This window comes from Agrobacterium genomosp. 13 str. CFBP 6927 (genome assembly GCA_900012615.1).
Lineage (GTDB): Bacteria > Pseudomonadota > Alphaproteobacteria > Rhizobiales > Rhizobiaceae > Agrobacterium.
The window spans coordinates 1,687,598-1,745,268 of sequence record LT009757.1; the positions used below are offsets into that span (position 1 = coordinate 1,687,598).

Annotated in this window: 52 protein-coding genes (2 of these 52 running past the window's edge); 32 read left to right on the plus strand and 20 right to left on the minus strand. The window is 59.0% G+C overall.

Features of this window, described 5'->3' with window-relative positions; all coding sequences use genetic code 11:
- Positions 1-62, minus strand: the beginning of a protein-coding gene (locus AGR13A_RS25190) for a transketolase family protein (RefSeq protein WP_308400322.1). Its footprint begins 1,801 nt before the window's first position; only the first 62 of its 1,863 coding nucleotides appear in the window; its start codon is at positions 60-62; the stop codon falls past the left edge of the window.
- 198 nt (positions 63-260) lie between these two features.
- On the opposite strand from AGR13A_RS25190, the gene AGR13A_RS22010 reads away from it, so the two are divergent.
- Complete coding sequence (locus AGR13A_RS22010) at positions 261-1,271, plus strand: amidohydrolase family protein (RefSeq protein WP_035225969.1); 1,011 nt, start codon at positions 261-263, stop codon at positions 1,269-1,271.
- A complete protein-coding gene (locus AGR13A_RS22015; RefSeq protein WP_308400323.1) occupies positions 1,268-1,594 on the plus strand; it encodes a NifU family protein in 327 nt (108 codons plus the stop codon). The genes AGR13A_RS22010 and AGR13A_RS22015 overlap by 4 nt, the downstream gene beginning before the upstream one ends.
- Before the next feature lie 102 nt (positions 1,595-1,696).
- On the opposite strand, the gene AGR13A_RS22020 is transcribed toward AGR13A_RS22015, so the two are convergent.
- Positions 1,697-2,764, minus strand: coding sequence for an SDR family oxidoreductase (locus AGR13A_RS22020; RefSeq protein ID WP_035225966.1), 1,068 nt, complete (start codon positions 2,762-2,764; stop codon positions 1,697-1,699).
- A gap of 109 nt (positions 2,765-2,873) precedes the next feature.
- Here AGR13A_RS22020 and AGR13A_RS22025 point away from each other — a divergent pair, with 109 nt between their 5' ends.
- The 11 genes from AGR13A_RS22025 (at position 2,874) to gabD (ending at position 13,791) form a co-directional block, all read left to right on the plus strand.
- Positions 2,874-3,788: a LysR family transcriptional regulator gene (locus AGR13A_RS22025; protein ID WP_035225963.1), complete on the plus strand. Its 915-nt coding sequence runs from the start codon at positions 2,874-2,876 to the stop codon at positions 3,786-3,788.
- A gap of 164 nt (positions 3,789-3,952) precedes the next feature.
- Entirely contained in the window at positions 3,953-4,618 is a 666-nt protein-coding gene (locus AGR13A_RS22030; protein ID WP_051796418.1) for a TetR/AcrR family transcriptional regulator, read from the plus strand.
- On the plus strand, positions 4,615-5,559 hold the full coding sequence (locus AGR13A_RS22035; RefSeq protein ID WP_035225960.1) for a LysR family transcriptional regulator: 945 nt from the start codon (positions 4,615-4,617) through the stop codon (positions 5,557-5,559). The genes AGR13A_RS22030 and AGR13A_RS22035 overlap by 4 nt, the downstream gene beginning before the upstream one ends.
- Before the next feature lie 72 nt (positions 5,560-5,631).
- Entirely contained in the window at positions 5,632-6,414 is a 783-nt protein-coding gene (locus AGR13A_RS22040; RefSeq protein WP_035225957.1) for an SDR family NAD(P)-dependent oxidoreductase, read from the plus strand.
- 120 nt (positions 6,415-6,534) lie between these two features.
- A complete protein-coding gene (locus tag AGR13A_RS22045; protein WP_035225954.1) occupies positions 6,535-7,299 on the plus strand; it encodes an SDR family oxidoreductase in 765 nt (254 codons plus the stop codon).
- Positions 7,300-7,327: 28 nt separating this feature from the next.
- Positions 7,328-8,263, plus strand: a complete 936-nt coding sequence (locus tag AGR13A_RS22050) for a sugar ABC transporter substrate-binding protein (RefSeq protein ID WP_051796414.1) — start codon at positions 7,328-7,330, stop codon at positions 8,261-8,263.
- A 48-nt stretch (positions 8,264-8,311) separates the two neighbouring features.
- Positions 8,312-9,850, plus strand: a complete 1,539-nt coding sequence (locus tag AGR13A_RS22055) for a sugar ABC transporter ATP-binding protein (protein WP_308400324.1) — start codon at positions 8,312-8,314, stop codon at positions 9,848-9,850.
- Positions 9,847-10,836, plus strand: a complete 990-nt coding sequence (locus AGR13A_RS22060; protein WP_035225951.1) for an ABC transporter permease — start codon at positions 9,847-9,849, stop codon at positions 10,834-10,836. Before AGR13A_RS22055 ends, AGR13A_RS22060 begins: the two co-directional genes overlap by 4 nt.
- Before the next feature lie 121 nt (positions 10,837-10,957).
- Positions 10,958-11,746 carry an SDR family NAD(P)-dependent oxidoreductase gene (locus tag AGR13A_RS22065; protein ID WP_035225948.1) on the plus strand — a complete coding sequence of 263 codons (789 nt, stop codon included), beginning with the start codon at positions 10,958-10,960 and terminating at the stop codon, positions 11,744-11,746.
- Positions 11,747-11,769: 23 nt separating this feature from the next.
- On the plus strand, positions 11,770-12,159 hold the full coding sequence (locus AGR13A_RS22070; protein WP_051796410.1) for a hypothetical protein: 390 nt from the start codon (positions 11,770-11,772) through the stop codon (positions 12,157-12,159).
- A gap of 180 nt (positions 12,160-12,339) precedes the next feature.
- Entirely contained in the window at positions 12,340-13,791 is a 1,452-nt protein-coding gene (gene gabD, locus AGR13A_RS22075) for an NADP-dependent succinate-semialdehyde dehydrogenase (RefSeq protein WP_080839513.1), read from the plus strand.
- Between the two features lie 204 nt (positions 13,792-13,995).
- Here gabD and AGR13A_RS22080 read toward each other — a convergent pair whose 3' ends face one another.
- Genes AGR13A_RS22080 through AGR13A_RS22090 form a run of 3 tightly spaced genes read right to left on the minus strand, consistent with a single transcriptional unit; the run spans position 13,996 to position 16,822 of the window.
- Entirely contained in the window at positions 13,996-14,970 is a 975-nt protein-coding gene (locus AGR13A_RS22080) for a zinc-binding dehydrogenase (protein WP_080839515.1), read from the minus strand.
- 10 nt (positions 14,971-14,980) lie between these two features.
- On the minus strand, positions 14,981-15,691 hold the full coding sequence (locus AGR13A_RS22085; RefSeq protein WP_080840411.1) for an SDR family NAD(P)-dependent oxidoreductase: 711 nt from the start codon (positions 15,689-15,691) through the stop codon (positions 14,981-14,983).
- 33 nt (positions 15,692-15,724) lie between these two features.
- The gene (locus AGR13A_RS22090; protein WP_080839516.1) at positions 15,725-16,822 is read right to left on the minus strand and encodes a glycerol dehydrogenase; all 1,098 of its coding nucleotides are present in this window, start codon (positions 16,820-16,822) and stop codon (positions 15,725-15,727) included.
- Positions 16,823-16,906: 84 nt separating this feature from the next.
- On the opposite strand from AGR13A_RS22090, the gene AGR13A_RS22095 reads away from it, so the two are divergent.
- Positions 16,907-17,689, plus strand: coding sequence for a shikimate dehydrogenase family protein (locus AGR13A_RS22095; protein ID WP_080839517.1), 783 nt, complete (start codon positions 16,907-16,909; stop codon positions 17,687-17,689).
- 55 nt (positions 17,690-17,744) lie between these two features.
- Here the strand turns inward: AGR13A_RS22095 and AGR13A_RS22100 are convergent, their stop codons facing one another.
- The 5 genes from AGR13A_RS22100 to AGR13A_RS22120 all read right to left on the minus strand — a co-directional run bounded on the left by AGR13A_RS22100 (position 17,745) and on the right by AGR13A_RS22120 (position 23,468).
- Positions 17,745-18,743 (minus strand): ABC transporter permease, encoded by a 999-nt coding sequence (locus AGR13A_RS22100; RefSeq protein WP_080839519.1) that lies wholly within the window; start codon positions 18,741-18,743, stop codon positions 17,745-17,747.
- The gene (locus tag AGR13A_RS22105; RefSeq protein ID WP_080839521.1) at positions 18,733-20,226 is read right to left on the minus strand and encodes a sugar ABC transporter ATP-binding protein; all 1,494 of its coding nucleotides are present in this window, start codon (positions 20,224-20,226) and stop codon (positions 18,733-18,735) included. The genes AGR13A_RS22100 and AGR13A_RS22105 overlap by 11 nt, the downstream gene beginning before the upstream one ends.
- A 60-nt stretch (positions 20,227-20,286) precedes the next feature.
- A complete protein-coding gene (locus AGR13A_RS22110; RefSeq protein ID WP_080839524.1) occupies positions 20,287-21,528 on the minus strand; it encodes a sugar ABC transporter substrate-binding protein in 1,242 nt (413 codons plus the stop codon).
- An 85-nt stretch (positions 21,529-21,613) separates the two neighbouring features.
- Positions 21,614-22,603 carry a transketolase family protein gene (locus tag AGR13A_RS22115; protein WP_080839527.1) on the minus strand — a complete coding sequence of 330 codons (990 nt, stop codon included), beginning with the start codon at positions 22,601-22,603 and terminating at the stop codon, positions 21,614-21,616.
- Between the two features lies 1 nt (position 22,604).
- Positions 22,605-23,468, minus strand: a complete 864-nt coding sequence (locus AGR13A_RS22120) for a transketolase (RefSeq protein WP_308400325.1) — start codon at positions 23,466-23,468, stop codon at positions 22,605-22,607.
- Positions 23,469-23,570: 102 nt separating this feature from the next.
- On the opposite strand from AGR13A_RS22120, the gene AGR13A_RS22125 reads away from it, so the two are divergent.
- On the plus strand, positions 23,571-25,067 hold the full coding sequence (locus AGR13A_RS22125; RefSeq protein ID WP_035226035.1) for an aldehyde dehydrogenase: 1,497 nt from the start codon (positions 23,571-23,573) through the stop codon (positions 25,065-25,067).
- A gap of 4 nt (positions 25,068-25,071) precedes the next feature.
- Here AGR13A_RS22125 and AGR13A_RS22130 read toward each other — a convergent pair whose 3' ends face one another.
- The 5 genes from AGR13A_RS22130 to AGR13A_RS22150 form a co-directional block, all read right to left on the minus strand.
- Positions 25,072-25,755 carry a GntR family transcriptional regulator gene (locus tag AGR13A_RS22130; RefSeq protein ID WP_080839529.1) on the minus strand — a complete coding sequence of 228 codons (684 nt, stop codon included), beginning with the start codon at positions 25,753-25,755 and terminating at the stop codon, positions 25,072-25,074.
- Positions 25,756-25,814: 59 nt separating this feature from the next.
- Entirely contained in the window at positions 25,815-27,449 is a 1,635-nt protein-coding gene (locus AGR13A_RS22135) for a GMC family oxidoreductase (protein WP_308400326.1), read from the minus strand.
- Positions 27,450-27,586: 137 nt separating this feature from the next.
- Complete coding sequence (locus tag AGR13A_RS22140; protein WP_080839533.1) at positions 27,587-29,581, minus strand: iron ABC transporter permease; 1,995 nt, start codon at positions 29,579-29,581, stop codon at positions 27,587-27,589.
- Positions 29,578-30,399, minus strand: a complete 822-nt coding sequence (locus AGR13A_RS22145) for an ABC transporter ATP-binding protein (RefSeq protein WP_080839535.1) — start codon at positions 30,397-30,399, stop codon at positions 29,578-29,580. Before AGR13A_RS22145 ends, AGR13A_RS22140 begins: the two co-directional genes overlap by 4 nt.
- 17 nt (positions 30,400-30,416) lie before the next feature.
- On the minus strand, positions 30,417-31,163 hold the full coding sequence (locus tag AGR13A_RS22150) for an AraC family transcriptional regulator (RefSeq protein ID WP_035225918.1): 747 nt from the start codon (positions 31,161-31,163) through the stop codon (positions 30,417-30,419).
- Positions 31,164-31,544: 381 nt separating this feature from the next.
- Here AGR13A_RS22150 and AGR13A_RS22155 point away from each other — a divergent pair, with 381 nt between their 5' ends.
- The 9 genes from AGR13A_RS22155 to nadE all read left to right on the plus strand — a co-directional run bounded on the left by AGR13A_RS22155 (position 31,545) and on the right by nadE (position 44,408).
- Complete coding sequence (locus AGR13A_RS22155; RefSeq protein WP_308400353.1) at positions 31,545-33,647, plus strand: TonB-dependent siderophore receptor; 2,103 nt, start codon at positions 31,545-31,547, stop codon at positions 33,645-33,647.
- Complete coding sequence (locus tag AGR13A_RS22160) at positions 33,641-34,516, plus strand: ABC transporter substrate-binding protein (RefSeq protein WP_308400327.1); 876 nt, start codon at positions 33,641-33,643, stop codon at positions 34,514-34,516. The genes AGR13A_RS22155 and AGR13A_RS22160 overlap by 7 nt, the downstream gene beginning before the upstream one ends.
- Entirely contained in the window at positions 34,491-35,270 is a 780-nt protein-coding gene (gene fhuF, locus AGR13A_RS22165) for a siderophore-iron reductase FhuF (RefSeq protein ID WP_308400328.1), read from the plus strand. Before AGR13A_RS22160 ends, fhuF begins: the two co-directional genes overlap by 26 nt.
- 225 nt (positions 35,271-35,495) lie before the next feature.
- Entirely contained in the window at positions 35,496-38,285 is a 2,790-nt protein-coding gene (locus tag AGR13A_RS22170) for a bifunctional aconitate hydratase 2/2-methylisocitrate dehydratase (RefSeq protein ID WP_080839544.1), read from the plus strand.
- Between the two features lie 240 nt (positions 38,286-38,525).
- Positions 38,526-39,650: a hypothetical protein gene (locus tag AGR13A_RS22175; RefSeq protein WP_080839546.1), complete on the plus strand. Its 1,125-nt coding sequence runs from the start codon at positions 38,526-38,528 to the stop codon at positions 39,648-39,650.
- On the plus strand, positions 39,650-41,602 hold the full coding sequence (gene asnB / locus AGR13A_RS22180; protein ID WP_080839548.1) for an asparagine synthase (glutamine-hydrolyzing): 1,953 nt from the start codon (positions 39,650-39,652) through the stop codon (positions 41,600-41,602). The genes AGR13A_RS22175 and asnB overlap by 1 nt, the downstream gene beginning before the upstream one ends.
- A complete protein-coding gene (locus AGR13A_RS22185) occupies positions 41,599-41,862 on the plus strand; it encodes an acyl carrier protein (protein WP_035225903.1) in 264 nt (87 codons plus the stop codon). Before asnB ends, AGR13A_RS22185 begins: the two co-directional genes overlap by 4 nt.
- A gap of 18 nt (positions 41,863-41,880) precedes the next feature.
- Positions 41,881-43,413, plus strand: coding sequence for a class I adenylate-forming enzyme family protein (locus AGR13A_RS22190; protein WP_080839550.1), 1,533 nt, complete (start codon positions 41,881-41,883; stop codon positions 43,411-43,413).
- Entirely contained in the window at positions 43,410-44,408 is a 999-nt protein-coding gene (gene nadE / locus AGR13A_RS22195) for an NAD(+) synthase (RefSeq protein ID WP_035225900.1), read from the plus strand. Before AGR13A_RS22190 ends, nadE begins: the two co-directional genes overlap by 4 nt.
- A 43-nt stretch (positions 44,409-44,451) precedes the next feature.
- Here nadE and AGR13A_RS22200 read toward each other — a convergent pair whose 3' ends face one another.
- From AGR13A_RS22200 to AGR13A_RS22215, 4 genes are read right to left on the minus strand one after another with little or no spacing between them, the layout of a single operon-like run.
- Positions 44,452-45,405, minus strand: coding sequence for a Csu type fimbrial protein (locus tag AGR13A_RS22200; RefSeq protein ID WP_080839553.1), 954 nt, complete (start codon positions 45,403-45,405; stop codon positions 44,452-44,454).
- A complete protein-coding gene (locus AGR13A_RS22205; protein WP_080839555.1) occupies positions 45,402-47,840 on the minus strand; it encodes a fimbria/pilus outer membrane usher protein in 2,439 nt (812 codons plus the stop codon). Before AGR13A_RS22205 ends, AGR13A_RS22200 begins: the two co-directional genes overlap by 4 nt.
- The gene (locus AGR13A_RS22210) at positions 47,812-48,531 is read right to left on the minus strand and encodes a fimbrial biogenesis chaperone (RefSeq protein WP_080839557.1); all 720 of its coding nucleotides are present in this window, start codon (positions 48,529-48,531) and stop codon (positions 47,812-47,814) included. Before AGR13A_RS22210 ends, AGR13A_RS22205 begins: the two co-directional genes overlap by 29 nt.
- 21 nt (positions 48,532-48,552) lie before the next feature.
- Positions 48,553-49,053 carry a Csu type fimbrial protein gene (locus AGR13A_RS22215; protein WP_080839560.1) on the minus strand — a complete coding sequence of 167 codons (501 nt, stop codon included), beginning with the start codon at positions 49,051-49,053 and terminating at the stop codon, positions 48,553-48,555.
- A 482-nt stretch (positions 49,054-49,535) separates the two neighbouring features.
- Here AGR13A_RS22215 and AGR13A_RS22220 point away from each other — a divergent pair, with 482 nt between their 5' ends.
- The 6 genes from AGR13A_RS22220 to AGR13A_RS22245 all read left to right on the plus strand — a co-directional run bounded on the left by AGR13A_RS22220 (position 49,536) and on the right by AGR13A_RS22245 (position 55,197).
- On the plus strand, positions 49,536-50,537 hold the full coding sequence (locus AGR13A_RS22220; protein ID WP_035226032.1) for a LacI family DNA-binding transcriptional regulator: 1,002 nt from the start codon (positions 49,536-49,538) through the stop codon (positions 50,535-50,537).
- Positions 50,538-50,708: 171 nt separating this feature from the next.
- The gene (locus AGR13A_RS22225; RefSeq protein WP_080839562.1) at positions 50,709-51,743 is read left to right on the plus strand and encodes a sterol desaturase family protein; all 1,035 of its coding nucleotides are present in this window, start codon (positions 50,709-50,711) and stop codon (positions 51,741-51,743) included.
- A gap of 8 nt (positions 51,744-51,751) precedes the next feature.
- Complete coding sequence (locus AGR13A_RS22230) at positions 51,752-52,063, plus strand: MocE family 2Fe-2S type ferredoxin (protein WP_035226029.1); 312 nt, start codon at positions 51,752-51,754, stop codon at positions 52,061-52,063.
- A gap of 71 nt (positions 52,064-52,134) precedes the next feature.
- Positions 52,135-53,079 (plus strand): substrate-binding domain-containing protein, encoded by a 945-nt coding sequence (locus AGR13A_RS22235; protein WP_080839564.1) that lies wholly within the window; start codon positions 52,135-52,137, stop codon positions 53,077-53,079.
- 58 nt (positions 53,080-53,137) lie between these two features.
- The gene (locus AGR13A_RS22240) at positions 53,138-54,343 is read left to right on the plus strand and encodes an NAD(P)/FAD-dependent oxidoreductase (RefSeq protein WP_080839566.1); all 1,206 of its coding nucleotides are present in this window, start codon (positions 53,138-53,140) and stop codon (positions 54,341-54,343) included.
- Positions 54,343-55,197, plus strand: coding sequence for a sugar phosphate isomerase/epimerase (locus AGR13A_RS22245; protein WP_139786117.1), 855 nt, complete (start codon positions 54,343-54,345; stop codon positions 55,195-55,197). The genes AGR13A_RS22240 and AGR13A_RS22245 overlap by 1 nt, the downstream gene beginning before the upstream one ends.
- A gap of 91 nt (positions 55,198-55,288) precedes the next feature.
- Here the strand turns inward: AGR13A_RS22245 and AGR13A_RS22250 are convergent, their stop codons facing one another.
- Positions 55,289-55,759, minus strand: a complete 471-nt coding sequence (locus AGR13A_RS22250) for a heme-degrading domain-containing protein (protein WP_080839570.1) — start codon at positions 55,757-55,759, stop codon at positions 55,289-55,291.
- 411 nt (positions 55,760-56,170) lie between these two features.
- Between AGR13A_RS22250 and AGR13A_RS22255 the strand changes: the two genes are divergently transcribed.
- The gene (locus AGR13A_RS22255; RefSeq protein ID WP_035225872.1) at positions 56,171-57,217 is read left to right on the plus strand and encodes a LacI family DNA-binding transcriptional regulator; all 1,047 of its coding nucleotides are present in this window, start codon (positions 56,171-56,173) and stop codon (positions 57,215-57,217) included.
- Positions 57,214-57,671: the start of a Gfo/Idh/MocA family protein gene (locus tag AGR13A_RS22260; protein ID WP_035225870.1), read on the plus strand. It continues 556 nt past the right edge of the window; 458 of the gene's 1,014 nt are visible here — the first part of the coding sequence; its start codon is at positions 57,214-57,216; its stop codon lies beyond the right edge, outside the window. Before AGR13A_RS22255 ends, AGR13A_RS22260 begins: the two co-directional genes overlap by 4 nt.

The window sequence follows — 57,671 nt, forward strand, 5'->3', positions numbered from 1 at the left end:
GTGGGATGGAGCAGCGCATCGTTCGAACGCGCGCTGGCCTTGGCTAAGTCGGGTCTGGTCACGTCAAATCCTCGTCATTGCGCGCTGCCGGATAGAGGCAAACGCGATTTCGAATACTTAAAGACTTAACAAGTCGGGCGCCCGCCCGCTGCCGCTTTTCTCTGAAAACAATCTTCGAATTTTCCAAAGAAAATAATGGGTTCGCGTGTGTTACTCACCGGATATCCATCGTGCAAAAATTCCAAACGAGGAGATATCGAATGAAAGACGGGATGTTCGTTTTCGATGCAGCGGTCCACACGCAGGACTTCGGCGACAATCAGATCAAGGACGGAAGCGACGGGAGACGGGTGCGTCTGCTGCGATCGCAGATCGCGGGTTTCATCAACCTGACGGGCCGCAGGGGGCCGCCGCCGGAAACCTCGACCTTCTCCAATCCGGACCTGGAGTGGGGCAACAAGATGCTGTTTGAGAACTCCGATACCGACATGGCCTCTGCCTGCTCGGTGCCCCTCTTTTCACACTGGCGGGCCGGGCTCGGCCCGGTCGAACTGAGCGACGCTTTCGCCAAGTCAAACCCGAAGCGTGTCGTCCTCACCGGTGGCGTGGACCCTGCCTATCACGGGCTGGATTTCGCGCTTGCGGAAATGGAGCGGCAGGTCAAGGAACTGGGCGCCGTCAGCATGAAGTTCTATCAGTACCAGCGCCGTGGATGCTCCTGGCGTGCAGACGACCGCGATATTGCCTATCCGCTATGGGAAAAGGCGATTGATCTCGGCATCAAGATGGTCCAGTTCCACAAGGGCTTTCCGCTGGAGCTCGGCCCCGTGGAAGCATTCAAGCCGAATGATATCCAATATGCCGCTGCCGATTTCCCGGAGTTGAATTTCGGCATCCATCATCTTGGTGACCCCTATGTCGATGAGACGATCTCCATCGCCAGCCGTTTCGACAATATCTTCCTGATCCTGCCGCTCTGGTTCAATCAGTACTATCTGCAGCCCTGGAAAATGCTCGAGCGGCTCGGCGAAGCCCTCCTTTATGTCGGCTCCGATCGGATCTGCTACGGATCGGAAGCTTTCATCTGGCCCCACGTGCAGACCTATATCGATACCCTGGCCAATCTCGAAATGCCCGAAGAACTCCAGGAGCGTTACGGCTACCCCGAGATCACCCGCGAAATGAAGGAAAACATACTCGGCAAGGCGTTTGCGCGGGGTATGGGCATCGACATCGAAGCCAAGAAGATCGAACTGGGGCTGGTGGCATGATGCAGTCATCCCACATCTCGCCGGAAGCACTTGAGGCCGCATTCGCCCGGGTGCGTCCTCTTATTCTAGGCCACGGCGGAGATATCGAGGTTTCCGATATCTCCGCTGACGGTGTCGTCAGCATCAGGCTTCTGGGCGCCTGCAAGGCGTGCCCGAATATGGCGATGACCTATGTGGGTCCTATCCGGTCGTACCTGATGGATGTCGAGGGTGTGACGGATGTGCGTTGCGAGCAGGTCAATGTCGGGCCGAAAGCGCTTGACCGGCTTGCCCGCAGACTGGGAGCGCGCCCTGTCCTGGAAGCTGCCTCCTCGGCACCCTAGGCCCTGCATTTCTGGATACACGATTAACAAAAAATGCGGGAGCCTCGGCTCCCGCATCTTTTTGTGTGGGAGCCGCGACGCTGGCGTCGTGGCTCCGCATTTTCAGGGAATAATTTTCTCGGCTCGCAGACGGTCGAAGACGTCGATGAATGACTGCTCGGTGTCCTGCGTTTCGGTAAAGCCCAATGCCCGCGCCTTGGCCGTGGAATGCACGCACTCCATGGGGCGACCGAGATCGAGGTCGGTGTGCCAGGCGGAGGCAAGCTTGTCGAGCTTGTTGGGCTGGAGGTTGTGCGTCTTGACGAGCTCGTCCCAGGCGTCGGACGAGTTCTTCATCTGCTCTACCAGCGAATTGAACTCACCCGGATATTCGGCAACGGGGATATCGAAATAATCAGCAATACGCTGCCACAGCTGTTCCCACCGGAAGACGTCGCCGTTCACGGCGTTGAATGCTTCGTTGCGGGCATTGGGTTCGGTACCTGCCCAGACGATCTGCTTGGCCAGAATCCGGGCGTCCGTGATGTCGTTCAGGCCGCGATAGGCCGTGGCGCTGCCGGGAAAGCGGAAGGGCTGCCCGGTCGCCTTGCAGATCGAGGCATGGGTTGCCAGCGTCGCGCCGATGTTCATCAGATTGCCGACTGCATAACCGATGATGGTATGAGAGCGATGAACGGACCAGCCGAAACCATATTTCGCGCCATAGGCCATCACCACATCTTCAAGCTCGTAATAGAAGTTCTTCTTGGGAAGGCGGGGTGCCGTTTCACGGAACGGCGTAACGGGGGTGACCTTGCCGTAATCCTCGAAGGGACCAAGATAGTGCTTGGTGCCGGTAACGACGCCCACATGCTCCACGCTGCCCTTCTCCGCGAAGGCATCGAGCACCGTGCGCAGCATGTCGCCGTTCAGTCGGATGTTTTCGTCTTCGTTGGAGCCGAGCGTCCAGGAGCAGTAAAAGATGTGGGTAGGGGCGAGATCGGAGAGTGCGGCGATGGCTGCGTCCCGATCAAGGAGATCGACGCTGCGGGACTGGATGTAGGAGGCGCCGACAGGCGGCCGCCGCGACAGGCCATGAATCTCCCAGCCACCTTCGCTGCGAAGATGCTCGGCCACATTCAGTCCCACGATCCCCGTTACGCCGACAATCAGCGCGCGCTTCTGGTACATTTTACACCTCTCATGTTTGGAAAGAGGGTGAAGATGGCTGCTGTGGCGCTTGTCGGAAATCCCATCCACGGAATAAGTAAAGTGAAAATTGTTCACAGATGGAGCCGTCATGCAAAACCGCGCCTTTGAGATGGAGGTATTCGTCTGTGTTGCCGAGTCCGGAAGCTTTTCGAATGCGGCAGATAAACTCGGCCTTTCCCCCTCCGCAATCAGCAAGCTCGTTGCGCGGCTTGAACAGCGGCTGGGTGTCCAGCTCGTCGTTCGTTCCACGCGTTCGCTGCGCCTAACATCGGAAGGTGAGGCATTTCATTCCCTCTCCCGATCCATCCTGCAGGACATTGCCGAGGTGGAAACCCAGATCGCCCGGCAGTCAGAAAGCGCCGTTGGTGTTCTCAAGGTCAGTTGCAACGTTCCTTTCGGAATTCACGCCGTATGCCCTCTCATTCCGCGATTCCTGGCCGAGAATACGGGCATGAAAATCGACCTGGAACTGAGCGACGAACCGGTGGATCTCATCCTGGAGCGAACCGATCTGGCGATCCGCACGGGAAGCCTTCAGGATTCATCCATGAAGACCAGGCGCCTTTTGAATTCGCCCCGATATGTGGTGGCCAGCCCGGAATATCTGCGCCTGCAGGGCAGCCCTGTTCATCCAAATGACCTGAGAAAGCACAATTGCCTGACCATTGCCGGCAAACCGCAGCACTCGGTCTGGAATTTCAGGGATGTCGACGACAGCGGCGTCGGGATCGTGGTTCCGGTTGCTGGCAATCTGGCGGTCAATAACGGCGAGACGCTCAGAGGTTTTGCGCTTGCCGGGTTAGGCATCGCCAGGCTCTCCGAATTTCACATCGGCAAGGATCTGGAAGAGGGGAGGCTGGTGGCACTTCTGCCGGCCTATGACGCCCAGGAAGCCGAACCTATCAGCGCCATCTATTCCGCCCAGTCGCACGTTCCCCAGCGAATCCGACGTTTTCTTGATTTTCTCGTCACCAATCTCGGGGATGCCAGAAGGCACAAATGATCGTTTGATAATTTATCACTTGATCATTTGTGGGGCTGGTGTTATCTCTAATCCTGCTCAGGGAGTGGGCGCGGGTGGTTTTTCGATCCCGGATGAGATCCGGGTCAATATTGTTTCGATAGCGGGAAGGACGGTGGCGGTTACGCTGCCGAAACTGGCGAAACATGCAAAAAGTTGTCAAAAAATATCTCGATGCGGCTGATCGCGAACAGCAGATTCTCGATTTTGCGATCACCTATGTGGCGCAACGCGGCCTGAGCTTCACGACGCGGGAGCTCGCTGACGCGCTTGGTGTGTCCCAGCCGCTTCTCTATCGGTATTTCAAGAACCGCGACGAACTTCTGAAGAAAATCTACGATGAAGTATATTTGAAACGCTGGGACCAGAACTGGAATGCCCAGCTATCCGATCGTAGCATTCCGATACGCGATCGCCTGATCCGTTACCTCAAGGCCTATACCCTGGCTATTCTCGACGAGCGGTGGATCCGCATTTTCATCGCATCCGCGCTTGAAGATCCGCAGATCAGCAAGCGATATCTCGGGCTTCTCCATGAAACGACATTTCCCCTGATCTACAGGGAGATCGCTGCCGAAGCGGGAGTAACGCCTCCGACGGGCGCTGCCGCAGACGAGCTGGCGGTTGAGATTGTCTGGGGGTTTCACTGCAGCTTCTTTTATTTCGGCGTGCGTAAATACATTTACCGCAACAGGATTCCCGAAAAACTCGATCCTGTCATCGAGGCGCGCGTTGATGTCTTCGTCACGGGGCTTTCCGAAAGCATGCGCCGCATGGGCACGTATGTTTCCAAGATGGAGGGTTCGAAATGAGCAGCATTCAAGACCTTCGCGTCTTTTCCGAGATCGTCAAATCCAACAGCTTTTCGATGGCGGCTACCAAGCTGGGTCTTTCACCGGCGACGATGAGCGGACGCCTGAAGGCGCTCGAAGACCATTTCGGTGTCGCATTGTTGAAACGGACGACGCGTTCGCTCAGCCTCACGGAAGAGGGCAGGTATCTGTTCGAAACGTCGAAGGCGATCATCGATGATTTCGAAAAACTCGACAAGACGATGCGGGCCCGAAAGGGATGTGCTTTCGGCACGGTGACGATCGCAGCACCGGCGGATTTCGGCCGCAAATACCTGGTTCCGCTGACGAATGAGTTTGGCAAGGATCATCCGGAGGTTGGCTTTCGGCTGATCTTTGGCGGAGAGGATATAAACCTCGTGGAGAACGAGTGCGATATGGCGATCCGTTTCGGCGCAATGCCGGACAGCGCTCTGACCACCCGAAAGCTTGGCGCCAACCCGATCGTCACCTGCGCGTCACAGGCCTATCTCGATCGGTTCGGGATACCGGAAACACCGCAGGATCTGGTGAACCATAACTGTCTTATCTACCTCGACGGCAAACTTCCGAACGACAAATGGACGTTCGCAGCCGACGGGGAGCAAAGCGCGGTGCGGGTCAGCGGCAACCGGCTGGTGTCGGACTGGACGGCGCTTATCGACCTTGCGCAGGCCGGGCAGGGCATCATCCATGCATCGTCCTGGGATGTCTGTCATGCGCTCGAGGCGGGTACGCTGGTGCCGGTGTTGCTGGAGTTCCAGGAGGAGCCCGCGATTATCCATCTCCTGTCCGAACAGCGGCACAGACTGCCGCTCAGAACGGTGGAATTCATCGATTTTCTCGTTCACCGGGTCAAGCGGATGAGCCGTAGCGTGGAGCTTAGCCTCAAAGGGCCACTTCAGCTCTGCGGCGCAGCCTAACAGACATCGCCCTACTCAATTTTTTTACCGGCAGCCTCGCGGTTTGCCGAACGATCAACCGTGGAGTTTCAAATGGATTATGGCCTGAAAGACAAGCACGTCCTTGTCACGGGTGGTGCGACCGGCATCGGACTTGCCATAGCAAAAGCTTTCGCGGCCGAGGACGCAATAGTCACGGTCAGCGGCTTGAATGATGCCGAAGTTGAAAGCGCCTGCACGACCATAGGTTCCCAATGCCGGGGCCGAGCCGGTGACCTGACGGCTGATGGTGAGGCGCAGGCTCTCTATACATTCGCCCTCAGCCGCAAGCCGGTGGACATTCTGGTTAACAGCATCGGGATTTTTGAAGTCAGGGATTTCTTCGAGACGACCGACGAACACTGGTTCCGCTATTTCGACGTCAATGTCATGACCGGGGTGCGGATGTCCCGCCTTGTACTCAAGGACATGCTGGCGCGCGGTGAGGGCAGCGTTGTCTTCATCGGCAGCGAAAGCGGTGTGAAGCCGCAGGCATGGATGCCGCATTATGGCGCGATGAAGACCTGCATCCTCGGTGTCTCGAGGGCGCTCGCCGAACTGACCAAGGGAACACGCGTGCGTGTGAATACCATCCTCCCCGGTCCGACCGACACGGATGCCGTCAAGCGGTATCACGAAGAGATTGCGCGGGATCGCGGGGTAACGCGCGCGGATGTAGTCGCCCAGTATTTCGATGACACGGAACCGACCTCGCTGATCCGCAGGATGATCGAGCCGGTGGAGGTGGCCCGAAGCGTGGTCCATCTGGCGGCTTCAGCACATCTCAACGGCATGGCGATGCGGGCCGAAGGCGGCACGATCCGGTCGATTCTGTAACGTCGGACAGAGATCAGAACTCTTCTTCAGCATTGCTGAACAGTGAATTCAAAGGCAGGCCATCAATGTAAATAAGCATTTGCGCTATCAAGGGCTTACGCAGATTTCGGGAGGAGCTTCGTGAACCAGTTTGACCTTACTGATAAAAAGGCCTTCGTCACCGGTGCGGGCAGCGGCCTTGGTCAGGCGATCGCCATAGCCTATGCCGAGGCTGGCGCGGATGTGGCCTGTCTGGATCTCGGCTCCAGCGCCGGTCTTGATGAGACAGTCCGGTTGATTGGCGCTCTGGGGCGCGCGGCAATCGCCCTTGAAGGTGATGTAACCGATCCGGACTCCATCGATCGCGCCTTTGACAAGGCCGAAGAGGTTCTTGGACCTGTCGTTATCGCTGCCAATAGTGCGGGTGTCGTCGATGTCTCGCCGGCCGAGCATCTGCCCAGGGCGCAATATCTGCGGCTGATGGAAATCAACCTCAACGGATTGTTCTGGTCCTGTCAGGCGGAGGGGCGGCGAATGCTGCAGCGGGGCTGCGGCTCCATCCTCAACATGGCGTCGATCTGTGGCTCGACGGCCATCAATGGCCTTGAACAGGTTCACTATGATGCCAGCAAGGCAGGCGTTATCCGCCTCACCAAAAGCCTGGCAGCCGAATGGGCGCCGCGGGGCGTAAGGGTCAATTGCCTGAGTCCGGGCTTCATGGCGACGCCGATGAACAGTCGCTCCGAGGTTGCGGAACATGTCAGCCGGTTCGCATCGATGACGCCGATGCAACGTCTGGGCCAACCCCGGGAGGTCGGCGGCCCGGCGGTCTTTCTGGCAAGTGATGCTGCAAGTTACTGCACCGGCGTCGATCTCAACGTCGATGGCGGCTTTCTGTCGACCTGACCAACAAACAACAAAGGAGGAGAAAAACATGCATAGGCTTTCCAAACTGACGGGCACGCTGTTCGTATCGATGCTCATTTCAGGCACGGCGTTCGCACAACCCCTCAAGATCGGCTGGATCCAGGGTAATGCTGCATTCCAGGCCGAACAGCGCACAGAGGACGGGTTCAAGAAGTACCTGACCGACAACAAGATTTCCGACTGGGAAATCACCTATCTCGATTCCGCCGGCGCGGCCGAGAAGGTTGCAAACAACATCGACGATGCGGTCAATCGCGGTGTTGACGTGATTTACATTACCTATGCCGACTTGCGCGCCTCCAGCAATGCGCTGAAGAGCGCCGAGGCCGCCAAGATCCCGGTCTATACGGTCGATTCAGGCTGGATCCCCGGATCTACGGCCGACATTACGACCAACAACTGGCAGATGTCGGCCGAGGTCTCTCTCAGCCTTATCAGCCAGATAAAGGGCAAGGGTAACCTGATCATCATCACCACCGACAAGATCAAGCCGGTGCGGGAACGCACCGACACGCTGAAGGCGATCCTGAAGGAATATCCCGAGGTCAAGATCATTGGCGAATATAATTTCGACGTCGCCAATTTCTATCAGGAGACGCTTAACGCCGTGCAGGATTTCGCAACGCGTTACGGCAACGACATTACCGCGGTGTGGACACCGTGGGACGAGCCGGCGCAGGCGGCCATCACCGCTCTGCAGGGAGCCGGCCTTACCGTGCCGGTCTCCGGGATGGACGGACATCCTGAAGCGATCAAGGCCGTATGTGCCAAGGATTCAATGTTTGTCGCGACGGGCCGTCAGCAATTCGAGGAATGGGGTGCGAAGCTGGCCGAATATGCCAAACGCGCAAAGATCGATGGTGAAGACCCCAAGTCGGTCACGAACGGCAAGGATATCGTCTATTACGGCGCCACGCTGTTTACCAAGGATAATTGCCAGTAACTCCTCCCAGGCGGGCGGCGAAAGCCGCCTGCCGAACTCTATAGGTGAATGATGGCGATCGCGCTCGAAAACATCTCTAAGCAATGGCCGGGTACGCTCGCGCTCGACAACGTTTCGATCGAGATCCGGGAAGGCCGGGTGCACGGCGTTGTCGGCGAAAACGGCGCCGGAAAATCGACCCTCATGGGTGTCTTGAGCGGTGCCGTAATGCCGACAACAGGGACATTGCGCATGGCAGGGCAGGCGATCACTTTCGAGAACCCCGCCGTTGCGGTGGCAACCGGTGTCTCGCTCGTGTCGCAGGAGGGGAACCTTGTGCCCCACCTGACCGCCGCGGAAAATATATGCCTTGGATTTGAACCTGCCAAAGGCGGTTTCTTCATCAACAGGGGTCAGGTCGTGCGCCAGGCCGAAGAGCTGGCGCGGCAATGGTTTCCCGACACGCCCATCCAGCTGAACCGCCGGGTGGACGAACTGCCTTACGCTGACCAGAAGGTGGTGGAGATCCTGCGGGCGCTGCATTCGCGTCCCAAGGTGCTTATTCTCGATGAGCCGACAGCGACCCTGCCGGCCAAGCAGAAACAGAGCCTCTGGAATCTGATCCACACGCTCTCCCAGGCCGGAATGTCCGTTGTTCTGATCAGCCACTTCCTGCAGGAAGTCATCGATCTGTCAGACGAAATCACCGTGCTTCAGGACGGGCGCAAAGTCAGCCACCTCGTCAAGAGCGACGGCGAAATCACGGAGCGGCAGCTGATTGATCTCATGCTCAACCGGGCCAAGAGAGGCGAGACCGATTATCATTTCGATACGTCGGCGATGACCAACCGGGAAAACAATCTCGGAGAAACCGTCGTGAACGTCTCGGGCTGGGCGGGAGACAATTTTTCCGTTTCGCAAATTGCGGTCCGCCGTGGCGAAATCCTCGGCCTGATCGGCCTGACGGGTTCTGGCCACTTCGAGTTCGCCCAGTCGCTGTTCGAGCCCTCTAGGGCTGCTTCCGGTCAATACGAGTTCATCGGGCGGGATGTCGGACGGGCATCCGTGCGCGACATGAAACGCGCCGGGGCGGCACTCGTGCCGGATCACCGGATGATCAACGCCATGGTGGCGGATTGGACCGTGCGGGAAAACATGTCCATGGCGGGCGTGCGCGAAACGAGCATCAAGCCATTCGGGCTTATCCAGCGGCGTCGGGAAAATGACGAGGCGCTGCGTCTGGTCAAGCGCCTCAACATCAAGACCTCCTCTGCAGAAGCAAAGATCGTCGAACTCAGCGGTGGCAACAAGCAGAAGGTCTCGGTCGCAAAATGGCTGTTCGCCGCCGAGGGACGCTATTCGCTCTTCATTTTCCTCGAACCCACGGAGGGTGTGGATGTCGGGGCTAAACGCGAGATCCACGAACTGATCAAGAAACTGGCCGATCAGGGTGCCGCTGTCGTGGTCGCATCCAGCGACCTTCTCGAAGTCGCCTATGTGGCCGATCGCATCGTGCCGTTCCGCCAGGGCCGCAATAGCGATGAGATCGAACGCAAGGATTTCAATGAGGCGGCCTTCATCAATGCAATTGCGGGAGTGACACAATGACCATTACAGCAACCTCCGAACGGGACATCACCGTGAGAAAAATCAGCTTCGGCATGCTGGCGCAGAAATACAGCACGCTGGTCGTGCTTGTCCTGCTGTTCATCGGATTTTCGGTGGCGACGGACAGGTTTTTCACGAGCACGAACCTCGTCAACATCCTCCAGCAGATATCAATGCTGACCATTGTTGCCATCGGCCTGACATTCGGCTTTGCGGCGAAGGAAATGGACCTTTCCGTTGGCTACGTGGTTGGCCTTGCAGGTCTGCTTTGTCCGCTTCTCCTGGTCGCGGGAACGCCGATACCCCTTGCGATCCTTGCGGCGCTGGGTGCCGGTCTTGCCGTTGGACTGATCAACGCCTCGCTCGTTGTCGGCATTGGCGTCCCTTCGTTGATCGCGACACTTGCCGCGGGATCGATCCTCTGGGGCATCAACTTCATCATCTCCGGTGGACGGGCGATCTATGGCGGAATTCCCGGCGGATATCTCGTCCTGGGTCAAGGGAAAATCGGCGCATTCTTTCCCTATCCGGCGCTGATCATGCTCCTTCTCGTCGCTTTCTCCTGGTTCGTCATGGAGCGCACGACCTTTGGGCGTTACCTCTATGCGGTCGGCGGCAACGCCCGCGCAGCCGAACTGTCCGGCATCAACGTCAGATCCTATCGGGTCTATGGCCTTGCCCTGAGTTCGTTCTTTGCGGCGATCTCCGGAATCATCCTGTCGGCACGACTCGGATCGGGCCAGCCCAATGGCGGTGAGACCTATCTTCTCGACGGCCTTGCGGCAGTCTTCATCGGCATGACGATGCTGCGTCCCGGTACGGCTACGGTCATGGGAACGTTCTTCGGCGCGCTGCTCATCGGCATCATGAATAACGGCCTCAACCTGATGGGCATGGACACATATATCCAGAGCATCGTCAAAGGCGTGATCATTGTCATTGCCGTTTCCATCGTGTCCCGCTCGACCAAGTTGAGGCTTCTCTGATTGGTCGGCGGCCGATGCGAATGCTGTCCGTCATCCTGCAATGGTCCTGCTTGACTGCTCTTCATGCCTTTGTTGCATTGTGCCTGTCACAGCGCCGCAGAGTGCAACGGAGGAGACTGCAATGGATCTGAAACTGACGGACAAGGTTGTTATCGTGACCGGTGCGAGTTCGGGCATAGGGTTTGAGACGGCCAAGAGCTTCTTGTCAGAAGGAGCATTCGTCGTCGGCGTCAGTCGGGACATGCAGCCGCTTGCCGCGGTGGCTGATCCCGACCGCTGCGCCACGATCGAACTGGATCTTGCCGTGCGGGGTTCGGAGGCTGTGGTTGCTGCCCATGCTTTGGAACGTTTCGGGCGGATCGACATCCTGTTCAACAATGCCGGGATATGCCCGACACGAACAGGATTCCTCGATGTAAGCGATGACGACTGGGACGAGACGCTCAACCTCAATCTGGGTGGCTATATTCGCATGTCGCGTGCGGTTTTGCCCACCATGTTGCAACAGGGAAAGGGTGTCATCGTTCATTGCGGGTCGGAGGCCGGGCGCATGCCGCATCCGCTCCTTCCGGATTATAGTACCTCGAAGGCCGCCATAACCCTGCTTTCGAAAGCACTGGCCCGTGAGTTTACATCCCGGGGTGTTCGTTCCAACGTGGTCGCGCCTGCGCATATTCGCACCGAACTCTGGGACCGGCCCGGCGGTTTTCTGCATGCGCTTGCGGAGCGCTACGGGACATCGCCCGACGCTGCGGTCAAGGCATTTTTGCAGGAGGCCCGGCTGCCGGCGGGGCGACTTGGTACAGTGGCGGATGTTGCCTCCGCGGTTCTGTATCTCGCATCAGAACTCTCCGATTTCATTAGTGGCGACGTCATCAACGTCGATGGTGGTGTACTGCCCACCACATGAGATCAAACCCAAGAGGAAACGCCATGACGAACTTGGCTACCGATAAGCACATCAGCGATCTGCAAAGGGAGTTCGCTGAAGCTCAAACCAACGGAAATGTTGGGCAGGTTCTCGAGACCGAAACAAATGACGTCCGTATATGGAAAATACGTCTCAAGCCAGGCGAGCGCGTCGGCTATCACCGGCACGTATTGAATTATTTCTGGGTCGCGGTGACGTCGGGAAAATCACGTTCAAGGCTGTCCACGGGTGAAATAGTGGAGACAGAATATAGTCCGGGCGATTGCAGGTATTTCAGTTTCGGGGCCGGCCAGCATATGATCCATGACCTCACGAATATCGGCGACACCGATCTCATCTTTACGACCGTGGAGTTGAAAGGGTCAGCCAACCCGCCATTGGCGTTGAAATGAACTGGATTTGGGACCATCCTCCATCGTCGGTCGGGCGTCGTTGTTAGTGCTTTTGCCAGGCCAGATCGCACTAGCCAAAAATAAAAATATAATGCATCATATATCATGCATTATTAATTGTTCGATATTTGGCGGATGTAAAGCCGCGAAGCTACCACGGGAATACTGGAGATCAGTCCAATGCAACTAAAAGACCAGACATTGTTCCGGCAGGCGGCATATGTGGCCGGCGAATGGATCGAGGCGAATGCTACGGCTATCGCCGTGACGAACCCCGCGACGGGTGAGGTGATCGGCCACGTGCCGAAGCTTGGCGCAGCCGAGACGAAGACGGCGATTGCCGCGGCGGAGAAAGCCCAGAGGGAATGGGCTGCCCGCACCGCAAAGGAACGCGCCGGCATCCTGCGGAAATGGTTCGAACTGATGATGGCGAACCAGGACGATCTGGGCCGGATACTCACTGCGGAGCAGGGCAAGCCGCTTGCGGAAGCCAAGGGCGAAATCGCATATGGCGCGAGTTTCATCGAATGGTTCGCCGAAGAAGCCCGCCGCATCTATGGCGACATCGTTCCGGGGCACCAGAAAGACAAGCGCATCCTGGTCCTGAAGCAGCCGATTGGAGTCGTTGCGGCTGTCACGCCGTGGAACTTCCCGAATGCGATGATTACCCGCAAGGCAGGGCCAGCCTTTGCGGCCGGATGCGCCATGGTGCTGAAGCCGGCAAGCCAGACACCCTTCTCGGCGATTGCGCTGGCGGTTCTCGGCGAACGCGCTGGTCTGCCCCCGGGTCTCTTTTCGGTTGTGACCGGCTCGGCACGCGAGATCGGGGCGGAGATGACAGCTAATCCAATCGTGCGGAAGCTGACTTTCACCGGTTCGACCGAGGTGGGTGCGGAGCTTTACCGGCAGTCGGCCCCGACCATCAAGAAGCTCGGTCTGGAACTCGGCGGCAATGCGCCCTTCATCGTCTTTGATGATGCCGATCTTGATGAGGCGGTGGAAGGCGCGTTGATTGCCAAATTCCGGAACAATGGCCAGACCTGCGTCTGCGCAAACCGGCTTTACGTACAGGACGGCGTTTACGATGCCTTTGCGGAAAAGCTCGCAAAAGCGGTTGGCGGCCTCAAGACCGGTAATGGTTTCGACGAGGGCGTTGTGCTCGGGCCGCTCATCGACGACGCGGCGCTGAAGAAGGTGGAGGAGCATGTCAGCGATGCGCTCTCCAAGGGGGCCAGAGTTCTTCAGGGCGGCAAGCAGCATCGTCTGGGCGGAACGTTCTATGAAGCGACCGTGCTTGCCGACGTCACGAAGGACATGGCGGTGGCCACCGAGGAGACTTTCGGCCCGGTTGCGCCGCTCTTCCGTTTCGCGCACGAAGCCGATGTGATCGCTCAGGCGAATGACACGGAGTTCGGCCTCGCATCCTATTTCTATGCAAAGGATCTCGCCCGTGTGTTCCGGGTAGCGGAGGCGCTGGAATATGGGATGGTGGGTGTCAATACGGGGCTCATCTCGACGGCGGAAGCACCCTTCGGAGGCGTAAAATCGTCGGGTCTGGGCCGCGAAGGTTCGAAATACGGTATCGATGACTTCGTCGAGATCAAATATGTCTGCCTCGGTGGCGTCGCCTGAGCGACGCCAGAGTGGACCTTCCCCGATGGCGGGAGTTCGCTCTTCCGGTTCTGAATGGCTGCCTGACCTCACGGTCGGGTGGCCATTTTCCTGTCGGGGCAAAGTTGGCGGCCTATTGCCGTGAGATTGGGAGTGAAACGCTCGAAGCGGCGATTGTCGTACGCCGCTTCGATAATGTCGTGGGTATGGTACAGGCGCCGTCTGCTAGAGGGCGACCACCCGGTTGCCCGGGTTCGGCCCCGCTTTCAGGCGTGAAAGTGCAGCGGGCAAATCCTCAAAATTCGCCGTTTCGATAAGCTGAGGATCGAAGGTTCCTTCGCAGATCTGGCGTGCCATTGCGGCACCGGCTGCGACCAGCCGTCCCCATTGATGATCGCATGCATGGGCGTGCATCGCGTTGAGGCCGACTTCGTGCAGTGAGATCGTTGTGGAGAAAGCGGGAAGCGGCGCTGCTTCCTGCCGGTCCTGAATGCAGACAAGATGACCATTCGCCGTCAAAAGAGGCGCAAGGGTGGTGGCGTGAGCGCCGCTCACCATATCGAACACCGCATGGATTGGCTGATGCAGCACCCGTTCCCTGAAGTCACTCTTCCAATATTCGTTGTGATAATTTGTGACGGTCGCTGCGCCGAGTTTCAGCAGGCGGTTTGCCTGTGCGGCAGAGGCGACCGCGTGGACGACCCAGCCTTTGTCGCGCGCGAGCTGGAGCAAAGCGCCGCCGACGGCTCCGGAGGCGCCGGTGACGAGCACATGGGCTCCGGGCCAGAGCGGCACCTTGTCGATGGCCTGCTGCGCGGTGAGGCCAGGGCAGGGAATTGCGGCGGCTGCGGTGAAGGGCAGGCTTGCCGGCAGAGGAATGGCCGCGCGCGCGGGGATAACCGTGTATTCAGCAAACGAACCGGGACGTGTGAGGTCGTTGTGATAGGCGACGCGTGCGCCGACCGCGATGTGACTGACATCTTTCCCGACTTCTTCTACTTCGCCGGCCCCGTCGACGCCGGGGATATGCGGCCACGTCCAGGCGTCATGGCCCCAGAGTATGAATTTCCAGTCGACGGGGTTGAGACCGATTGCCCGGTTACGGACGAGCAGTTCACCGCGCCCGGGACGCGGCTTTGGCATTTCGCGTAATTGCAGGACGTTCAGGTCGCCGGTTATGTCGTGAACCCAAGCTTTCATTTTTTACCCCTCAGCAGATTGAATAGCCGCCGTCGATCGGAATCATCGCGCCGGTCACATAACCCGCGTCGGGCGACAGAAGGAAACGGACGACAGATGCGACTTCGGCGGGTTTGGCCCAGCGTCCCATCGGAATGCGGGCGCCGATACGTTCGGCGCGTGCAGCGTCGGTCCGCGCATTTTCCGAGATACGGGTCTCCACCCATCCCGGCGCGATCGAATTCACCCGAATGCCGCGTCCGGCCCAGGCGACCGCCTGTGACCGGGTCATCGCGGCGACGGCGCCCTTGCTCGCCGTGTAGGCGGGGGCGCCCGGGGAGCCGAAGATCGCCCACATCGAGGCAACATTGACGACGGCGCCACCGGCGGCCTGCAGCCGGTCGAGCAGGGCGGCGGAAAATGCAAAGCCGGCGGTGACATTAACGCGCATGACCTGTTCGAAGGCGTCGGTCTCCCATTCCTGCTGGTGGCGCAGCATGCCAGCGCAGTTTACGAGGCCAGCGACGGGCTGTCCCTCCGGCAGTGCCGCGATACTTGCCTTGGTGTCGGTCAGGTCCACCTTGTGAAAGGCGATTGCAGCGCTCAGATCCGCATCGCGATCCAGCCCCAGCGCGATGACCTGATAGCCGCTCTCGGCGAGAAGTTCCGCCACGGCCCGGCCAATGCCGGTTCCGCCACCGGTCACCACTGCAAGGGGTTTTGCCTGGTCTTCATTGGGCATCATGTGCTCCTGCCTTTTCTGTTTGATATAACGTCATGCGTCCTCGACCGATTGCATTGCCTCCACGAGGTCCTCGACCGTGAGTGGGCGGGGGAAATTCAGCATGTGAGGTACGGTGATGGATGCCTGAGCGACGGCGAGAAACTGGTCCCCGGTGATGGGGTGTCCGGCAAGCGCACGCAGGCTGATAGGCAGTCCCGTATGCCGGTAAAGGGCGGCAATAGCTGGTGGCAATGCCTCACCCAGAAGCTGATGGTGAACCAGAAGCCCATAGGCGACCTGAAATCCATGCGGTTTCGCATTGACGCCCGGTACATGCGGCAGGCCGCGGGTGAGCGCGTGGGGAACGGAGAGGCCACCGCTTTCAAAACCGAGCCCCGCCATCAGTATCATCGCCTCAACGGCCGCGTCGAAAGCCTCAGTCGGCACACCCGAACCCGCCGCATCGAAAGCGGCAATGCCGTGCGTTACGAGTGTGTCGTAACAATGGGTGGCGATCACGCCTGAAAGGCCGGTCGGCCGGGCGCGAAACATGGTTGTGCCGCAACCGCTCGCGCAGGCGAGCGCCTCGGCCTTCTTCGACAGGGCGTCACCCAATCCGGCTGCGAACATGGACTTCGGCGCTCCCGCCAGCAACGCGGTATCGACAATGACAAAATCCGGATTACGTTTCAGGTGCCTCACTTCAAGGAGGAGGTCGTTGGTGTCGTAGAGCACGTAGTTCTTGCTTGTCGGTGCATCATTGGAGGCGACGGTCGGTACGGTGATCAGCTTGATGTCGCGCACGCCCGCCAGTGCCTTGCCGGCATCGATGGCGCGACCGCCGCCCGCGGCAATGACGATTTCAGGTGTGTTTTTGCCGAGTGCGGCAGAAAGCCGTTGCGCAGTCTCTATACCGATCTGGCCTTCGAACGGCAGGATCACCATGGAAACGCCGGCTTTTTCCAGGGATTGGCGAAAGGTGTCTTCAACGAGAGGGAGGACGTGAACGTCTGCCACGAGGACGGCGCTTTTTCCGATCTGCGCGGCGAAGCCGCCGATCCGGTCGAGGATATTCCGGCCCTGGACATAACGCGACGGCGCGCCGAAGACTTTGAGTTGGTTGTCGAAAATAGTTAAGGGATCAGACATTTTTGCTCTCAGACAATTTTCATATATGATATATGATTGTTTGGAAGGCGCAAGCGTCTTGTCGCCGTTTTAAGGAAGAACCGCATGATTTCCGGAAAAACCCGTTTCGTCCCGTTGCTCGCCCACCCCGCTCAACATGTCCGCACACCGTCACGTTTTAATGCTGAATGCGAGCGGCAGGGGCTGGATATGATCATGGTGCCGCTTGATGTGCGGCCCGACATGCTGGACCAGACGGTCGCCAGCTTCCGGGCAATTGCAAATATTGCCGGCATGGTGATCACCATTCCCCACAAGGCTTCCGCCGCGAGGCTCTGCGACCGGAGAGTTGGGGCTGCCACTCTTGTCGATGCCTGCAACATCATTCGCCGGGAAGCGGACGGCAGCCTCACGGGCGGTATGTTCGATGGTGAGGGTTTCGTCGCCGGGCTTCGCCATCAGGGGCATGATCCGGCGGGTTTTCGCACGCTGCTCATCGGTGCCGGCGGAGCGGCGAGCGGTGTGGGACATGCTCTTCTCGGGGCTGGCGTCATGGACCTTACAATCGCAAACCGCTCGCTTCACAAGGCCGAACATCTGGCAAGACAGCTTGCAGGCGCCTTCCCGGATGCCCGCGTGGTGGCGGCTGCGGCGGATCCGGCGGGCTATGACCTTGTTGTCAACGGCACGGCGCTCGGCATGCATGAGAACGACGCCCTGCCCATCGATGTAGACAGGCTCGATAAAGGCACTGTCGTCGCTGAAGTGGTGATGCAACCTGACATGACGCCTCTGTTGATCGCGGCTGAAAAGCGGGGATGCCATATACATAAGGGTATCCACATGATCGAGCAGCAGGTGCGCCTGCTTGTTGATTTCCTCAAGTGACGTAAAAAAGGTCCGCATCGACTTGCGATGCGGACCAGGTGCGGCGCCTGGGAGGTCAAACACGTCTTTTTGCGTGGGCGCCGATGCCTTGCATGAGAACTGCCAGAATGATGATGACACCCTTGATGATCTGCTGCGGATAGGCTGGAACGCTCATCAGGTTCATGATGTTGCCGATCAGTCCCAGAATGAGGACGCCGATCATCGTGTTGATCACCGTACCCCTGCCACCGGACAGAAGGGCTCCACCAATAACGCAGGCGGCAATGGCGTCGAGTTCGAGGCCAATGCCGGTCACTGGTGTTCCGACGGCGGTGCGGGCCGTCACGAATATGCCGGCGAGGGCCGAAAGCGCGCCGCAAAGCATGAAGGCGAGGAACTTGTAGCGCCAGACGGGAAGGCCAGCGAGGCGCACCGCACTCTCATTGCTGCCGGTTGCGACGGTGAGGCGTCCCCAGCTGGTCCGGCGCAACAGGAAAATGAACAGGGCAATGAAGAGGAAGACGGCCAGGACCGGCCAGGGAAGGCCGAGACCGGGCACGCCCTTGCTGCCGAATGCCGTCAGAATCTGAGCTGTCGACAGGTCGCGGGGAAAGCGTACGGGCTGGCCATTGGAGAGCATATAGGCGAGGCCGCGGGCCATGGTCATCATGGCGAGCGTCGCGACGAAGGAGGCCATGCCGAAGCCGGCGACAAGAACGCCATTGATCGCGCCGAGCAAAGCGCCGAACAGCACGCCACCCAAGATGCACAGGACAAGCGCGGTGCCGCCGTCAAATGGCAGCGCCGGCATGACCATCGCCACGCTCATGCCACCGATCGCCGCGACTGAACCGACCGAGAGATCGATTCCTCCCGTCAGGATCACCAGCAGCATGCCGATGGCGACCAGGGCAAGCGGTGCAAGTTGCCGCAGGAGATTATATATGTTTTGAAGTGTCAGGAAATGTTCCGACAACAGCGTGGAAACGACGATGAGCGTCACCAGCATGATATAGATGTTATAGGTGACCAGGTTGGAAACAAGGCCGGAAGCCTTTGAATTAGTGGACATTCTCGCGCCCCATTGCCAGTTCGATAATACCTTCCTCGGAAATGTCTGTGCCGGTCAGTTCACCGGCGATCCGGCCGGCGCGCATGACAAGCACGCGATCGCACATGCCGATCAGTTCTAGCATTTCGGAGGAGACCATGATTATGGCGGCGCCATTGGCCGCCAGTTCGTTGATGACGCGGTAAATCTCGACCTTCGCCCCGACGTCGACGCCGCGGGTGGGTTCGTCGAGCAGCAGCACCTCGCAACCGGAAACAAGCCATTTCATCAGCGCGACTTTCTGCTGGTTGCCGCCAGAAAGCGTTCCAGCTTCAGCGTCGATGCTTTCGGCCTTGAGGTTGAGCTGTTTGCGCAGGCTTTCGGTCGCACCGCGTTCCCGGCGATCGCGCAGCAGGCCCAAAGGGCCCAGATGCGGATTGACCGGCGTCATCATTGCATTGGTAAGAATGGGCATGTCGAGAAGACATCCCTGATGTTTGCGATCTTCGGGCACCAGGCCGATGCCGGCGCGCACGGCTTCTCCGGGTCTGCTGATGCTCAGCACCTTGCCATCGAGGCGCACTTCACCCTGTGTAAGGGGATCGGCACCGAAAATTGCGCGCAATACCTCGGTTCGTCCCGCACCGATGAGGCCACCGATGCCGAGCACTTCGCCCCGTCTAACTTCGAAGGTGACGCCCGAGACGAGCGGTCCCGTCGCCAGATTTTCGACGGCAAGAGCAACCGGGCCGGGCGTGACGTCCCGGTCGGGAAAGAAGTCCTTCAGTTCACGACCGATCATCAGGTTGACGAGGCGCTTGTGGTCAAGTGTAGCGATCTCCCACGTGCCCACGATTGCACCGTCCTTTAGTACGGTGGCGCGGTCACACAGGCTGAATATCTCGTCCAGCCGATGGGAGATGTAGATGATGCAGACACCGTTGTCCCGCAGCTGCCGTATGAGCTTGAACAGTTTTTCCGTCTCGTGGTTGGTGAGGACGGCGGTGGGTTCGTCTAGGACGAGGATCGAACATTCCCGGGACAGCGCCTTGCATATTTCGATGACCTGCTGGTGCGCGACCGTAAGGTTGCCGGCAAGCTCATCCGGATCGATATCGTCAAAACCCATGCCGGCCAGCAGTTCGGCGGCGCGCGCCCGCATTGCTCGTTTGTCCAGAAGGAAGCCGTGGCCGAGCTTTTCGATGAGAATGTTTTCGGCCACCGTGAGGTGGCGGGCGAGCGAGAATTCCTGGTAAATGATCGAGATTCCCCTGCGCATCGCGTCCTGCGGACTGGTGATAGTCACGGGCGTACCGTCGATGTGGATCTCGCCTTTGTCATGGGTGTAGGCGCCCGCGAGGATTTTCATCAGCGTCGATTTGCCGGCACCGTTCTCGCCCATGAGAGCGTGAACTTCTCCGGCACGCGCGGAAAACCGTGCGCCGCTGAGCGCTGTGACACCTCCGAACTCCTTGGAGATGTTGAGCATTTCTAGACGGTCCATCTTATCTTCCTCTCAAATGGGCGGGCCCCGGAAAGGCCCGCCATGCTTGCCGGCCGTCGGTCAGCCCTTGAGTTCGCTGATCGTCTTGAAAGGCGGAACGGTGTAGCGGAAGAAGGGGTTTGCCGTGTCCGGATCGATGAACTCATCGACGTTCTTTTCGGTCACGATCTGCGAGGGATAATATGAGCCGAGCGGCAGATTGCTGGCATCGAGGCCCTTGTCGAATATCTGGTTGATGAGTGCCAGGACGCCTTCGCCGGTATGCGAGCCGGAGCAAAGGCCGGTGACCAGCATGTCGCCGGATTTCACGAGATCGAGGGCGGTACGGAAGCCATCCGCCGCATTGGCAACGGCTATCTTGCCCTTCAGGCCCTGATTTTCGAGAGCGCGCAGAGCGCCCATGCCCATGAAGTCGTTTTCGGCAAGGATGATGTCGAGCTTGGAGGAGTGAGCGGTGAGGATGTCTTCAGCCGCATCGAGGCCGCCTTCTTCTGTCCAGAGACCGACGCCCATCGAAACCACACCGAATTTGGCTTCCGGATAATCGAACGAACCGCTCGTCTTCAATTGCTGGAACTTCTTGAAGCCGGCAAGCATGGCATCTTCCCTGGAGAGATTGAGGCCAAGCTGTTGTGAACGCTCATAGATGATGCCGGTGATCATGCCGTTGACGCGGCTTTCAGACGTGGAATTCCCGACGGTGCCGAGGATAGCCGCTGCGGTGATCTGTTTGTCGGCACCATAATGCTGCGCGACGTAACGGCCGGCTTCAAAACCGTTACCGTAAGGGTTGAACAGAACAGTGGTGACGATCGGGCTTTCATCCGGCACGGTTCCAAGGGCAATGACGGGAATGCCGGCATCGACGGCACGCTGCGCATCCGCAGCCGCTGCGGCAAGATCGGTCGGGTCCATGACGATGACGTCGACCTTCTTGGCGATGAAGGCGTCGATATGGGCCGAGGTCTTGGCCGGATCGCCATCCGCGACCTGGACGTCCAGTTCGTAGCCATATTCCTTCGCCTTGGCCTTCGCGGTGTCGATGACGCTGACGAACCAGGGATTGCCGAGCGTGATTTCCGTCCAGCCGATCACCAGTTTTTTGCCGGGCTCGCGGGTGGTTTTAGGCAGCGCCTTCTCCACATCGGTGCGATCCGCCATGTTGGGGTCGATGACGCCTGAAAGCGCCGAGTTCGGCAGGAGCGTGTAGATCTCGTGCTTTTCGGCAGCGTTTGTCGTTGTGGCGGCAAGGGCCAGCGCTGCGGTGCATAGCATGGGCAATGCGGATTTCAGGAACCTCATGGTCTCACTCCCTCTGTTGAAGTTCTATGCATTTGTCGCTCCTGCGAGCGGAAGTCGTGCGCCTCCCTGCGCACGACGGGGCCTGTCAGCGAATGATTTCGCGGACAACCGTTTCGATGCCGGTCTGGTCGAGCCGGTAGTGGGCGTAGAGATGCGTCGGCGGCGCAATCAGCGCGTATTCATCGCGGATACCGTGGCGCACAAGCCTTGCGGGGCTGCCTTCTTCGGCAAGAACCTCGGCAACGGCGGCACCGAGGCCACCGAGGATATTGTGCTCTTCGATCGTCAGGATGACCTTCGAACGGGCAGCAGCCGCAAGGATGGCATCGCGATCGATCGGCTTGACCGTCGCCATGTCGATGACGCCGATACTACGGCCTTCCGCCTTGAGTTTCCGGGCGACCTGCACCGATGGATGGACGGGAAGGCCGCAGGCAATGATCGTCAGTTCTTCGCCGACAGCATGTTCGATCGCCTTGCCGAAAATGAAATCGCTTTTGGGATCGTAGAGATCGGGCTCGCGTCCGCGTCCCGTGCGGAAGTAGATCGGGCGATCATGGTCGGCCGAAGCGCGAATTGCCGCTTCAAACTGCGGGCCATCGGCCGGCGAAACGATCGTCAGGTCGGCGATCGAACGCATGGTGCCGATATCTTCCGTCGCGTGATGTGACGTGCCGTAGAAACCCATGGAGATGCCGGTATGGTGTCCGATCAGCCGAACGGGCAGGGCGCAATAGGCGACATCCATACGGATCTGCTCGCAGGTGAGCAGGCCGAGAAAGGAAGCAAAGGTTGCGACATAGGGCATCGTGCCCGTTGTCGCGATGCCGGCGGCGGCCGATACCATGTTTTGTTCGGAAATACCGAAGCTGAAGTAACGGTCCGGGAAGCGGGCGGCAAAGCGGTTGAGCCCGTTGGAGTATTGAAGGTCCGCGGAGCCCGCGACGATGTCGCGGCCTGCCTCGACAAGCGAGATCAGCCCGTTGGACAGATGGTCCAGGCCGGGGTTCTTCATGTTCAGTTCGCGGTAGTGCCACGAATTCGGCGAATTTGGCCGCAGATTGACAGTGCTCATCTCAAATTACCTTGGAAAGAATTTCTTGACGTGCGGCTTCCGCATCGGATGGATCGAGGTAGCCGAGGTGCCAGCCGGGTTCGGTCTCCATGTAGGAGACGCCCTTGCCCTTGAGCGTGCGCGCGATGATGCAGCATGGCTTTTCGCGGGTGTTGTCGGCTTTGACGCGACGCAGGAGCGCGGTCAGCTCCGCAATGTCATGGCCATCGACGATATGCACTTCCCAGCCGAAGGCGCGCCATTTCTCATCCAGCGGCTCGATACCCATCACGTCATCAACGGCGCCGTCGAGCTGGTAGCCGTTGCGGTCAACGATTGCGACCAGCCGCGACAGCTTGTGATGGGCCGCGCCGATGGCTGCTTCCCAAACCTGGCCTTCCTGCATCTCACCATCGCCGAGCATGACGAATGTTGTGAAGTCGCGGCCCTGGCGGCGTCCGTTCAGCGCCATGCCGAGACCGTTGGACAAGGCGTGTCCGATGGATCCGGAGGAAAAATCGACGCCCGGCACCTTGCGCATGTCGGGATGGTCACCGAGCGGATTGCCGAGGCGGGTGTAGCCGTTCAGCACCTCCGTCGGAATGTAGCCAAGCTCGGCAAGAATGGGGAACAGCCCCACCGCCGCATGACCCTTGCCCATCAGGAAGCGGTCGCGATCCGGCCATTTGGGATCGGGCGAAAGCCGCATCACGTCATAGTAGAGCGCTGCGAAAATCTCGGCTGCGGAAAATACCGAGGTGTAGTGGCCCACCTTGGCAATTTCGATAAGCCGGATGGTCTCCAGCCGCACGAACTGCGCGCGGTCTCTCAGATGCGCTATCTCGGTTTCGGTGGGACGAAAATCGTTTCTGATGGGCTGCGCCACGCGCTCCTCCTCCAATTTGCCAAAGGGTCGGCAACAACTGCTTGCGATGATGCGAGATAACATGATATATGATATATGTCACGAACAAAAATGGAGGATAACGTGAATCTTGCACTGACGCAGTCGGACGTGACTGCCATCCGCAACCGGATCACCATCAGGGGGCAGGCCTTCATAGACGGTCGTTTTACCGACGCCGCTTCGGGAGAGACGTTTGACGATATCTCGCCTCGCGACGGCACGGTCATCGCGCGCGTTGCAGCCTGCGACAGGGAAGATGTGGACCGCGCCGTTGCGGCTGCGCGCCGGGCTTTCGAGGCAGGCGTCTGGCGCGACCGGTCACCAAAGGAGCGCAAGAAAGTGCTTCAGCGCTTTGCGGCGCTGTTGGAAAAGCACATGGATGAGCTTGCGGTGCTTGAAACGCTCGACATGGGAAAGCCGATTTCCGAGAGCCGCAATATCGATGTCAACGTCGTGCTGGATACGTTGCAATGGTATGCCGAGTGCCCGGACAAGCTCTATGACGAGATCGCGCCCACCGGTCCCGGCCAGCTTGCCATGATCACACGCGAACCGATCGGCGTCGTCGGCGCGGTCGTGCCCTGGAACTTCCCCATGCTGATGGCGACGTGGAAATTCGCGCCGGCGCTTGCCATGGGCAACTCCGTCGTCCTGAAGCCTGCGGAACAATCTCCGTTGACAGCGCTGCGGCTGGCGGAGCTTGCGGCGGAAGCCGGTATTCCGGACGGCGTCTTTAATGTTGTGCCTGGTTTCGGCCCGACAGCTGGCAAGGCGCTCGGCCTGCATATGGATGTTGACTGCCTTGCCTTCACCGGCTCCGGCGAAGTGGGAAAACTGTTCCTGCAATATGCCGGTCAGTCCAACATGAAGCGTGTTTTCCTGGAATGCGGCGGAAAGTCGCCCAACATCATTCTCGATGATGTGCCCGAATTGCGTGTCGCGGCCGAGCGGGCGGCGACGGCGATCTGCTTCAACCAGGGCGAAGTCTGCGTTGCGCCATCACGGCTGATCCTTTCCAGACGCATCCAGGAGCAATTTCTCGACATCGTCGTCAATACCGCCCGGTCGATCCGTCCGGGCGATCCGCTGGATCCGGCGACCAAGCTTGGCGCCCTTGTCGAAAGCAGCCATCGCGACCGTGTTGAAAGCTACATCGAAAAGGGCAAGGCGGAAGGCGCGCGGCTGGTGCTCGGCGGTGACCGTCCAACTGATACGCCGGACGGCTATTACGTCAATCCGACGATCTTTGCGGATGTTCGCAATGACATGACAATCGCACGGGAAGAAATTTTCGGCCCCGTATTGTCGACCATTACGGTTGAGGATGACGAGGAGGCCGTCCGCGTCGCCAATGACAGTCCCTATGGGCTGGCCGCAGCCGTCTGGACGCGCGACCTTTCCCGCGCTCATCGCATGGCCCGCAAGCTTCGGGCAGGCACGGTCTGGGTCAATTGCTATGATCACGGTGATACGACGGTGCCGTTTGGCGGGTTCAAGCAATCCGGCAATGGACGCGACAAGTCGCTGCACGCAATCGACAAATATACTGAGCTGAAGACGACGTGGATAGAGCTTTGAAAGATCAGGGGGCGGCTTCGGCCGCCCCCTTTGCTTCCAGCCATTCGACCATTACGACGCCAACGCCGATGTCGGCCTGGATCGCCTTTCGGCATCCTTCTGGGTCGCGGAGGGTAAGGGCACGCAGCACATCATAGTGGCCGTGGTCGCCACTCGCCAGGATACGGGTTGGTGTGTTGAGATGGTACAGGTGGATGAGCGGTCCCATCTGCGCCCACATGCCCTCGATCGTTGCATAAAGCATTGGCATTTGTGCTGCTTCAGCAAGCTTGAAATGGAACTCGCGGTTGACGCGGGAGGCTTCCAGCGGGTCGCTGGCTGCCGCGTTGGTAAAATCCCCCTGCAGAGCTTCGAGAGCCGCGAGTTCTTTTTTCGAAATCTTGACGGCCGCCTGGGCGGCCGCCTCGCCTTCGAGATGATGGCGTATGAGTTGTATCTCACGCAATTCCGAGGGCGTCAGGCTTCTCACCTGGATCGAGGTTGCCGCCCTCATCTCCAGCGCGCGCTCGGTCACGAGCCGGAAGATCGCCTCGCGGACCGGCGTTATCGATACACCGAGCTGCTCGGCCAGGCTTGCGATTGTCAGCCGTTCACCCGGCTCGTAACGCCCATCCATGAGCGAGGAACGGATCGTGCCGTAAACCTGCTCGGAAAGGTTGCCTTTGTTGATTTTTTGCAGCTGGTTCATCTAAGGGCCCGTGGCGTTTCTTTGATCATGAGATTCGACAAGTCAACGCATAATGCGCATCACGCGTTTGAGGGTGCAAGTGGCGTGAGGCCGCGTATCATATCTGACGCTTTCTCGCCGATCATTATAGCCGTTGCGTTGGTATTGCCCGAAATGAGCGTCGGCATGACGGAGTTGTCCACAATGCGTAGATTGCGAAGGCCGTGAACGCGTAGTTGCGGATCGACCACCGCCATCTCGTCATTGCCCATGCGGCAGGTGCCGACGGGATGGTAGACCGTCTTGCCTTTCGAGCGGATATAGGTTTCGAGCGCCGCTTCGTCCGCGACCGCCTGTCCGGGATAGGCCTCTGTTTTCTCCACATAACCTGCAAAGGAAGGCTGCGCCAGGATTTCCCGGGCGAGCTTCAGTGCCTTTACGGAGAGACGCATATCCTCCGGGGCTGTCAGGTAACGCGGGTCGACGATGGGATGGTCCGCCGGGTTGGTGGATTTCAGGCGGATTTCACCACGGCTTTCAGGACGCAGCACGCAGGGGTTCACCGTTGCGCCGGCGCGCTTGATCGGTTGCTGGTCGCTGTCCATGAAGACGATCGGTACGAAATGCATCTGGACGTTCGGCTCGGCCTCCATGTCGTCCACATTAACGAAGGCGCAGGCCTCGGTAACGTTCGACATGACCGGGCCGGACTTGAAGAGCAAATATTGCAAACCGTTGCGGATGGAGCGCAGGAAGCTATCCTCTCCGTAGTAGCCATAGCGGCCGGTACAAAAGCGGATGGCGGGGAATTCGAGATGATCCTGCAGGTTCTGGCCGACCCCTTCCAGCCGGTGCCGGACGGTGATGCCATGTTGGCGAAGCTCCGCCTCGGGGCCGATCCCTGACAACATCAGAAGCTTTGGCGTCTGCACCGCGCCGCCCGACAGGATGACTTCCTTGTCGGCCTGAACAGTTTCCAATTTACCGTTGCGAACATATTCGACGCCCGTTGCGCGGTCCCCTTCAAAGAGAATGCGCGTCACAAGGCAACCGGTGCGGATCTCCAGATTGCCGGACTTCATGGCGGGACGAAGATAACCGACCGCCGCGCTGCAGCGTCGCCCGTTGCGCGTTGTGGTCTGGTTGAAGCCGACGCCACGCTGTCGCAGGCCGTTGAAATCCGGGGTGAAGGGGATGCCCGCCTCTTGCGCGCTGCGCACGAAGGCACGCGTTAAGTCATTCACCTGCCTGAGGTCGGAGACGCCAAGCGGGCCGCCGGTTCCGTGATAGGCGTCGGAGAGCCTGTCATTGTCTTCGGCGCGGCGGAAATAGGGGAGCACGTCACCATAGCTCCAGCCGTCAGCGCCAAGACGCGCCCAGTCGTCATAGTCGCGGCGTTGGCCGCGGACATAGATGGCGGCGTTGACCGACCCGCCGCCGCCAAGGACTGCACCCTGCGGCATGACCGGCGCACGGCCGTTCAAGGCTGCCTGCTGCACCGTCTTGTAGTGATAGAGCAGATCGCTATCCAGCAGCTTCACGAAGCCGGCGGGGATGTGAATGAGCGGATTGCTGTCGCGCGGACCGGCCTCGATTACAAGCACCTTTCCGGCATCGGCCATTGCCAGTCGCCCTGCCAGAGCACTCCCTGCGGACCCACCTCCCACAACAATATAATCGACCATTCGCTTCTTCCTCCAATAAAAATATATCATATATCTTATTTTGGACGTAAGCCTGCGTCAATCGGGAGAATGGGCGAGCGGATCAGGAAAATTATTGGATGGCTGGTCTCCACGGCGACGGGCGCGGATCACGTTTTGGGGGATGAGCCCAACTCCTCATTCGGAGACTAAGCGCCCTGCGCCCTTGTCCTCAGTGTCTTTGGGCGCAACAGAAGCAGGAAAACCGGTGCGCCGATGACTGCGGTGACGATGCCCGCCGGTAGTTCAAGAGGAGCGATGATGCTTCGTCCTGCAAGATCTGCGAAAATCATCAGCAGCGCACCGAGTGCCATCGCTGCTGGCAGGCTGCGTGCATGTCGCGACCCGACCAGGAGCCTTGCGGCGTGAGGGGAGAGAAGGCCGACGAAGCTGACAGCGCCGATGGAGGAAACGGCAATCGCCACAACGCAGGCGGAATAGAGAATGGCCAATGTTCTCGCCCTGCCGGTCACCATACCGAGCGAGCGCGATTTTTCATCCCCCAGCGAGAGCGTATCCAGATGGCGGCTGCACAGGATGCCAATCGCCATCAAAATAATCACCCACGGAAAAAGGATAAGAACGTCGGCATAACCGCGCCCATGGGTCGAGCCTGTCAGCCAGGACAGGGCCTGTGCCGTCTGCAACCGGGCTTCGACAACGACGATGGTGCCGGCTGCACCGAAACTCGCGGCGATGGCAACGCCAGCCAGAATGAGTCTTTCCGGCGCATTTTTGGGCCCGAAAAACCGCAGAAGGAGAACGGCGGCTAGAGCGCCTATAAACGTCACCGCCTGGAAAATCAGCGTTCCGGGTATGAGGCCGGATAAAAGCCCGACAAGGCTGAACAGGGCGGCCCCCTGCGTGAGGCCGAGTGTTTCGGGGCTGCAAAGCGGATTGCGCGTGACGGCCTGTAAGACCGTACCGGCTGCTGCTAGCAGGGCGCCGCAACCAAGCGCCACAAGTAACCGCGGTGCGCGAATGTCGAGGTTCGCGGCAATGTCCGTCATCGAGAGGGAGACGCCATCGCCAATCGCCAGCGCAGCGCCGATACCAGCCAGCGAAATTACCGTCAAAATAGTGACCAGCAGGGGAATGGAAGGCAGCCGTAGCGCCGAAGGCGAGCCGATACGGCGCTCCGCCCCCAATCTCGAAGTCCGCAGCAGGAGCAGCATGACCGGCGCGCCAAGACAGGCGACGACAACGCCTGTCGGGACAATGGTGCCGTTGGTGCCGAAAAGCTGCGCAATGACATCGGCAAGGAGCAGGGTATTGGCCCCCCAGATCAGCGATAGCGGCAGATGAAAGCGGTGCCTGATGATGCCAAGCGCGCGAAGAATGTTCGGGATCGCGAGCCCTATGAAACCAATCGGGCCTGCGAGTGTAACCGCAGCGCCGGACAACAGGATGCCGGCAAAAATACCGGACAACGTCACGCTTCGTGTCAGGCCGAGACTGGCTGATGCCTGATCGCCGAGGCCGAGCAGGTCGAGCGGCCGCGCGATCAGCATCAGCGCCAGAAAAGATAAAAGAATGGCCGGACCGGCGACCATGACTTTCGACCATCCGGTCTGGTCGAGAATACCGGAAGACCAGAGCACCAGACCGGAAGCCCTGTCGTCGGCGAGAAGGACGATTGCGGAAGAGACTGCGGCAAAGCAGAGGGAAATCGCAACGCCCGCGAGAGCCAGCCGCCCCGGCGGAGCGCGGAACCCGCCGGCGAGCGCGATGCAGGCCGCGGCTCCTGCCAGACCGCCCAATGTCGTTGCCATGATCGGCGGCATGGCTATCGGCAACAACAATGTGGATATGACCAAAACGAGCTGGGCGCCGCTGGTGACGGACAGAATATCCGGCGCAGCCAGAGGATTTCTGAGCACGCTTTGCAAAACCGAGCCCGCCACGGCCAGCGCGGCTCCCGTCAGGATCGCCGCTACCACTCTCGGGGCGCGGCTCGTCTCCAGAATGGCCTGGGCGAGCGTGGTAGGGCGTGTCGGGAAGGCAAATATGTCGTGCCAGCCGATCAGCTTGCTTCCCAGCCGCATATCCAGTGCTGCCAGTACGAACAGAAGCAGAAGGCCAAGGGGTAAAAGGGGCGTCGGTGTGAGACGGTTCGAGCCGATGGACGGCAGCGGCATTTTCATTCGGAGACCTGATGGTCGCGCGGCCTGCCGGCTGCGCCGATCCAGTCGATCAGGCAATAGGCACGGTCGGCGCCGCCGGGATGCGCCACGAGGTCGACCTTGCAGCTAAAAGCCGCTTCCAGCAGGTCGGCTGTCAGCACCTGCCTTGCGGGACCCGTCGCCAGCACTTCACCCTTGCGCATCAATATCACGTCATCTGCGATATCCATGACCTGATTGAGATCATGAAGCACGGCGATGATCGTCAGGCCTTCCGTCCGGTTGAGCTGTCTCAACAATGTCAGCAGTTCGGCCTGATGGCGCATGTCGAGAAAACTGGTCGGTTCGTCCAGAAAAAGCACGTTCGGTTGCTGGGCCAGCGCCATGGCGACCCAGGCACGCTGCCTTTCGCCTCCGGACAATGTTGCGAGCTGGCGTGCGCGCAGGTGCTGCAGCTCGACCCTCTGGATGGCGCTGTCGATGATGTCGCGGTCAGTGGCTGAAAGGCGCCCAAGCCAGGGGCGGTGTGGATACCGACCCTGCTCGACCAGTTCTTCGACCGTGAGACCGACCGGAATTTCGGGCGATTGCCCCATGACGGCGACCTGTCGGGCAATATCACGGCGGCGCAATTCCGATAGCTCTCGCCCCAGGAGCAGCACCTTGCCGTCCGTCGGCACTTCCAGCCCGGCGAGGCATTTGAGGAGTGTACTTTTTCCGGAACCGTTCGCCCCGCAAATGACGGTGACGCGCCCCGTCTGCGCCTGAATGTCGACGTTGCGTAGAGCATAGGCCTGATCGTAGGCGACACTCAAACCGCGCGCTTGCGCAGCGGGCATATCAGCTTGGGTCCTGTTCAAACCGCAACCTCGCGCATGGCCTTCCGTAGTGATGACAGGCTGCGATAACCGACATCCGCTGCCGCTTCCTCCAGCCGTGCTCCTTCTGCCTGCCTGCGCATCACATGCGCCATGCGCAGCCGGCGGCGCCACTCGGCAAAACTCATGCCGGTCTGAGTGCGGAATTTTCGGGTCATGGTCCTGCGGCTCATACCGAGATTGTCGGCCCAGTGGTCGATATCGAGGTCGATCGCCGGCGTTTCGGACAGGTCCCGGCACAGGCGCTGCAGGCGTTTGTCGCTCGGCATGGGAAGTGCGAAGGGACCCTCCTGCGCATCGGCAATCTCTTCGAGGATCAGGGCGGCCAGATGCCCGCCGCGACCATTTTCGTCATAAAGCGTCGGTTGTTCGAGAAAGGATCCAACCGCTGCGGACAGGAGAACGGATGTGGAGATGACGCGTGTCGGCTCCCAGCGTAATGTCAGGCCGGGTTCGGGCTCGATATAAAGCGACTGCATGGAGACACGTCCATGGGACCTCACCGCATGGGGAATGTCGGGGGTGATGAGCAGGCCATATCCACTCGGAATGATGAATGAGGTATCGGGGGTGCGAGCGGTCATGAAACCGTCGACAATTTGCAGCAGTTGGCCGCGCCGATGGCTGTGCCAGCCGAAATCGACGCTCTTTTCATATATGCGCGCCATTGCCGCGACGGGCCTTGGCACGTTTTGAAGGTCCACGGCCTTTTGCGGCTGTTTCATCGTATCTCCCAATGCAGCCGGACCAGAAACCTGGTGGGCATTGTCATGAACGGAGCAATAGCCGCACGCATCTGTTTTTTCAAAAGGAAAAGATGGCCCGGTTATGGGTTGATTTGCGTATTTCGATCATTCGGGCCATTTAATGGCCCGTTTGCGATCAAGTTTGACCTGACAATGATGATAAAAAAAGTCTAGTTAAGCGGCCGAATGCGGCGGGATAGAGCTTTATGGCGGAAACTCCGAGGTCTTTACCCGCCCCGGCAGTCCTCACATCACAGGTTCCCCATAATGCAAAATTCCCGCCTCACAACGCGCAAGCCATCTGATTTCCTGCCCAGACGCGCGCGGTTTCTGATTTTGACGTCGGGCGTTGCATTGGGCGTGATCGCAGGCCAGGGAGTGGCGATTGCGCAGGAGGCCAACGGCTCCACGCAACTTGAAACCATCGTGCTACAGGGAAAAGCCGCTGCCAAGGGGGCACGTGTCGAGCAGCGCGGCTATGTCGCCCGGGATTCCGCTTCCGCCACGAAAACCTCCACGCCCGTCGCCGAAACGCCGCAGTCCGTCTCCGTCATTACGCGTGGTGCCATGACCGATCGTGCCGTGCAGACCGTGGCGGACAGCCTGCTCTACAGTTCTAACGTCAACGGTCAGCGTTACGGCAATGATCCGCGCTCTGACTATTTTACCATTCGCGGTTTTGCCGCCGATCTTTACCTCGATGGGCTGAGGGTGCCGCAGATCGCCAACCAGACCGGCGGTTATGCGGGCTTTCGTGTGGAGCCGTATTTTCTGAACCGTGTGGAGGTCCTGCGCGGACCGAGTTCGGCGCTATTCGGCCAGACAAATGTTGGCGGCGTCGTCAACATGATCAGCAAGGACCCGAAAGACGTTGCCGGCGGCGAACTCTACACGCGTTTCGGCAGCTATAATCAGAAAGAGATCGGTTTTGACGCGACCGGTCCTATCGGTACTGGTTCCGGGCTCAGCTACCGGTTGGAGGGTGTTCTGCGTGACAGCGACGCCATGAACGATTTCGGCAAGAACGACCGTGTCGCCATCAGCCCCACCGTAAAGTGGTCGCCGGATGAGGATACCAGCCTGACGGTATATGGCGCCTATATGAAGGATGATGCCGGCCAGGTGCCGTCGCTCATTCCGGCTGCAGGCAGTGTCTATCCGAACAGGCTTGGACTGACGATACCCCGCAATTTCTCCGATGGTGATCCTTCGCTTGCGATCTACGACAAGGAAACGGCCTATGTCGGCTATCGTTTCGAACATGCTTTCAGCGATGATCTCGTGCTGCGGCAGAATTTCCGTTATTCCTATCTCGACGTGAACTACCAGAACCTGTTCGGCAACGGTCTCGCCGCCAATCAGCGCACGCTTTCCCGCCTGGTTTACAATGCGCAACCGACACTCAATGCTGCCGCACTCGATACCAATCTCGAATATAAGTTCGATACCGGCGCGGTCAGCCACACCCTGCTTGGCGGTGTCGACCTGCAATGGCAGAACCTGGTCAACGACACCGGTTCCCGGGCGGGTCCGACACTTGATCTTTTCAACCCGACCTACAATATCGGCGTCACCCCGGCGACATTGACGACGCGCCTCGACCAGACACAGCGTCAGATCGGCATCTATCTTCAGGATCAGATCGAGATCGGCGGCTTCAGGCTGACAGCCGGCGGACGTCAGGATTACGTGGACAACGATTCCGACAGCACGGCGCTCTCCAGCGGCATCACCACACAGTACAGGCGAAATCACAGCGCCTTTACCGGCAGGGTAGGGGCTGCCTATGTCTTCGACAATGGCATCATTCCCTACGCCGTCTATTCCACCTCATTTGCTCCTGTTCTGACACTCGCAGCGGATCCGCTCAAGCCGACGACCGGAGAGTTGAAGGAAGTGGGCGTCAAATACGCGCCTGAGGGCGAAGACTTCAGCCTCACGCTTTCCGGTTTCGAGGCAACCCAGCAAAATGTGGTGAACCGCATTGCGGGCGTTTATTACCAGACCGACGAAGTGCGTGTCCGCGGCATTGAGCTCGAAGCCAACGCGACACTCTGGGATCGCGTTAATCTGACGGCTGCGGCCAGCTGGCAGGACCCGGAAGTTACCCGGAGCGAGACTGCAACCCAGGTTGGCAAGATGCCATATACGGTTCCGAAGCAGCAGCAGTCGCTTTTCGTCAGCTATGATGTCCCGATGCCGGATGCCTGGGACGGGAAGCTGACCCTGGGCGTCGGCGCCCGTCACGTCGGCAAGACGGCCGGGGATACGGCGAATTCATTCTTCGTGCCGGGCTACACATTGGTGGATGCGTTTGCCCGATATGAGCATGATCGCTATTCTTTCCAGCTCAATGGTTATAATCTTGGCGACAAGACCTATGTCGCCGGCTGCAACACGACCACGCAGTGCTATTACGGTCAGGGATTGACCGTGGTCGGCACGGTGAGTGTGAAATGGTGACAGCAATTCGAAGACGATCTTTCGTAACCGGCGTGGTGGCTCTGGCCACCACGCCGAAATCGTTTGCAGCGCCTGTGCCCAAACGTATCGTTACGCTTGAATGGACTTCGACCGAAATTGCGCTCTCCCTTGGAATTTCACCGGTTGGATGTGCAGAACCTTCCGGTTATCGCACCTGGGTGGATGTCGATAACGACCGGCTTGGTGATGTTGTCGATGTCGGACGGCGGCAGCAGCCGAGCCTTGAAGCCATTCGCAAGCTGCAGCCCGATCTCATCCTGTCTTCCCGTTTCCGCCACGCATCACTCGCTTCAGCGCTTGGCGATATCGCGCCGACCCATCTGATCGATGATCAGGCTGCCGATGGCGACATGCTGGCGGGCGTCTATCGCAGTGTCACTCAGGCTGGCGCCGCACTTGCGCGGGAGAGTGAAGCTGCAGCACTGCTGGCGCGGCTGGACGAGAGCATGGAGATTTTGAAGGCCAGGTTCGGCGGAAAGGTTTCTGGGCGCAAGCTGATCGTGGCTCAGCCCCTGCCGGGCGTGCCGCGTCTGCGGATATTCGCGCCCAACTCGGCCATCGCGGGATTGCTGCACAGGATAGGGTTTGCCCCCGCCATGGACCTGCCGCCGCAACCATTCGGCTTCACGACGATCGACCTTGAAGGGCTCGCCGCCCTTGACGGTCAGGGCACCCTGTTCATCCTGTCGGAATCAATACCGGATGACCTTCGCAATGCCGCGCTCTGGCCGGTTCTCCCGATCGTTGCGCAGGGCAATGTCATGGTGACAGGTGCCACGACCTGGCCATTCGGTTCAACGGCATCATTGCAGAAGCTGGTCGATGAGATTACCAGCCAGTTCGATTGACATTGCTGGACGGCTGATGCTGCGAACAGAAATACTGAGCTGCCTTTTTGAACAATCGACACCCGTCGGTTCCCGTTCATTTTTTCAGCGAAAACGGCGCGGCGATCTTCTGCTTGCCGAGCTTCTGGAGCCGCGCCGCATCGAGAGCGTACTGAGGAACTATGGTCGTCGACATGGGCGCGAGCCGCTCCGTGAAGCAGTCGCAAGTGAGTGGTCCAAACGGTATTTCGCTTCGATTGTGAAGCCAGCGGTCGCTGCGGCGATCCTGGTCGACTGGCGGCTGCCGCTCACGCTGGATGAGATAGGCCTTGATGTGAGTGATGATGGTGACATCGTTTCGGTGCGCCTCTCGTCTTTTGGTCGGCCTGTTGCTGCAGCGTCGCCGGAAGAGCGCTTCGATTTTCTGATCAGGGACAATCTGTCCGTGGTCGTGAATGCGATCGCCAATGCCAGCGGCCTTTCACGGAACGTCCTGTGGAGCAATGCCGGCAACATGTTCGAGGGAACCGCACGCAGTTGCGAGGCGCTTTTGCAGTCCAGAACAAGTGGCCTCGATCACGCCTTCGAAATTCTCAAGACAGAGCTTTTGTCTGACGGCGCGCGTAACCCGCTCTTTCGGCCTATTATCTATCCCGTGGAAGGCGGCCAGCCCAAACGCAGGCGCCGGGTATGCTGTGTGCGCTATCTTCTGGATGCGCTCGATTATTGCGCTACATGCCCCGTTCCAGAGAGATGTAAATCCAGTCAGAACTGACGCTTGAAGCCTCTATGATCACTTGCTTGGCGAAGGATATGCGGCGCTCATTTTTTAACCGATGGGCGCTCAATCCGATCTACCACTTTTTTACTGAAATACGGTATCTTGTCATCCGGCCTCGGTTGGCGTACTCGAAACCGATAAAAGACCCTGTGCCTATTAACAATACGGTGCGGTGGCGCTGCGTTTCGGCGCCATACACCTCATGACGTTGGGATTGCGATGAACCTTTACTTGGATTACCTGGCTGAGATCAAAAGCAGAGAAAATCAAGGGCTAGCTCCCAAACCGATCGATGACGGCGGACTGACCGGCGAAATCATTGAACTGATCAAGGATGCCGGTAACGAGCATCGGGCGGATGCCCTCAAATTCTTCATTTACAACACCTTGCCCGGCACCACGAGCGCCGCGGGCGTCAAGGCTGCCTTCCTGAAACAGATTATTCTGGCTGAAGTGGTGGTCCCCGAGATCACGCCGACTTTCGCCCTCGAATTGCTGTCGCATATGAAGGGCGGCCCGTCTGTCGAAGTGCTGCTGGACGTTGCCCTTGGCAATGACGCTGCGCTCGCCACGCAGGCCGGTGACGTGCTGAAGACGCAGGTCTTCCTTTATGACGCCGACATGTTCCGGCTGCGCGATGCCTTCAAGGCTGGCAATGCCGTCGCGAAGGGCGTTCTGGAAAGCTATGCGAAGGCCGAGTTCTTCACCAAGCTTCCGGATGTCGAAGATGAGATCAAGGTCGTGACCTTCATCGCCGCCGAAGGCGATATCTCGACCGACCTTCTCTCCCCCGGCAACCAGGCGCATTCCCGTTCGGACCGCGAATTGCACGGTCAGTGTATGATCACGCCTGAAGCGCAGGCGGAAATCGTTGCGCTGCAAAAGCAGCACCCGGACAAGCGGGTGATGATGATCGCCGAAAAGGGCACGATGGGCGTCGGCTCGTCGCGCATGTCCGGCGTGAACAACGTGGCGCTGTGGACCGGCAAACAGGCCAGCCCCTATGTGCCTTTCGTCAACTTCGCCCCCGTCGTCGCTGGCACCAACGGCATCTCGCCGATCTTCGCAACCACCGTCGACGTCACCGGCGGTATCGGCATCAACCTGAAGAACTGGGTGAAGAAGACCGGTGAAGACGGCAAGCCGATCCTCAACAATGATGGTAACCCGATCCTCGAGCAGAAATATTCGGTCGAGACCGGCACCGTCCTCAAGATCGATGCCAAGAACAAGAAGCTGTGCGACGAGAACGGCAAGGAACTGGTCGATGTCGCCGCCGCCTTCACGCCCCAGAAGATGGAGTTCATGAAGGCCGGCAGCTCCTACGCCATCGTCTTCGGCAAGAAGCTCCAGACATTTGCCGCCCAGACCCTCGGTGTCGAACCGACTCCGGTCTTTGCCCCGAACAAGGAAATTTCGATCGAAGGTCAGGGTCTCACCGCAGTCGAGAAGATCTTCAACCGCAACGCCGTCGGCGTGACCCCGGGCAAGGTGCTGCACGCGGGCTCGGACGTTCGCGTGACGGTCAACATCGTCGGTTCGCAGGACACGACCGGCCTGATGACCGCCCAGGAACTTGAGGCGATGGCGGCCACCGTCATCTCGCCGCTCGTGGATGGCGCCTACCAGTCGGGCTGCCACACCGCATCCGTCTGGGACAAGAAGGCCCAGGTGAACATTCCGAAACTCATGTCCTTCATGAACAATTTCGGCGTTATCACCGCCCGCGACCCGAAGGGCGTCTATCATTCGATGACGGACGTGATCCACAAGGTGCTGAACGACATCACCGTGGATGACTGGGCGATCATCATCGGCGGCGACAGCCATACCCGCATGTCCAAGGGTGTGGCCTTCGGCGCCGACTCCGGCACCGTGGCGCTGGCGCTCGCCACCGGCGAGGCAACGATGCCGATCCCGCAATCGGTCAAGGTGACCTTCAAGGGCACGATGCGGCCGCACATGGACTTCCGCGACGTGGTCCATGCCACCCAGGCGCAGATGCTCAAGCAATGTGGCGACAACGTCTTCCAGGGACGTATCATCGAAGTCCACATCGGCACCCTGCTCGCCGACCAGGCCTTCACCTTTACCGACTGGACGGCTGAGATGAAGGCCAAGGCCTCGATCTGCATTTCGCAGGACGAGACGCTGATCGAGTCTCTGGAAATCGCCAAGGCGCGCATTCAGATCATGATCGACAAGGGCATGGACAATGCCGTCGGGACGCTGAAGGGCCTGATCGCCAAGGCGGATGCGCGCATCGCCGAAATCCGCTCGGGCGAAAAACCCGCTTTGACGCCCGATGCCAACGCGAAATATTTCGCCGAGGTTGTGGTGGATCTGGACGTGATCGACGAACCGATGATCGCCGACCCCGACGTGAACAATGCCGATGTATCGCGGCGCTATACCCATGACACGATCCGCCCGGTTTCGTATTATGGTGGCACCAAGAAAGTCGACCTCGGCTTCGTTGGCTCGTGCATGGTGCACAAGGGCGACATGAAGATCGTCGCGCAAATGCTCAAGAACATCGAGAAGAGCGAAGGCAAGGTCGAGTTCAAGGCGCCGCTGGTCGTCGCTGCCCCGACCTATAACATCATCGATGAGCTGAAGGCCGAAGGTGATTGGGAAATCCTGCAGAAATATTCGGGCTTCGAGTTCGATGATCTGAAGCCCAAGACCACCAACCGTACCGAGTATGAGAATATCCTCTACCTCGAGCGTCCGGGCTGCAACCTTTGCATGGGTAACCAGGAAAAGGCGGAGAAGGGTGACACGGTTCTCGCCACCTCCACCCGCCTGTTCCAGGGCCGCGTTGTTGAAGACACCGCCGAGAAGAAGGGTGAATCGTTGCTGGCTTCCACACCGGTGGTCGTGCTTTCGGCGATCCTTGGCCGCACGCCCAGCATGGACGAGTACTTGAGCGCCGTCGACGGAATAGACCTGACAAAGTTCGCGCCGCCGAAAACTACTCCAATCGATTCCCTGTCCGTCCATTACTAAAGGTCTGACCTTTGAATATTGTGCACCGCGATGGCCTCGCCTTCGCGGTGCACTGTAAAGTCATCTTAATCCTTCCCATTCATTGCCTTGAAGGGTTCTGATTACTGTCAAATATTTGCAAAATGCCCTGATCAACGAGAAATTGCAGCGACACATAACTTCTGATTAATACGCCTGCGGCAGAATAGCAGTGATATTACTATTCTCGATTAAACGCCTGTCCGGCAAGAAGCGTCGATCATGCCTCAGATACGTTCATTTATTGCGGACGATCTTGTGTCCGTGGCCGACATGTTTCACCGTGTTTTACGGAAGAAGGATGGCGCCGCGACGGATGATCTGACCTCATATCTGCGCGCGCTTTTCCTCGACGGTTCAAACACAAATCCGGATATCTGCTCCAAGGTCCATGTGCTCGATGACGGGCGCGTGTCCGGATTTCTGGGCGTATTGCCCATGATGATGGAACTCGGCGACCGGAACATTCAGGCTGTCGTCTGCTCCTCCTTTGTCGCCGAGGATCGCGAGACTGATCCTTTTGCCGGCGCGCGTTTGCTGCGCGAGGTTCTGGCGGGTCCGCAGGAGCTGACCTTCGGTGAGACGATCAATGACGTTTCCACCGAAATGTGGAAGACGATGCGTGGCCACCTGCTTTCCACCTACAGTCTTGACTGGTTGCGGATATTGCGCCCGGCTTCATTCGCAACGGAACTTTCTGCGACCCGTATTTCAGGCGCTTTCCGCGCGCTGGCGCCCATCAGCACGATGATCGACCGGACCATTTCGGCGCGCGGCCACGGACGCGCCTTGTCCTATTATGCATCACATCCGGACAAGGTGGACAGTTTTACCGATGAAGAGGCGAGTGATGCCGAATTCGCCCATCTGGCTCTCGAACTCATCGGGCACTTCTCGCTCCGTCCGGTATGGAGCGAGGAAGGCCTGCTGACCATGCTCCAGCATGCCAGGCGCAAACGTCTGCATGGTGAGCCGGTGCAGCGGATCGTGCGGGCCCGGGGCGGCAGGGCGGTGGGTCTTTTCCTCTACCACGGCAATCCGAAGGGAATTGGCCGGACGTTGCAGATCATGGCCCTGCCGGGGCAGGAGCAGATCGTTATCGACCGGCTGATCCGCAACGCCTATGAGCGTGGCCTCGTCGCGATCAGGGGACGCACCCAGCCGGCAATTCTGCAGGCGATGATCGGCAGGAAATGTTCGTTTCTCCACGCGGCATCGACCATCGTGCATTCCCGCGATGCGGAACTCATCAAAGCCGCGACGGATGGAAAAGCGTTCTTCAACGGTTTTTCCGGTGAAAGCTGGACACGCCTTATCGGCGACAGTTTCGGACAGGCGGGCGAGTAATGTGCGGAATTGCCGGGTTTTATAAACATAACATGCCGGCCGATCGCGCAAACGAGCGCCTTGCGCTGATGGCGTCTTGCCTCAGGCATCGCGGTCCAGATGCGCATGGAACCCTGCTGCGCGGGGATGTCGGACTTGCCCATGCCCGGCTGGCCATTGTCGGCATCGCCGATGGCGCGCAACCCATGCGTACGGTGGAAGATGAGCTCGCCGTCTCCTTTAACGGTGAAATCTTCAACCATGTCGAATTGCGCGAAACGCTGTCCGCGCGCGGCCATGCCTTCCGCACACATTCCGACACCGAAGTCATCCTGCATCTTTATCGCGAGAAGGGCCTGGATTGCCTCACCGAATTCAACGGTGATTTCGCCTTCGCCCTTCATGATGCCCGCAGCGACACGCTGGTGCTTGCCCGCGACCGGATGGGTGTGCGGCCGCTTTATTATACATGGCACCAGGGCACGTTCTATTTCGCATCCGAGATCGGGGCGCTTCTGGCTCTGCCGGGAATGACGGCCGAAATCGATCCGGTGGCGCTGGATCAGATTTTCACCTTCTGGTTTCCGGTGCCGCCGCGCACCGCCTTTCGCGGTATCCACGAGTTGCCGCCCGGCCATATGATGGTTCTCCGCGACGGCGTGTCCACCGAGCGGCGCTGGTGGCAGCTTTCCTATCCTGACGCCAAGGATGCGGCGCCGGCCGCAGAGTTTGAAACCCAGGTGGAGGAATTGACGGCGCTGCTGGCCGACGCGACGCGGATCCGGCTGCGCGCCGACGTGCCGGTTGGCTCCTATCTGTCGGGCGGGCTGGACTCTTCCCTTGTTTCGGCCCTCGCCGCAAAAAATGTCCGCCAGGGCTTGCGCACCTTTTCTCTTGCGTTCGAAAGCGCGGAGCACGACGAACGTGTCTGGCAGAAAGCGATGAGCCAGCATCTCGGCGTCGCATCCGAGACCACGGAATGCTCGACTGAGGACATAGCGCAATACATGCCGCAGGTCATGGACCATGTGCAGACGCCCGTTCTTCGCACCGCGCCGGTGCCGCTTTACCTGCTTTCCCGGCTTGTGCGCGAACGCGGCATGAAGGTGGTGCTGACGGGCGAGGGCGCCGACGAGCTGTTCGCCGGCTACGACATTTTCCGCGAGGCGCGTGTAAGGCGGTTTTGCAGCCGCCAGCCGCAATCCTCCCGCCGCCCGAAACTGTTCCAGCGGCTATATCCCTATCTGCCGGGGCTGAAACAGCAGACGCCGGATTATCTGGCCCGCTTCTTCTCCTTCGGCGCTGAAGCCTCCGACGAACCGCTGTTTTCCCACCGGCCCCGCCTGCGCTCGACAGCGGCGGCGAAAATCTTCTTTTCCGCCGAATTGAGGGATGCGTTGGGTGATTATGATGCGGCGGCTGACCTTGCCGCGCAATTGCCGGAAGATTTCCGCCGCTGGCATCCGCTGCACCAGGCGCAATATCTCGAAACCGCATTTCTTTTGCCCGGCTATATTCTTTCCAGCCAGGGTGACCGGGTGATGATGGCCAATGGGGTGGAGGGCCGGTTTCCGTTCCTTGATCCCCGTGTGGTGGACTTTGCCGCCGCGCTCCCGCCCGAAGCGAAACTGCGCGGTCTAAAGGAAAAATACATCCTCAAACGGGCAGCAGCCGAATTGGTGCCCGATGCGATCCTCAATCGGCCCAAGCAGCCCTATCGCGCGCCGGACGCGGAGGCCTTTGCGGATGCCGGCTATCTCGACACCGTGCTTTCTGCCGATAAACTCAAAGCAGCCGGCCTGTTCAACGCCCAGGCGGTCGAAAAACTTAAGGGCAAGGTGCGTCAAAAACAGGCGACCGGCTTTCGCGACAACGCTGCCTTCGTCGGAATATTATCAACACAGCTCATACATGCCGCCACGGCTTCGAATTCCTCAACACCATCGCAAAATATTGAAGGAAGCTCCAAATGACCACTGAAAGCACCGGCACGAAAGCCGAAATTCGCGGTTTCATTATCGAAAACTTTCTGTTCGGTGACGATAGCCGGCCGTTTGGCGACGATCTTTCGCTGATCGACAATGACATGGTCGATTCCACCGGGATTCTGGAATTGGTAAGCTTCATCGAGGAACGTTATGGCATCCGTGTTGCCGATGCGGATCTCGTGCCGGCCAATCTCGACACGATCGATAACATCGCCGCCTTCATCGGTCGCAAGCAGACCGTCTGAGAATTTCGGGAAGCGCCATTGCGTATTGACCACTACCTGCATCGAAGTGCGGAGCGACACCCCGGCAAGACGGCGGTGGTGGCTGGTGAAACGCGCCTGAGTTACGGCGAACTCAAGACGATGAGCGAGGCTTTTGCAGCTGCCCTGATCTTTCGTGGTGTGACCCCGGGAGACCGTGTCGTCCTTGTGCTGGACAATGGCTGGCGCATGGCGGTGGCGATTTTCGGCTGCTGGATGGCGGGCGCTGTCGTCTGCCCGGTCAATCCATCCACGAAGGAAGCCCGCCTTTCGCAAATTCTGGACAGTTCCACGCCCTTTGCGGTGGTTGCCGAGGCGCGGCTGGAGAAGGTGGTTTCAGATGCCGCCGGTTCTTCCGCGCTGTTGCGTATCGTTTCCGGCGCTTCGAACGCATCCGGCGATAGTGTCGATTTCGACGCGCTGCTCGAGGAACAGCCCGACGTGCTGCCGCAGAACCTGTCCAAAACGGATCTGGCGGTGATCATCTATACGTCGGGTTCCACCGGCGAGCCGAAGGGTGTGATGCTGGCGCATGATAATCTCGATGCGGCCGTCCGTTCGATTACATCCTATCTCGGCAACACCGCCGACGATATCCTTCTTGGCGTATTGCCGCTTTCATTCGGGTATGGCCTCAATCAGTTACTTTCCAGCGTCGTTGTCGGCGCCACGCTGGTGATCGAGAAATCCTTCGCCTATCCGCATCTGATTTTCGAGCGTATCCGCGAAGAGCGGATTACCGGCTTCGCGCTGGTGCCGACCATGCTCTCCATCATGATGCAGACGCGCGATTTGTCGCCAACGCTGTTCGAAAGCCTGCGTTACGCCACCGCCGCCGCCGCACCTTTGCCGACCGTCCACGCCGACTGGCTGCGCAGCTTTTTGCCGCATCTCCGGCTGTTTTGCATGTATGGCCAGACGGAATGCACCCGCATCAGCTTTCTGCCGCCGGAAGACCTCGACAGGAAGCGCGGTTCGGTCGGCATCGCCATTCCCGGCACGTCCATCGAGGTGGTCAATGAGGCAGGCGGCAGCGTATCGCCCGGCGTTGCGGGCGAACTCGTCGTCAGCGGGCCGCATGTGATGCGTGGCTATTGGAGAAACGAGGCGGCAACGGCCCGTGCATTGCGCATTAACGCCGCAACCGGCAGGATGCGTCTCCACACCGGCGATCTCTTTACCTGCGATGCCGAAGGTTATTTGACCTTCGTCGCCCGCAAGGACGATATCATCAAGTCGCGCGGTGAAAAGGTTGCGCCGCAGGCGGTCGAGGCCGTGCTGCAAGCCATGCCGGGCGTATCGGACGCTCTGGTTGTCGGCGTCGCACATGAGGTTTTCGGCCAGGCGATCAAGGCGATCGTCATCGCTCCCGGTGCGGCGATTACCGAAAAAGACGTCATGCGCCACTGTGCCCGGTATCTGGAAGTCCATATGGTGCCGACACTGGTTGAATTTCGCGATTTCCTGCCGACGACGGATACCGGAAAGGTCAGCCGTCGTCTCGCTGCTCAAGATACGGAGAACAATCGATGACGAATAACGCACACAGCATGCCTTTCTCGCCACTTGAACTCGATGCGGCGGCGGAGGTTGAACGTATCGCCGAAAAAATCCGCCAGTCCCTTCGGTTCGACCTGCGTAAGCGCGGCCTGGTGCTTGGCCTTTCCGGCGGCATCGATTCCAGCGTCAGCGCCGCACTCGCCGTTCATGCGCTCGGGGCTGCGAATGTCTTTGGCCTGTTCATGCCGGAAAACGATTCCGACCCGGAAAGCCTGCGGCTTGGAAAGGCGGTAGCGACAATGCTCGGCATGGATTGTGTGCTGGAGGATATCGGGCCCTCGCTTGCCGCCATGGGTTGTTATGAAAGGCGCGACGGTTTCATCCGCGAGGTCGTTCCGGAATATGGTCCGGGCTGGACCTCCAAGATTGTTTTCGACAATGCCATGAGCACCGGCGCTTATAATATCTCTTCGCTGGTCGTTCGTTCGCCATCAGGTGAAACACGCAAGATTCGTCTCACGGCAAAAGCCTATCTCGGCATCGTCGCGGCAACGAACATGAAGCAGCGCACCCGCAAGCAGTTCGAATATTATCACGCAGACCGCCTGAATTTTGCGGTGCTCGGAACTCCGAACCGGCTGGAATATGACCAGGGCTTCTTCGTCAAGAACGGCGACGGCGCAGCCGACATCAAGCCGATCGCCCATCTTTATAAATCCCAAGTCTACCAGCTCGCGGCCCATCTCGGCATTCCGCAGGAAATCCGCGCCCGCCCACCGACCACCGATACCTATTCCATGCCGCAGACGCAGGAAGAATTCTATTTCGCCCTGCCTTACGACAAGATGGATATCTGCCTCTATGGTCTCGAAAACAACAGGCCTACGGCCGAGATTGCGACGGCGGCCGGGTTGAGCGAGGACAATGTCCGCTTCGTCTGGACCGATATCGCCGCCAAGCGAAAGGTGGCGCATTACCTGCACCATGCGCCTATCCATCTTCATGAGGGGGTTCAGGGCAAGTCCTGAGACGTTTCATCCGGCTGAGCGCTGTATCGCGCGGCGCACAGCTTCAATAACTTACCGTCACAACGACAGTGTCGGAGTAATTTCCCGGTGCCGGCGTATTCTGCGCCGGCACGCGTCCATAGACGGTCAGCGTCTGCAGGCTGCCTGTTCCGGTGCCGGTGGCCATCTGCCCGGCGGCATTTCCCCAGACATTCGTGCGGCTGATGTCACGGTAAAGACCGTAGGTGATCGACGCGCCGCCAAGCACCATTCGCCGCGAAGCCGGCGGGCTGTTGCTCAGGCCGCCATTGAGAGCAACGCTATAGGCGAGGTTCGCCGTGCAGGTCAGCGCAATCGAGCCGGTCGCATCGACGGCGGAGCTGAGAACGCCGTGATTGCCGAAATTGATAGGTTGGGCTGTGACAAGACAGGTCGGCTCCACCGCGGCCGTGACGTTGAAGGGTACTTGAGTGGGGTTTTGGGTTACGGTCGAGCAACTCGGCGCAAGTAGAAGATACGAGGCATAGGTAAAGTTGGTCTCGGCGCCAGCAAAGCTGGAGAGGTATGGCCCCCGCGCCGCAGATGCCTGACCAGCGGCAATCCTGCCATAAACGACACGGCTTGTACTGTTCAACAAGAGCGGTAGCGCCAGGTCGATCGGTGGAGGCGATCCGAGCGCAGGTTGAGCGAGGGACCCCCAGGACGTCGTCCGCCCGGAATTTTGATATAGTTGATAATTAAGCACGTTGCTGCCCTGCAGCATCCTGCGAATCCCGCCCGACTGGCCTCCACTGCCCGCATTGATGTTCGGGCAGATGCGAATAGAAAGGCCCAGCGTCAACAACGGGTTGGAACAGGTTATGTTCAGTGTCGCGGTACTGTCCACCGCACTGCCGCTTGTGAGGTTGACGAAACCGAAATTCATATCCGACATGCTGAAACTACAGCTCTGCGCCAGCACGGGAGAGGCAAAAAGAAAAGCGGAGATGGCAAGGCTGGCACGGGTCAGCATCATCATTGAACGCTCCTGCATATGGCTTCAACAGTTGTGCGTGTTTCGGAAGCGGCACCAAGAACGATCTGCGCTTCACAGTCTCCTCTCATCGGCTGCGTGATGAGGAGCCGATGTTTCTCGGAAACATTGTCGAGATAGGCCTGCCCATCATAACCAACCACGAAATCGCCGCTGCCATCGATGGTGCCGGTCGATCCCGCCTCGATGAAGTCGCCGCTTTCGTTCTTCAAGGTTACCAGCGCCACACGTCCGCCGGTCTCCACCTTGAAATCGACAACCGCCCCGCCACCTTCCGCCGGAATGACGGTCTGCTTCGTCCTGTCGATACGTGCATCGACGGGAAGATTGCTCGGGTCGAGGGTAATCGTGTTGACGTCGTAGGAATGCAGGTTTGGAAGCAATATCTTGCCACGGCGGTTGGTCTGGCCGATGGGGCGGTTTTCAAGTGAAATCTCAACGCCCGGCGCACCCGCGTCGACAACGGCAAAGGCGTCGTCGATACGGTTGCCAAGGAAAACATCCCCGCCGGCAATCGCGATCGATCCGTCCACCTGCGCATAGGCCTGCGTGGTTCCATTGAACTGATCGACGCCCGCCGCCACACGCGCGACGCTGCCGCGATAACTGCCCGAAGCGGAGACGATATTGCTGTTGCCCATGGAGCCACGCAAACGCCAGCCATAACTGCCTTCGGTCTGCTGTTCGGATTTTGCTATGTCGGCTGTCGCTGAATATCCATCGGCATTGGAAGACAAACCGACAGAACTGGAAATGCCGCCCCCGAATGTCCAGGAAAGACCGGCATAAACGCCATAGGAACCCTCGTCTTCCAGGTCCTTGTAGGCGGTGATGAAGATATTGCCGTTCTCGCCAAACCGGCGCGTTGCGGAAAGACCCAGCAGCCGGGATTTCCTTTCATCGAAGGTCTCAAGCTGCGTGTAAGAGAAGTTCAGGCTCGTCTCATCGAAAGCCAGCTGGGTGGAGGCGGATATCTGATCAAGGGAACGCGGCGCACGGGCGCTGAGCAGTCCTGAGATTTTTCTGTTTTCCGAGGTATTTGCGGAAACGGATGCGATATCGTGATAGTCACCAAACGTGCGTTGTGAGCGGGCAACGAACTGAACGCCGAGCAATTCCGCCTCGACGCTTGCGGAAAGCTGATAACCGCTTTCCTCCCGGAAATGGCTGGTTGCGCCGGAAACCGTGCCCAATCCGAAATCGCCGAGCGTAAAGACACCGCCAACCCCGACATTATAAAAATCCTCACCACCTTCCGCATGGCCTTCCAGTGTCAGCTTATCTGAAAATCCGTAGCGCACCGTTGCTGACCCCAACAGCCTTTCATCGTAGTCGAAAGACGAGGTGCCGTAGTCGCGCCGGGCAAAGCCGAGTTCGGCGGAAAAATCGATCAGCCCTTTTGCCAGCAAGTCCGCCGAGGCGAAAAACGGCGTTTCCGACACCGTCTCGCGGCCGAGGGCATCGCGCACCACCAGCCGCGCATTGCCCGCACCGCTGACGACGGGAAGATTGGTAATGGAGAAGGGCCCTTCCGGAACGTCCTGCGATATGCGGCGAATATTGTCGACATAGACATCGACCGTGGACGGCACCGCTGCGGAGCCGGCAAATGCCGGCATCGGCATCGTCACCATGTCTGGCCGAAGATCGAAATTTCTTCGTATCTGTAGACCACCCAGCCGCGTCGGGCGCGTCCAGGCAAGCCCGCCTGTAATTAGATCGCCTGCCCGGTAGGTCGTCAGCGTGTCTTCATCGGAATAGCTCCAGGTGGTGTCGAGCCGTCTCGTATCAAACTGGTCTAGTTGTGATGTGCTGAGAACCTGAGATGAAGACAATACGCCAAACGGGCCGAAAACGCGGCCTTCCAGCAAGGCGGAAACGCCGTTGAAGTCGGCAATATCCGACCATCTTTCGCCACCGGAAGATCCGTAAATCGTGTAATTCACCAGACCCCCCCAATTGCTTAGCGCCCTGTCCTGCGCCTCTTCGTCCTCGTTCCGGTCATTTTTGCCGGATGCGTCGATGACCTTGCTGGCCCGCGCCGCGGTCGGGAGTGTGAAATAGACGGATTGACTGCTCTCGTCGTAACGTGCCGTCACATCGGGCAGTCTGGAAATATCGACCCAGCCATCACCGCCAACGGCACTGTCAACGGGTGTAATTCCAACATTTCTCAGCTGGACCGGCTCTATGAAAAGCGTACCGGCGTCGTCTTGACGAAATGTGGCGATCAGTTCTGTCGAAACATCGTTGATGTAGACTTCGAGCTGCAATTGTCTCGGCTCTTCTGCGGCAAAAGAGGCCTGTGATGCCGCAGGGGGTAAATCCTGCGCCATGGAAAAACTGCTCGATGAAATGATCGTCAAACCTGCAATCGTCAAAACGGCGAGGCTATCCGCCGGTGACGCGCGCCGTCGCATTGACAGGGCCGCCTTCGCTGTCCGCTGAAATCTTCACCGTGCCGCCGGCTCTCTTGCCATTCGGTGCCGGAACGACCCAGCTCGTGCCCGACTGGCCGAGCACATAACCCACCAGCCCCTGTTGCTGGGCGACTGGCTGCCCGTTACCACCGAGCAGTTTGAGATTGGCGATCCGCAGCCGCTTCAGGCCCCTGTTGGAAACCGTTACCCGATAACCATTGGCCTGCGGTGTCACTGACCACGTTGCCTCGGCATCACCGGCGGTCGCATTCGAGAAGAAAACGGGTATGGAGTGACGCACGACAAGATTGATGGTGCCGGATGGGGATTTGGTCCTTGACGGCAGTTCATCGACGATGACGCGGTAGCTCTCTTCCGCCTTGATCGGCGTTTTCGAGAGCCGGACGATGCGGACAAGGTTTTCCGCCCCCGGCTTCAATTGGGTCATGGGCGGGCTGGCAACCACATCCTGTGCGGCGGTCAGGACATCCTCTCCGTTTTGCTGGGTCCAGCGGAAAATTCTGACCTGAACGTTGATGGGCGTTTTGGCATCATTCCATATTCGAAGACTGGATGCCGCGGTTGGCGCCCTGAGATCCAGGATAACGGGTGAGACCCGCAACGATGTAGCGTATGAAGGTGAAACAGACAGACCGGCAATAAACGCAGCCGCTAAGGTAAAAAGACGCATGCGCGATCCTCCCTCTGGCGATCAATAGGTAAGCGTGGCCCTCACGGTGTCCGTGTAGACGCCCGGCACGGGTGTCGTCTGGGCCGGCACCCGCCCATAAACGGTAAATGTCTGTGCCCCGCCCGTTCCCGTTCCCGTCTGCCTGTCCGTGCCGATGGTATTTCCCCACAGCTGCGTGTGCCCGGAATCCCGGTAAAGCGAATAGGAAACGGTTGCGCCGCTCGGGCCGGTCATCAAACGGCTTGCAACCGTCGCGCCGGTTCCCGCGCCGGCGCTCAGCCCCAGCGAGTATGGTGTGCTTGACGTGCATTGAACGACAATCTGGCTGGTGGCATCCACGTTACCCGTGATGAAGCCACTATTGCCGAAATTGAGCAAACCGGCGGAGTTGATCTGGCATGCCGCCTGAATGGTTATCTGTACGGTAAAGTCTGCCGTCGTGGATGTCTGCGCGAGGCTTGACGCTGGCGCGGAGATCAGTGCTGCAAGCAATGCGATATGGCGTGATTTCACGAACCTCATGCTCTCTCCCCATGCTGTCGCACCGTTGAATTCGCTGGCGGTACGCAACAAATTATCACCCGAATAGCGGGTAATAAGAATATGCTAATGTTCGCTTCGATTGAGTTAATAAATCCTTAACGCGGCGGCCTGAAAAACTACCGGGCGAAATGCGATAGGAAGCACAACCTGATGTGGTTTGGCTGAACGTCCAGATAGTTATAAAAACTGTTGTAAATCAAAATCTTGATTGCAGTTTGCCGGCGCAGGCCTTTTGCAAGCGTAAAGCGGGCTGTTTGGGGAGCGGGCCAACCGCTTGGCTACTCCGCGGTGTGTGGAGCAAGTGATTCGGTATCCTGTGCGCAGATGCGCCTGACCACATCGATTGCGATCAGAAGGATGCGGGATGCCATGTTAATCCACCCGCTATCGTGTAAATCAACAATGGCGAGAGAATTGGGCGAAACCAGATATGTCGCCCAGGCATCGGGGGGATGGCGAAGGTGGGCAAGGCTAATTACAGGGACATTGCACGTCTTGCCGGGGTGGGGACCGCAACGGTCGAGCGGGTTCTGAACGGAAGGGGTGGCGTTCGGCCCGAACTGGTCGAGAAAGTCGTCATCGCTGCACGCAACCTTGATTACCCTCGCACGCTGCCGGATGCGCATCGCGGGCTGCTGCGCATAGACGTCTTGATGGTTCGCCCCGAAACGACATTTTATCGGCGGCTTTCCAAAGCCTTTGAGAGGATTGCCCAGACGCTTGATCCTCTCCTTATCGTTCAGCGCAGCTTTGTCGAGGAAATGAAACCCGAGGAGATTGCGAAGCGTATCCTGTCGACGGATGTGGCGCGCGCCGGTCTGATCCTGGCGGTTCCCAGCAGCCCTTTGGTTGGCGCAGCGGTGGAGGCGGTTATGAAGCGTGGTCTTCCGGTCGTCCATGTGGTCACCCGTGCCTCCGAGGATCGGGGAGATTTCGTCGGTATCGACAACTATGCCGCCGGGCGGACGGCGGCACATTTCATCGCCCGGATGAGCCGCAGGCAAGGCCCGATCGTTGCGCTGTGCCATCCCATTTACCAGGTGCACCGCGAACGCATTCGCGGTTTCTCCGATTATTTTCTCGAACACCCTGGCCCTGTCGCCTTTAAATGGCTTGGTTTTACGCGTGACGACGAACTCTACAGCGCAGAATATCTAAGTTCGGCGCTCGAAATCTATCCGGATCTTGTCGGCCTTTATAATGCAGGCGGCGCGAATTCCGCCCTGATCGACGTCCTGCGCCGTCAGCGTCCCGCGCGAGACCTGATGTTCGTCGGGCATGAGTTGACGGACTATACGCGGGCGGCCCTGCGTGATGGCTTCATGGACGTGGTGCTGGATCAGGCGCCCGAGGCGCAGGCCCAGCGCGCGCTTGATCTTGTCCTGCGTCGTCTTGGACTGACCACCATCGAACCGGATTCGGCTCCCATTCGCTTCATCACCATTACCCCCGAAGGGCTTTGATCTGATTTGATCAAACCAAGCTTCGCCGCCCGTCTCGCCTCCTGATAGATTTTTGTCATGGAGGAGGCGGAGTTCCGGGGAAACCCGAACTGATCACCGTGCCGAATGCGCGCTCCTCCCATCGTGACATCACGCGGCCGCAGACAGATGCGATCCGCCGGGAGGAGAGCTATGGACGATCTAAAATATGGAACGCGAAACAAGCGCGGCGACTGGGCTCCCAACGAGCCGATTGAAACGGCGCCGCTTTTTGCCTTTCCGCCAAAGCTGGTTGCTCTGGTGAAATGGCTGCCCCATTATTTTTTCCCATGGAACGCGATCTTTGCGGCGTCTGCCGTCGCCTATTGGGCCTGGGTCATTCCGCCAATGGAGACCATGCAGGTTTTAGGGATCGGCTGGATTGCCTGGCTTTACGCCGTCAACGCGATCTGCGTCCTGCTTTTCTACGGCGCTTTCGAGCTTCACCTCTATGTTCTGAAGCGGCAGGAAAACCGCTTCAAATATAACGGCAAGTTCCCGGCCGATAACAAGAGCAATGCCTTCTGGTTCGAAAGCCAGAACCTCGACAATATTTTGCGCACCTTCCTGTCGGGCGTCACCATCTGGACCGCCATAGAGGTTGTCATGCTGTGGGCCTATGCCAATGGTTATGCGCCGTGGCTGAGCTTTACGGAGAACCCCTGGACACTCGCCGTTGTCGCACTCGTGGTCCCGATCATTCACGAGTTCCATTTCTTCTGCATTCACCGGCTCATTCACACGCCGCTTCTTTATAAATGGGTGCATTCCGTTCACCACAATTCGGTGAATCCGTCGCCGTGGTCGTCCCTGTCGATGCACCCCATCGAGCACCTTCTCTATTTCGGGACGGCCTTTTATCACCTGATCCTGCCGTCAAACCCCATCCTGATGCTGTATCAGCTCCATTATGCGGGTTTCGGCGCCATTCCCGGCCATGTCGGCTTCGACAAGGTGGAGGTCGGGGAGAACGGGCTGGTCGATAGCCATGCCTATGCACATTACCTGCACCACAAATATTTCGAGGTGAATTACGGCGATGCGCTGATCCCGCTCGATCGCTGGTTTGGCACCTGGCACGACGGCTCTGCCGAGAGCGAGGCGCGGATGCAGGAACGTTATCGCAAACGGAAGGAAAAAATCGCAGCCCGCAAGGCACGCAACACAATCGGGGAGGCAGCCGAATGAGCAATCTGTTGACCTGGGTTTCGGCCTGCAAACTTGACGATATCGAACAGGAAGGAGCCATCCGCTTCGATCACGGAGGTCGCACCTACGCGATCTACCGCGGCCCGGACGATAGCGTTTATTGCACCGCCGGCCTTTGCACCCACGAGGCGATCCATCTTGCAGACGGGCTCGTGATGGATTTCGAGGTGGAATGTCCCAAGCATTCCGGCGCCTTCGACTATCGCACCGGCGAGGCCCTCAGGCTTCCCGCCTGCGAAAACCTGAAAACCTATCCGACGGAAGTGGTCGATGGGGAAGTCCGCATAACCATCGGATAGGCGAGATCACGCGGGCGTCTCGTGCCCCGGAATGCGATCGGGCGGCCCGGCGCCTATTGGGAGGATGACATATGAGATCAATCTGTACGGTCGCCGTTCTGGCGGCTCTCATGGCAGGTGGGGCATCGGCCGAAACGATCGGTGTTTCGATGCAAAGCTTCGACAACAACTTTCAGACGCTTCTGCGGGAGGGGCTTAGCGCAAGAGCATCCAAAATGGATGGCGTCAAACTGCAGGTCGAGGATGCGCAGACGGATGTTTCCAAACAGCGCAGCCAGGTGGACAATTTCATCGCTTCCAAGGTGGACGCGATCATCGTGACCTTGACGGATACGTCCGCCGCACCCGGTATAAGCGAAGCAGCGCAGAAGGCCGGCATCCCGCTCGTCTATCTTAATATCGCACCCGAAAATATCGGTCGGCTACCGGAAAAACAGGCCTATGTCGGCTCGAAGGAGACCGATGCGGGAAGGCTCGGAGCCGAGGCGGCCTGTGATCTCTTGAAGCAGAAGAACAAGGCAGGTGATGCGCAGGCCTTTATTTTGATGGGTGATCTGGCGCATCAGGCTTCGCGCGACCGCACCTCGTCGGTTAAGGAAACGCTGGCGGCGGGTGATTGCAAGGGAGCAACCATCGCCGACGAGCAGTCTGCGGCCTGGACGCGAACGAATGCCATGGACCTGACGACAAACTGGATTACCGCCGGACGGCCGATCGATGTGGTTTTCGCCAATAATGATGAAATGGCAATCGGTGCAATCCAGGCCTTTAAGGCGGCGGGCGTGCCGATGGATGATGTGATCGTCGTCGGCATCGATGCCACGCAGGATGCTCTTGCCGCCATGGCGGCGGGCGATCTGGATGTGACCGTGTTCCAGAACGCCGCCGGACAGTCCGCGAGCGCAGTCGACGCCGCCATTGGGCTGGCCCGTGCAAAGAGCGTCGACAAGGAGGTCTGGGTGCCGTTTGAACTGGTGACGCCAGGCAACATGGGTGAGTACAGCCGAAAGAACTGATCCTCCCGGCCGGCGCCTCGATCCCGAGGTGCCGGTCCATCTCAACACGGAGAGAATTATGGACCGTATCGTCATTGTCGGTGCCGGCGAATGCGGCACCCGGGCGGCATTTGTGTTGCGCGAGGCGGGTTACTCCGGTTCCGTCACGCTGGTCGGGGCCGAACCGCATCTGCCCTATGAGCGCCCGCCGCTTTCCAAACCGCTCAACGGTGCGGTGCACATGCAACAGATCTGCGCGCCCGAGGCGTTCGAGGCCGCTCGGATTTGCTATCTGCAGGGCGTCACGGCGCAGCGTATCGACGCAAATATGCGAACCGTAGCGCTAGGCGATGGCCGGGTGCTGGACTATGACAGGCTGCTTCTGGCAACGGGAGCGAGCCCCAGAAAGCTGACATGTCCGGGTGCGGGGCAGGCTCTGGACTTCCGGACCTATGCGGATGCGGCAGCGATATTCTCCCGCGCCGAAGCTGATAGTCGCGTCGCCATTATCGGCGGCGGTCTGATCGGCATGGAGCTTGCGGCAGTGCTGCGCAGCAAGGGTGTCGCCGTCAGCATTGTCGAAGCCGCGCCGAAACCGCTGGGGCGCGCCGTTCCACCACATTTTGCGGCTAAGATACATGCACGGCATATTGACGAAGGGGTGCAGTTTTACCTGGGGCAGGGCGTTGCCGAGATCGCGCCTGACGCCGTTGTGCTCACGGATGGCGGCAGAGTGCCCGCAAATATCGTCGTCTCGGCAATCGGTGTCCTGCCTGAAACAGGATTGGCCGAAACGGCCGGTCTGGCGGTGGGTAACGGCATTCTGACCGACCGCCATCTGCGGACCAGCGATCCGCATATATTCGCGTCGGGCGATTGCGCATCTGTATCCCAGCCCGGTGGGGGCCATATTCGTTTCGAAAGCTGGCGCAATGCCCGCAACCAGGCGGAAACGGCAGCCCGCAACGCTCTCGGCGCTGCCGAGGTTTTTGCCGCTATTCCATGGTTCTGGTCGGATCAATATGATCTCGGCCTGCAGGTTGCCGGGCTGCCGCAGCCGCATCATCACAGTGTCATCCGCCCGCTCGCAGGCGGGGAGCTGGCGTTTTTTCTGGACGATGGACGGCTTGTGGCCGCCGCCGGTCTTGGAACAGGAAACGCGGTTGCAAAAGATATCAAGCTCGCCGAAATGCTGATCGCTGCGGGCATCAGCCCCGATCCATCGGCGCTGGCCGACCCGATGGTAAACCTCAAGGCACTTCTGAAAAGCGCGCGGGCAGCCTGATGCAGAAGCTGCTTGTTTTTCAGTCGCTCTGGGCCATGGAACGTCGTCATACGGATGGCGTGGAACGCAGTCTTGATGAAAATATCGAGATGATCGTGGCGGCCGGCTTTGATGGCGTCAGCACACACTACACCAATCGGGAGGATGTTGTTCGCCTGAACGAGGCGATCCGCGGCACTGGCCTCAAGATCGAGGGGGTGTGCTTTCCGCGCACTGTTGAGGATTTGCGTCTGTCGCTGGACTTGGCGATGGAATTTCCGGTCAGCCATATTGATCTGCAGGCGGATGTCCGCCCGCGCCGGGTCGAGGATTGCCTGCCGCTTCTAGACGGGTGGATGCGGCTGGCCGAAGACGCTGGCGTTGCCGTATTCATCGAGACGCATCGCCACCGCATCACCAGCGACCTGCTGCTGACGCTGGATTTTCTCGACCATCGCCCCGCATTGCCCCTGTTGGCAGACCTGTCGCATTATCTGGTTGCCCGCGAATTCGCTTTCCCGGTCGAGGACGAGAGCCAGGCGCAGATCCGCCGTATCCTTCAAAATGCACAGGCTTTTCATGGCCGTATCGGTTCGTGTGAACAGGTTCAGATCGAGATTTCCTTCCCGAACCATCGCCCCTGGGTCGATCTCTTTCTTGAGTGGTGGGACTATGGTTTCCGGTACTGGCGCTCCCGCGCCGCGCCGGATGCCGAACTGGTCTTCACCTGCGAACTGGGGCCGCAACCCTATGCGATTACGGGGCGGGACGGCAACGATTCGACCGACAGGTGGACGGAGTCCCTGCTGCTTCAGGCGATGGCGCGCGAGCTCTGGGCCGGGATCGCATCTGATCCGGCCGCAGAAAAAAGGTAGCTCCCGGTACTCTCGTTTTATGGCGGCAGATGCGCCATCACGATTGGCGCAAGGTTGCCGCGCATCCTGGAGCCGGCGGCACTGCCGTTTGTCAGCCTGCGAGCATCTCCGTCAGGCAGAGTGTAACCAGCTTGTGGTCTTCGACGTCAGGCAATCCGCTGACACCCACCGATCCGATCAGCGTGCCTCCACGGATGGTGAGCGGAAACGCGCCGCCGCTCGCGACGTAATCGCTCGTCGGCAGGCCAAACCGGGTGTTGAAGTCATACCCCTTCAATTCAGATTCGAGCCGGACCTGAAGCGAGCTGCGATGAAAGCGATGAACGACGGCACATTTGCGCCGTGTCCACCCAAAGTTGTCGATGGTCGCGCCGGGCAGGAGAGTGGCGAAGACCACGTCTGTGCCATGCCGTATCTCAATTGCGACGGGAAGCTCCTGTGATGCCGCGCGCTGTCTTATCAGGCTGCCCAGTTTCCATGCGAAGTCATAATTGAACGTGTTGAGTTGAAGCGCTGCAAGCTCTGCCCGCAGGGCGTCAAGTGAAGGCGTTTCTTTTGTCATTCATTGCTCCGGAATGAGGGTCGATCGCTCATCAGCCTGAGCGCTTGACGGTAAACTACTGTCCATAGTGACTGAAGGGCAAGCATTGTCGCTTGGGCCCGGTCATGCATTGCTGAACATCGCGTTCGCCCGGCATTGCAGGCCTGATAAACATTGCTCCTGTTGGGAAGAAACATTAGCGTATTTTGGAACGTTCCATTTTTCAATCGCATGCCGTCGCAAATTTCGAAGAGTTCACGGAAATTACAAGAATCAAAAATTTCCTATAATGCATTGAAATAAATAAATTATTGGAGGATTTTTATTCTCTGTCCCGTTGTTTTCATTTTTGGTTCGGCAATGTCGCTTGACAAAATTGGAACGTTCCAATTAATTAACCTCGATTTCGAGGAAAGGCATGGGAGGGCTTCAATGACTGGCGGACGGGTAACCGTTATAGATATCGCGCAGGCTGCAGGCGTGTCGAAATCGACCGTCTCGCTGGTGCTGCGGGGGTCTCCGCTCGTCAATGAGGGAACGCGGGCCAAGGTCAATGCGGCAATGCGCGAACTTGGTTATGTCTATAATCGCGGTGCTGCGAACCTGCGCCAGACCAGCGCGAAATCGAAAATCATCGGGGTCGTCGTCAATGATCTGACGAACAGCTTTTTTGCGGAACTTGCCGTCGGCGTTGACACGGTCGTGCAATCGGCCGGCTATGTGCAATTTCTCGCCAATACCAGTGAAAGCATCGATCGGCAGCGCGAGGTGATTTCCTCTATGCGCGAGCATGGCATTTCCGGGCTGATCGTGTCACCCGCCCGTGCGACCGATCCGCTCGACTTCAAGCCGCTGACAGCCGCCGGCATTCCCGTCGTGGTCGTTGTTCGCAGCCTGCCCGGAGCGAAAGTCTCGTCAGTGGCATCGGATAATCAGTCTGGTATGGCGCAGGCGGTGGCTCATCTTGCCTCGCTTGGTCACACCCGCATCGCCTTCATGGGCGGCTTTCCCGATACGGCGGTTTTTCACGAGCGGGTCAGCGGCTTTCGGGATGCCCTGGCTGTCGCCGGTCTGCCTTTTCAGGAGGCGGCCGTTGTTCCCTGCGCGCCCTCGCGTGCCGGCGGCGTCGAGGCGATCGGACGTGTGCTCGAAGCAGGCGATCCGGTCACGGCTGCCGTCTGCTTCAACGACGCCGTGGCTTTTGGTGTCTGCGACGGGCTGCGCGCCCGGCAGATGGAGGCGGGGCGGGATTTCGCGGTTGTCGGCTTTGACGATGTCATTGAAGCCAAGACGACGGTGCCGGCCCTGACCACGATTGCCGTCGATCCCCAGGGGATTGGCAGGCGGGCAGCACAGCTGCTTCTCAAGCAGATCAATTCGGAGAAGGCCGATGCGGAGGCCGTGACAACGGCGGTTCGGCTCGTTGTGCGGGAGAGCTGCGGGGCAGGGCGGAATGAAGTCGGGAGGACATTGGCATGACGGTGCGTTGGGGATTGATCGGTGCAAGCACGATCGCCCGTGAATGGGTGATTAACGCAATTAGAAAAAGCGGCGGTGAGGTTGTTTCCGTTCTGAGTTCCAACCCTGTTCGCGGGGCGGAATATGCGGCGGAAAACGGCATTCCGAATGTTGCCTCGGATCTGGCGTCGCTTCTTGCCGATCCGGCCATCGATGCGGTTTATATTTCGACGACGAATGATCTGCATTGCGAGCAGGCGCTCGCCGCCGCCCGCGCAGGGAAACATATTCTTTGTGAAAAGCCTCTGGCCATGTCGCTCGAAGAGGCGCACGCAATGGCGGAGGCGGCGCGCAAGGCAAATGTCGTTCTGGCGACAAATCATCATCTGCGTAATGCGCCAACCCATCGGGTGATGCGCGATGCGATAGCGGCCGGCAGGATCGGAACACCGCTGAGCGCGCGCGTTTTTCATGC

What these genes read in the sequence shown, in the direction of transcription:
- AGR13A_RS22010 (WP_035225969.1), top strand. Translation starts at nt 261, where the DNA reads ATGAAAGACGGGATGTTCGTTTTCGATGCAGCGGTCCACACGCAGGAC.
- AGR13A_RS22015 (WP_308400323.1), top strand. Translation starts at nt 1,268, where the DNA reads ATGATGCAGTCATCCCACATCTCGCCGGAAGCACTTGAGGCCGCATTC.
- AGR13A_RS22020 (WP_035225966.1), bottom strand. Translation starts at nt 2,764, where the DNA reads ATGTACCAGAAGCGCGCGCTGATTGTCGGCGTAACGGGGATCGTGGGA.
- AGR13A_RS22025 (WP_035225963.1), top strand. Translation starts at nt 2,874, where the DNA reads ATGCAAAACCGCGCCTTTGAGATGGAGGTATTCGTCTGTGTTGCCGAG.
- AGR13A_RS22030 (WP_051796418.1), top strand. Translation starts at nt 3,953, where the DNA reads ATGCAAAAAGTTGTCAAAAAATATCTCGATGCGGCTGATCGCGAACAG.
- AGR13A_RS22035 (WP_035225960.1), top strand. Translation starts at nt 4,615, where the DNA reads ATGAGCAGCATTCAAGACCTTCGCGTCTTTTCCGAGATCGTCAAATCC.
- AGR13A_RS22040 (WP_035225957.1), top strand. Translation starts at nt 5,632, where the DNA reads ATGGATTATGGCCTGAAAGACAAGCACGTCCTTGTCACGGGTGGTGCG.
- AGR13A_RS22050 (WP_051796414.1), top strand. Translation starts at nt 7,328, where the DNA reads ATGCATAGGCTTTCCAAACTGACGGGCACGCTGTTCGTATCGATGCTC.
- AGR13A_RS22055 (WP_308400324.1), top strand. Translation starts at nt 8,312, where the DNA reads ATGATGGCGATCGCGCTCGAAAACATCTCTAAGCAATGGCCGGGTACG.
- AGR13A_RS22060 (WP_035225951.1), top strand. Translation starts at nt 9,847, where the DNA reads ATGACCATTACAGCAACCTCCGAACGGGACATCACCGTGAGAAAAATC.
- AGR13A_RS22065 (WP_035225948.1), top strand. Translation starts at nt 10,958, where the DNA reads ATGGATCTGAAACTGACGGACAAGGTTGTTATCGTGACCGGTGCGAGT.
- AGR13A_RS22070 (WP_051796410.1), top strand. Translation starts at nt 11,770, where the DNA reads ATGACGAACTTGGCTACCGATAAGCACATCAGCGATCTGCAAAGGGAG.
- gabD (WP_080839513.1), top strand. Translation starts at nt 12,340, where the DNA reads ATGCAACTAAAAGACCAGACATTGTTCCGGCAGGCGGCATATGTGGCC.
- AGR13A_RS22080 (WP_080839515.1), bottom strand. Translation starts at nt 14,970, where the DNA reads ATGAAAGCTTGGGTTCACGACATAACCGGCGACCTGAACGTCCTGCAA.
- AGR13A_RS22085 (WP_080840411.1), bottom strand. Translation starts at nt 15,691, where the DNA reads ATGCCCAATGAAGACCAGGCAAAACCCCTTGCAGTGGTGACCGGTGGC.
- AGR13A_RS22090 (WP_080839516.1), bottom strand. Translation starts at nt 16,822, where the DNA reads ATGTCTGATCCCTTAACTATTTTCGACAACCAACTCAAAGTCTTCGGC.
- AGR13A_RS22095 (WP_080839517.1), top strand. Translation starts at nt 16,907, where the DNA reads ATGATTTCCGGAAAAACCCGTTTCGTCCCGTTGCTCGCCCACCCCGCT.
- AGR13A_RS22100 (WP_080839519.1), bottom strand. Translation starts at nt 18,743, where the DNA reads ATGTCCACTAATTCAAAGGCTTCCGGCCTTGTTTCCAACCTGGTCACC.
- AGR13A_RS22105 (WP_080839521.1), bottom strand. Translation starts at nt 20,226, where the DNA reads ATGGACCGTCTAGAAATGCTCAACATCTCCAAGGAGTTCGGAGGTGTC.
- AGR13A_RS22110 (WP_080839524.1), bottom strand. Translation starts at nt 21,528, where the DNA reads ATGAGGTTCCTGAAATCCGCATTGCCCATGCTATGCACCGCAGCGCTG.
- AGR13A_RS22115 (WP_080839527.1), bottom strand. Translation starts at nt 22,603, where the DNA reads ATGAGCACTGTCAATCTGCGGCCAAATTCGCCGAATTCGTGGCACTAC.
- AGR13A_RS22130 (WP_080839529.1), bottom strand. Translation starts at nt 25,755, where the DNA reads ATGAACCAGCTGCAAAAAATCAACAAAGGCAACCTTTCCGAGCAGGTT.
- AGR13A_RS22135 (WP_308400326.1), bottom strand. Translation starts at nt 27,449, where the DNA reads ATGATATATTTTTATTGGAGGAAGAAGCGAATGGTCGATTATATTGTT.
- AGR13A_RS22140 (WP_080839533.1), bottom strand. Translation starts at nt 29,581, where the DNA reads ATGAAAATGCCGCTGCCGTCCATCGGCTCGAACCGTCTCACACCGACG.
- AGR13A_RS22145 (WP_080839535.1), bottom strand. Translation starts at nt 30,399, where the DNA reads ATGCCCGCTGCGCAAGCGCGCGGTTTGAGTGTCGCCTACGATCAGGCC.
- AGR13A_RS22150 (WP_035225918.1), bottom strand. Translation starts at nt 31,163, where the DNA reads ATGAAACAGCCGCAAAAGGCCGTGGACCTTCAAAACGTGCCAAGGCCC.
- AGR13A_RS22160 (WP_308400327.1), top strand. Translation starts at nt 33,641, where the DNA reads ATGGTGACAGCAATTCGAAGACGATCTTTCGTAACCGGCGTGGTGGCT.
- fhuF (WP_308400328.1), top strand. Translation starts at nt 34,491, where the DNA reads ATGAGATTACCAGCCAGTTCGATTGACATTGCTGGACGGCTGATGCTG.
- AGR13A_RS22170 (WP_080839544.1), top strand. Translation starts at nt 35,496, where the DNA reads ATGAACCTTTACTTGGATTACCTGGCTGAGATCAAAAGCAGAGAAAAT.
- AGR13A_RS22175 (WP_080839546.1), top strand. Translation starts at nt 38,526, where the DNA reads ATGCCTCAGATACGTTCATTTATTGCGGACGATCTTGTGTCCGTGGCC.
- asnB (WP_080839548.1), top strand. Translation starts at nt 39,650, where the DNA reads ATGTGCGGAATTGCCGGGTTTTATAAACATAACATGCCGGCCGATCGC.
- AGR13A_RS22185 (WP_035225903.1), top strand. Translation starts at nt 41,599, where the DNA reads ATGACCACTGAAAGCACCGGCACGAAAGCCGAAATTCGCGGTTTCATT.
- nadE (WP_035225900.1), top strand. Translation starts at nt 43,410, where the DNA reads ATGACGAATAACGCACACAGCATGCCTTTCTCGCCACTTGAACTCGAT.
- AGR13A_RS22200 (WP_080839553.1), bottom strand. Translation starts at nt 45,405, where the DNA reads ATGATGATGCTGACCCGTGCCAGCCTTGCCATCTCCGCTTTTCTTTTT.
- AGR13A_RS22205 (WP_080839555.1), bottom strand. Translation starts at nt 47,840, where the DNA reads ATGCGACGGCGCGCGTCACCGGCGGATAGCCTCGCCGTTTTGACGATT.
- AGR13A_RS22210 (WP_080839557.1), bottom strand. Translation starts at nt 48,531, where the DNA reads ATGCGTCTTTTTACCTTAGCGGCTGCGTTTATTGCCGGTCTGTCTGTT.
- AGR13A_RS22215 (WP_080839560.1), bottom strand. Translation starts at nt 49,053, where the DNA reads ATGAGGTTCGTGAAATCACGCCATATCGCATTGCTTGCAGCACTGATC.
- AGR13A_RS22225 (WP_080839562.1), top strand. Translation starts at nt 50,709, where the DNA reads ATGGACGATCTAAAATATGGAACGCGAAACAAGCGCGGCGACTGGGCT.
- AGR13A_RS22235 (WP_080839564.1), top strand. Translation starts at nt 52,135, where the DNA reads ATGAGATCAATCTGTACGGTCGCCGTTCTGGCGGCTCTCATGGCAGGT.
- AGR13A_RS22240 (WP_080839566.1), top strand. Translation starts at nt 53,138, where the DNA reads ATGGACCGTATCGTCATTGTCGGTGCCGGCGAATGCGGCACCCGGGCG.
- AGR13A_RS22245 (WP_139786117.1), top strand. Translation starts at nt 54,343, where the DNA reads ATGCAGAAGCTGCTTGTTTTTCAGTCGCTCTGGGCCATGGAACGTCGT.
- AGR13A_RS22250 (WP_080839570.1), bottom strand. Translation starts at nt 55,759, where the DNA reads ATGACAAAAGAAACGCCTTCACTTGACGCCCTGCGGGCAGAGCTTGCA.
- AGR13A_RS22255 (WP_035225872.1), top strand. Translation starts at nt 56,171, where the DNA reads ATGACTGGCGGACGGGTAACCGTTATAGATATCGCGCAGGCTGCAGGC.